The organism is Vibrio sp. 10N.247.310.24, from assembly GCF_041467175.1.
In the GTDB taxonomy this organism is placed as follows: Bacteria; Pseudomonadota; Gammaproteobacteria; order Enterobacterales; family Vibrionaceae; genus Vibrio; species Vibrio tasmaniensis_A.
The window spans coordinates 1-50678 of the sequence record NZ_JBFSUD010000035.1 but is presented as its reverse complement, the minus strand read 5'-3'; the positions used below and the strand labels follow the sequence as shown (position 1 = coordinate 50678).

The window sequence follows — 50678 nt, the reverse complement described above, 5'->3', positions numbered from 1 at the left end:
TGCTTTATTGATTTTATTGTTAATTTATAGACTCATCTAAGCGGAGAAGAGCCGAAAAACTAATCTGAATGCCCAAATTTAGTCATTTTTTAACGTGTAAAAAATCACCTATTATTCTTGTCATCAGAACGAACCACTTAAACAAATTTATAGAGAGGCAATCATGGCTCAAGCAATGCAAATGAATACTATCGCTGTTCCTAACTCTATGGATAAGAAGACCTACTCGGTTAACTTCAAAGGATTGATTGCACACATTTTCGATATTCTTTTTGTAGACAACTCTCCACGTAGTTACTACTCAAGCGACCTATCTGGTCACATGCAACGCGATATCGGTATCAACCGTTAATCTCCGCGTTAACATGTAAAAATATAGAATTTTAAGAAAACGCCAGCTTCTGAAGCTGGCGTTTTTGTATCTGCAATAAGCTGTGTATCTCAAAGAAACTAAGCATTTAAAATAAACTAAGCACCTGAAAACTCATCACCTGAAAGAAAGACTTAGGCATAACGGTCTGTATTTGAGCGCCAGTAAATTCGCTTCGTACAAGGATCACGGTATGTCACACGCCAGCTGCAACTCACCATTGATTAAACTCTGTTTACTTGCCTTACCGATCGGCTTTTACTCTTCTGTGTCGATTGCACAAACCTGGAGTAATGAAGGTCAACCTGCGCAGGTTATCGAACTGTTCACCTCTGAAGGTTGTTCAAGTTGTCCGCCTGCTGATGCCTACCTTAGTACTTTTGAAGACGACCCTAATCTTTGGACACAAGTCATTCCTCTCGCCTATCACGTCGATTACTGGGACTACCTAGGGTGGGGAGATAAGTTCGCGAGCAAGGCATTCAGTCAGAAGCAACGCTTGTACAAAGCTTATGGGGTAACAAGTGGTGTTTATACCCCGGGCTTTATCGTCGATGGAAAAGAGTGGCGTGGTTACTTTAATTGGCTAGACAGAACCTTGCCATCGCTCCAACAACAAATTAATCCTAAATTAACAGTGAACCATAAAGGCGATACGTTCAGCGTGCATTACGAAGGCAAAGGTGATTATGTCGCTCATATTACCTTGTTGGCGATGAACGAAGTCACCAGCGTTAAAGCGGGCGAGAACAGAGGTAAGAAACTTGAGCACGATTTTGTCGTGGTTTATGACGGCTATCGACGTGGTGAGTCTGAATGGCAATTCAATGTCGATTTTGATCCATTAGTCGCAACGCCAGATGCTGTAGCCGTGTGGTTAACCGAACCTAACTCGTATACACCGGAACAAACGGTAGCAGGGTGGCTGAATTAAACTTGCCATAACTTGATACTGGATGTGTTGTAGTGGGGCTCATTGCTAAAACACGAGAGAAAGGGGCGATTTAGTTACGTAATACTGCTGAAATACGTTAATATAGCGCGCTATTATTTTAGCTTTGAGTTCCTGCAATTAATGACTAACACCACAACACCAACCAACTTCTCTGATCTTGGCTTAATCTCTCCTTTGATGGCTCGTCTTACCGAGCTTGAATACCAACAGCCAACGCCTATCCAAGCGCAAGTTATTCCAAGTGTGTTAGCAGGACGCGACCTAATTGCAGGCGCAAATACAGGTTCAGGTAAAACCGCAGCCTTTGCACTTCCACTGTTACAACAAATCCATGAAGATGCACCTCTAGACCGTCGTTCAGGCAAAGGTAACTATGTTTCCGGCCTTATCTTGGTTCCTACACGTGAGCTTGCTAAGCAAGTTGCCGATAGCGTTAAGTCTTACGCAGTACATTTCAACGGTGCAATCAAAACTGTTTGTGTATTCGGTGGTGTATCGGTGAACACTCAGATGCAAGCGTTACGTGGCGGCACAGACATCTTGGTGGCAACACCGGGTCGTTTGCTTGATCTGATCTCAAGCAACGCTATCAAACTCGATAAAGTAAAAACGTTAGTGCTTGATGAAGCTGACCGAATGTTGAGCCTTGGCTTTACAGAAGAGCTCGACGCGATCTTGAAGCTGCTGCCAAGCAAGAAGCAAACTCTGTTGTTCTCTGCGACTTTCCCTGAGCAAGTTAAAACGTTGACTCACGAATTACTGAACGACCCAATTGAAGTCCAACTTCAAAGTGCCAATGCGAGCACGCTAGTTCAGCGAGTATTCGAAGTAGAGAAAGGTCGTAAGACAGCTTTGTTAGCGCACCTGATTCAGCAACACGAATGGCGCCAAGCTCTGATCTTCGTGAATGCGAAGAACAGCTGTGAACATTTAGCAGACAAGCTATACAAGCGCGGTATCATTGCGGAAGTATTCCACGGTGATAAAGGTCAGGGTTCACGTACTCGTATCCTAGAAGATTTTAAATCTGGCGAGATTGACGTTCTGATCGCGACAGACATCGCAGCTCGTGGTCTGGATATTGAAAAGCTTCCTGTAGTTATCAACTTTGATTTACCACGTAGTCCATCAGACTACATGCACCGTATTGGCCGAAGCGGTCGTGCAGGTGAGGTTGGTTTAGCATTATCTTTGATCGATCACGAAGACTACCATCACTTCACAATCATCGAGAAGAAGAACAAAATTCGTCTTGAGCGTGAGCAAATCGAAGGCTTTGAAGTGGATGAAGAAGCAACCGCTGCACTTGTTGCTGCATTAAAACCGGTTGCGCCACCGGCTGGTACAGGCAAGAAGAAAAAGAAGAAAGCACCTAAAAACCAAGATGTTTGGTTGAGAAATAACTGATATTGAGTCAGTAAAAATAGAATTTCTAAAGGCGCTTAATTGCGCCTTTTTTATTTTTAGCCCTAAGTTTAGCAAATCCGCGTAACGAGATTAAACGACACTCTTGACTCTAAAGAGGTCAGTAAATAATTTGCCGATCATCAAAATGACGAGCAGTGTGGTTAACATCAGTAATGGTGTTTGAATCTGATAAACCGGTGTTAGATTAAGCGCGCCAGACGTCAGTACGACCAGCAGGTTAATGCCAAGTATTCGGTGCACCATCAGTTTAGGCGTTGCGAACACTTTCCATATCACCATGCTATTAATGAAATAGAACAGTGCTAATTGCCACAACTCAGTCATCATCGGCATGATAAAGATGTATTGAAGTAAAATAACGGTACCAGTGCCTATCACCCCGAAAAACGCATCTTTGATAACACTTGGTGGCATCGTCGGTAACATGGAAGAAAATACGCCTGCAATCATCGGAAAAATAAAACCGCCCGGCACAGGTAGATATATCCAAACCAGTAGCGACGTGACGAACATCGAGACTCCTTGTAAGACTTTTCTCCCATCTTCATCCAGGTGTTGAACAAAGGTACGGTGCTCATGGTGCCAAGAAACGTTTTTCTTCTCACTCTTCACAAACGGCACATCATCAATCAATGACAAGTGTGGCGCCATTAACTCTAGTTTTTCCAGTTTTTCCAGTTTTTCTGTGAGAATTGGCCAATCAATAGGTTGAGTAAGTTCATCCGAGGCGAGTTCAAGCAGACGATCTTGAATATGAGCAATTTCACGGACACGTAAACGCCACGCTTGGATATTTTGCTTTAGGTGATAACTGCCAGTGAGCGGTAAATCCAACAGTTGATAAAGCTTTTTAATATTAGCGGTATTGGACTCTAAGGCTTCTATATCAAGGTTATTGGTATCGCTCATTGCTGTTATCAGCGTTTCTCTGCTTGTTTCAAATCGTTGTTCGAAGTTTTGTTCAGTGTTTACCGGCCAGATTAGACGATAAACAATCGAGAAGGTGATAACGCCTAGCAAAGTTTCTTGTATTCGTAGCACCGCAAAATAGAATGTAATTTGGTTATCGAATCCCCCCATACAAGAGATGATGGAACAGACAGCAAAGCCTATAGAAAAGACATAACCGTACTTTTCATCACTCGACATGAAGATGCATGTACCGAGAAATAAAGTGAAAAACATCAAAAACAGAAAGCGGTCTTGCGAAAACATCGCAATCAAGAAAAAGGCATAACCCGTCCCTAACAAGGTTCCCATTAATCGGTTATGGCCTTTGTTTATTGAATGGGCAAAACTCTCGTTCAATGCCATGACAGCAACCGCAATTGCCGCCCAATAGGGTTTTTCCCACTGAAACCACAACGCAAGGCAGATAGAGATAACAATCGCGAGAGAAGCCTTAATTGCTTCTTTGGTCGATGCACTGAACATAAATGCCATCCAACTATTTGATTATTTTGATTGAAGCTGTCATGCCGACACGAAGTTGCAAGTCTTCAGGCACGTTATCGAGTACTACTTTAATTGGTATACGCTGAGCGAGGCGAATCCATTGAAAATTTGGGTTCACGTTGGGAAGAAGGTCATTACCAGTACTGCCATCTTGTGTCGCAATGCCAAAGCCAATGCTTTTAATATGGCCTTTTAATTGAACATCATTGCGCGTCATGAGCGTGACGATAGCTTTGTCGTTTGGTGCAACGTTCACAAGATCAGTCTCTTTGAAATAGCCTTCGATCCAGAAACTGTCTTCATCGATCAGCGCAACTACCGGTGTATTAGCGACGACTTGAGAGCCTTCTCGTAGGTTTAAGTTCGTGATGAAGCCATTCGTTGGAGCGTAAACCTTGGTGTATTTGAGATTTAAATGTGCCTCTTCAACATTGGCCTTTGCTAGTGCAACGTTAGCTGCATTTGTCTCAACCGCGTTGTTCAGGTTATTCAAGGTCAGCACTGGCAGCGCGCCAGGCGTTCTTTTTTCTAAGTTCAACGCGCGTTGCTCTTCGTTTTTAGCTTTTGCTAAGAGCGCGCGAGCCTGTTTCTGTGTCGCGAGTGCTTTATTGTAGGCCGCTTGATAAATACTTGGGTCGATCTCAAACAGTAGATCCCCTTTAACTACCTGTGAGTTGTCTTCAATATGGACTTTAGTTACTTGCCCGGTGACTCGAGGGGTAATAGAAACTATGTAAGCGCTGACCTGACCATCTCGAGTCCAGGGATTACTCGAATAAGATTGGTAATAGCTATAAACCACAGAGCTTGCGGCAACGACCAGTAGTAGCGTGATGAGATAACGTTTAATCAAGGTGAATTCCTCAGAAGATGGTAATGAATTGACCGATAACGCCGACGAAAATCACGATTAGGCTTAATTCGGCAATTGCAGGAAAAGCGACATATTTATGTAGCCCAAGTTTTGTCGCGATTGAGCCAGTCAATATCGTCAATACATAAGCTAACGCGATAACCAATAGCAAAGGAGGGAAGTAGATCTCACCCCACACGAGTTCATGTGGCATTGTGTTCATGGGTCTGTCTCTATCGTTTGAAGAAGGTCACGATAAAGGAACTATGGCAATGTTAATAATCGTATATAGAGGATCGGATCCATCAAACTTAGGTAGGTTTAGGTATATACTAGAAAGAAGAGTTAGCAAAAGGCACAAATCATTAGCTATTTAGCTCCGTCTTTTTATCATTATTATTCTGATGCAGTAGATATTTTTCTATTTCATATGCATGACTAAGAAAGTAAGCACATCAAAATGAACTTTAGTATTGAACAACTTCTCGCGTTTGTGACCGTTTATGAACAACGGTCATTCAGCAAAGCAGCAGTAAAACTCAACAAGCACAGAACGACCGTCGGCCAGGTTATTACAAATTTGGAAGACCACCTTGCTGTGCATCTTTTTGAAAGGGTCGGCCGCTCTGTAGAACCAACGGAGGACGGGCACCTCCTTTATCACTACGCAAAACAGACGATTGAGCAAGCTCGTACTTTTGACAAAGTGGCGTTGAGCCTCTCTTATGGTGGGCTAGAGAAAATAACAATCGCGTATTCTAGTTTCGTTCCACAACGTGTTTTGGTAGATATACGAAAACGACTTAAGCACGATTTCCCAATGATGCGAGTGAACTTTCTGGTTAGGAATAAGAACGAAATTAAACAAGGAATACAAAGTGGGGAATATCACTTTGGACTTGTGAATGCTCACAATAGCCGAGCGATGCATAGTTTTGATTCTACTTTCCTTGGGCATTTTGAGTTCTATCCATTCGGACAAAAAGGGGGAGAACTCTCACATATCGATAAAGACGAAGTATTAGTCGCACTTAGGAACTCTAAACAGTTCGTATTGAAGTCTCTGATTGACGAAGGTATGTCTGAAAAGATTATCGTGAGCTCTGACTATGAAGAGATCGATCAGCTTTCGTTAATGATCAAAATGCTTGAAGAGGGTTTTGGATGGGCACTTCTTCCTAAGGCTTTTTTTACCGACTCTGAGTTTTCAAAACATTCAATTGAGCCCATTCATTCTGCGCAAATGGTGGAAGGATTCAAATTTGGATTCGCTTTGTGGTGCCCGCACTCGAAGCAAGTCAGTGGTATCAAAGGCTCTTTGGTGTCTGTTATTAAAGAGTACCGCGAGCAACTTATTGATAGTTTTAAGTCGTGAAAATTTGAGATATTAAAAAGGCGCTAATTATTCATTAGCGCCTTTGAGATTTTGTTCAGCTAAGAGAAGAATTACTTCTTACGGCAGAACTCAGCGATTACGTACATTGATTGACCGCCGTTTGTTTTACCAGAAACAAGCTTAGGGTCGTCACCAACGCTGATGCCACGGATAACAGTACCTTGCTTAATCACTTGGTTAGTACCTTTGATTGGAAGGTCTTTGATTACTGTTACGTCGTCACCTTTTTTAAGCTCAACGCCGTTCACATCAAGAGGCTTGTCATCAGCAGACATGCCGATTTGTGCCCAAACTGATGTTTCTTCTTCAAGGTACATCATGTCTAGTGCGTCTTGAGCCCAGCTTTCAGTGTTCAGACGAGTAAGTTGACGCCATGCCGTTACTTGAACTGGTGCCTCTTGACTCCACATGCTGTCGCTTAGGCAGCGCCAGTGGTTGATATCTTTAGGCTCGTCAATCTCACCAAGGCATTTGTCACATACCATAATGCCGTGATCCACTGTTACGTGGCTGTGTGGCGGCACTGCGTACGCAGTAAGAGAAGAATCAGAACCACATAGTTCACATTTAGATTGGCAGCGTTCTAGCATAGTAGCTTCAGAAGACATAATGGACTCACATTTATTAGGTATTAATTACGGGGGCTATTATCCACTTTATTTTCAATAAAGAAAGAGGTCGTACGGTATTCTGTCTTGATTAATTTTAGCCGAGATCAACCATTTGTGTTTTAACGTTGTATGCAAACGGTTAGCTAGAGAAGGTTGATTGGCCGCAGAAACAAAAATGCCAGCGGTTAGGCTGGCATTTGTTTAGTAGCAACGTTTTTTATTCTAAGAAGGAACCTGTTATTGATGCTGAAGTTAGCGCGTTGTCAATTAGGAAATCTACAGCTTGTGCCTGCATACTGACATGATGATCTTCATCCAAAGGTGTCGGTGTCGTCTTATCTTGCGGAACTACAAACGTACTGTGCGCAGCAACATCGCTGAACTTAACAAAGTCCTTCGCACCATCAGGGCTTGTGTTACTCGAATCAACCACCTTGAGGCCTAACTTAGTTGCTAACGGTGTCGTTCCCGCGAACGGAGCGTTTGCGACAGAGTTTGGTACTGTATCGTCACCTTGCACTTGAGCCATATAAATAGGCAAAAGAGGTGAACCAGAAGCAACTAGGTAAGAAGCATTGGTAAACGGATCCACAGTATCCAACACAGTTTGTGCAGCATAAGCGAACTGCTGAAAAGCGGCCGTCATGGTAGCTTTTTGCGCAGCGGTCGCGTTTGCTTCAAACGTTGTGTAGCACTGTTTGCTAGTAAGACTTCCACAGTTAGCGGTTGCGAAGCCTGCGTACTCAGTTGAAGCGCTCAATGCAACGCTGTGCTTAACTTGAGGGCCAAACTCTGTAGAACCAAGCAGAAGGTTAGATATTTGTCCCCCTGAGTTTTCAATTGCTGCTGAACTGAATGAGTAAAGCGAATTAGCTGCGACACTACCGAGAGTACGGTTAGAGGCTGCAACTGCTGTTGTTCCAACAATACCACCTAGCGAGTGGCCTAAGAACTTCACTTGTGAGCCAGTAGTTAGATTAAATGCCTTCAATGGAGACGTTGTGAGTGCCCCAGCTTTTAATGAAACGGCTAAAGATGCGCGTAAGCCCATAACATCAAGCGCACTTTGACGCACGTTATCGCGAGCGACGGGTAAGTTCGCCAAGTTCAGATAAGCTAACACGTCAGCGTTTGCCGAACGAGTATCATCTAAACTACGTGTACCATGGAGCGGTAAGTCAATCGCCAATACAGCTACACCTGCTTTTGCAAGGTTGTAAGCGAAAGCATAAGCGTTTTCTTTCGCTGAGGTGATACCGTGTTGGTAGATCACAACATTAGTAGGATCAGAACCATTTGGCGTAAACAGTAAGAGTTCGACGTCTTCTAATGATTTAACTTGAGGAACAGGTGAGTATTTGGTGATGACTCGCTCGCTATCAAGTGCTGAACCATCTTTAAGAGTCAAATTTAAACCAATGAGTTTAAGCTGCTCTGTTTGACTTGTCGCTAATATACTTGCATCAATACCAGCAGCAATAAGCTGAGCGGCCATGTTCGCCTTTTCTGCACTATTACTTAGAGCATTTGAAACCTTAGCTAGGCTAGGCATAGCGGATTCAAACGGCTGAGTATTCCATTTGCTGCTGCTTGTTTCTAAGTAGTGAGGTAACTTAACCGACCCTTGACTTACATTGACATCTGCACTTGATGCATCGTACATCGCCCCAATAGCAAATTTGGCTTTAGCAATCTTAGTCGAGTCGCCGCCACCAATGTATTTATCAAAATCAGTGTCATTTGCTAATGCTGTTTTGAATGTTACTGCAGGAAGAAACGACATAGTGTAAGCGGCTTTTAGGTCAACCGAATTAGGGTTTGCACTGCCTTTCCATACACCATTTAGGTTCGCAGAAGCCAACCCAGTCGCTGTTGCTGCTTTTGTTGCGAAAAGCGAGCCGCCAACCGATTCGGTGGTAAACCACGTCGAATAAATGATGTCTTTGGTATCAAGGCTAACCTTGCCGGCGGCATTCGCCCCTGCAAAGATTTGCTCTACACCCTGAGTTACTTTCTGAGCTTGAGCTAAGCTGCCGTCAGTATACGTCACTGAACTTGATTTCAGAGCCGCGTAGCTTGACGACATACCTACCGGGTCGCCATTAACATCGGCCAGTTCATTCGACAGTGCCAACACGTATTCGCTTGAAGCATCGAGTGAATCTTTAAATACAATAGTAAAGGCATCCGTTGCAGCGCTAGATAACACATTAAAGTGCGTACCTAGAGTCAACACGCCTGTAACCGTTGGTGGTGTTGTGGATGTGAGTGAACTGCTAAGTTTTAGAATGTAAACGCCGCCAGTCGCGACACCGTCGGCAAGACCGGTACCTTCGAAATTCATAATGATTGGCATCGAAGTAGACCAGCCATCCATTGTGTTCATTGCCGCAATTGGATTCGTTAACGAATCTTTACCACCCGTTGGTAACCCGAGAGTGCCATCCGTCGTGTCCATCAAAGCAAAGCTTGGCAGTGGAACCGCTTTGTTCGCACCACTTAGATGAAACTTAATACTCGTTGTGCGAGCCAGTGAATCTTGAATGTACTGCTCATATTTAACGGCAGTTGAGGCACCTGAACTCGAAGAGTCATCACCACAACCTGCAAGAAATATCGCCGAAGCAAGCAGCGAAACACTAAATAACTTTTTCATGTTTGAATTCCGTTTAGTTAAAGGTGTAGTTCAATTGAATTGCAGATAAGTAAGCTACTGCATCACCTGAAAATTCAAGCTTTTGACCCAATTTATTGGTCTCAGTGAAGTCACCACCTTTGCTTTGTACAAGGGCAAAACCAGCATCAATAGAAAGATCTGGGCTGTACTGGTAAGTCAAACCTGTGCTGTACCAGTAACGATCGCTGTCTGGGATACTTAAAGTCGTTTGGCCTGCTTGTTCGTCATAAGCAAGACCCGCTCTTAGAGTCCACTCTTTATTCAACTGATAAGTCGCACCCAACGAGTAGCGGTTGTTATCCTCGTAGTGTTCCGTCTTTTTGAAACACTCACCATTTGTACAATCTGGACTGGTTGCTTTAAGTTCTTTAAAACTGCTCCAACCCGTTTGTTGCCAACCGTAATGAATCGCCCATTGGTCCGTCAGTTGATGAAAAGCTGAGATTTCAATAATTGAAGGTAATGTGATTTTTAGACGGCCTGTTGTTGTCGTAGCACTACCTCGCACGATGCTGCCCGTGTAATCAGTAAAGTCACCATCATCAAAGTCGAGGTCTACCTCTGAACGATAAGCGATAGAGAATCGGTTGTTTTGATTCAATTCATATAACGCGCCAACGTTCCAACCAAATGCAAATGTTTCACCTGTCATGCTGATCAGTTTTGTAGAGGCAGAGTCACCAGTAATGTTCGAGATAGAGCCTTGGTGACGATTAAGTTCAGCCTCGGCGTAAACAAGGTTTGCACCGGCACCAACACTAAATTGGTCATTGATTCGATAAGCGACATTCGGATTCAGGTTAACTGACACAAGTGAGGTGTCACCTGCAAGATCACCCGCATAAATATCATCCGGATAATCAGTAGCAACTCCATAGTTAGAGAACATACCGATACCCCAAGCCCATTTATCGTTGATAGGGCTGATGTAGTATGCGGCAGGAACGATTTGAAGTGGCGCTACGTCTTTGGATACTTGGCTTTGACCGCCAGATCCTGGAACGTTGTTTTGAGTAATATCCACCTCTGGATCAACGATAGAAACCGCGCCTGAAAACTGGGCTGTATCAAATAGGGTCATTGCAGCGGGGTTTCTCGCAAGTACACTCGCGTTGTCGGCAACTGCACCTTCACCTGAAAATGCGCGTCCAAGGCCTGAGGCAGAATGCTCCGCAACTTGGAAACCAGCCGCAAGTGAATTACATGCAAATAGCACAGAAAGCGAAACGAGAGAGCGTTGTATTGTTTTCATCCTTGACCCTCCTAGGGCATCAAATCTCATTCTTATTGTTGAAAACACACTGAGCATTCTTATTTGTGATGCTCCAATGTAAATGACATGTTAAATTCATGTTTCATGTAAAGTCAAAGAATGAGTTATCATTTTGTGAAGTTATAATTTTACGGGGCGGGACTTTAACATTTATAATATGCATACAATCAATGCTTTATTTGTGGTTGGAGGTGTGACCAGAATGTTTATGCGCATTATCGGAATAAATAGTGTTCAATTGCTTAAATATGTAACAACTTCGTTTGTGTTTACCGTTAATCGCTAAATCGGCATAATACGGTTTCATTTACGATGGCATTAAATTGGAATTTAAGTTTGGAATTACTCGCGATAGAGTTTCTTGGAAAACCGCTTCGTTTAGAAGGTTCAATGGCTGGTTGGCAACAACTGTTCTGGGATAATACACTTGTGTCTCAACTGGATGCGACCTCAGAGCAAGATAATGCTCGAACTCACTCATTCATGTTGCAATCTGGCGAAGATACGTTGCAGTGTCACGTCGAGGCGTCAGTTCAATGGCAGCCATTTGAGATGTACTACAAAGCCTCCGTCAATGGTCAAACGATTGCCGAAGGTAACCGAGACACTAAAGACATCGAGCAACAAACTCCCGTTGTAGCACCTAAACCTGAGAAGCGTTTTAGCTTAATTGGATTAGTGTCGCTTGGTATGAAAGCATTAAAAAGTGCCAAGCTAATCAAAGTCGTACTTGCCTCAGCGAGCTTGGCTGCGTATTCATGGCTGTTTTCAATTCAATTTGCTTTGGCTCTAATCGCTTGCCTTATGTTCCATGAATACGGCCATATTAGAGCGATGAAATACTTTGGTATGAAGACCAAAGGCATCTATTTGATACCGTTCCTTGGTGGTTTAGCGTTATCCGATGAGAAGATCAATACGCGCTGGCAAGATGTAGTTATCTCAATCATGGGGCCATTGTTCGGATTGATATTGTCTTTGGTGTTTATGGTGTTGTACTGGATCACTGGCGAGATGTTCTTTGCTGGGCTTGCGGCATTCAACGCGCTATTGAACTTGTTTAATCTATTGCCAATTTTGCCTCTCGATGGCGGACATGTACTGAAAAGTATCAGTTTCTCAATGAACAGCGTGCTTGGTATTGTATTGTGTATCGCAGCAGCTGTTGCTGGTGTGGTACTGAGTTATCAGTTGAATCTTACCTTGTTTGGTTTCTTATTGATTATGGGTAGTGTGGAAATACTGTTCGAATGGAAAGGGCGTCACCACAGTCACTTGTTACCATTAGACAAATACGGTCAAGTCGTGTCGTTTGTTTGGTATGTGGGTTTAGTGAGTAGTTTGATTGGTGTTATCTGGTATTTTGCATCTACTGGTGATCAGCTATTAAGCCTACCATTGCAAATTCTTGGTACTTAACAAGAATCAAAACAAAAAAATGCCCTAGCCAATATGGATAGGGCATTTTTGTATTCGAAGTTTAGCGTCTAGACAAATGTAAATTACGCTTTGCAATTTGGTCTTGGAGAACCCGATTGGGGAAGCGTTTTGATCGTCGCTTGCAGATCTTTGATACGCGTACTGTGCGAAGGGTGTGTAGAAAGCAGTTCTGGGGGCTGATTACCACCCGATGCCTTCGCCATGTTTTGCCATAGGTCGACACTTTGGTTAGGATCGAATCCAGCTCTAGCCATATACTCTAGGCCAACAACATCGGCTTCAGACTCTTGAGTTCGCCCATACGGTAGAATAACGCCATACTGAACGCCTAAACCTAAAGCAGCCATCGTCATACCTTGATATTGGCTGTATTCTGATGCGCCTAATGCGATGCTAGTAACCGATAAACCAGTGTTAGCGATTTGAGACTGAGATAGGCGCTCGTTACTGTGGTCTGCTAAAACGTGCGCCACTTCGTGCCCGATAACTGTCGCGAGTTGGTCTTGATTAACCGCTACCTTAAGTAACCCGGTATATACGCCAATTTTTCCGCCTGGTAGGGCGAATGCGTTTACTTGGTCACTGTCAAAGACAACAACTTCCCATTCACTAAAACCTTGTTTAGGAATGTATTGCGTGATGCTGTTTGCAACGCACTGTACATAAGCGTTCGTTTTTGCATCTTTGCTGATGGGTTGTTCTTTCTTCATTTGTTCAAAAGACTGTGCTCCAAGCTGAGACATATCTTTATCTGAAAAAAGCAGTAATTGGTTTCTGCCTGTTGGGGAAGCGCTGCATGCACTTAGCCCAGCGAGTGTAAGAAGCGAGGCAAACTTCATCCATGACGTCATACAATATCCTCTGTGTATTCGGTTTTTATGCATGTTAACATCAACTTGTGTAATAGCTAGTAGCAGTAAGATAACTATTTCGGTAATAATCCCAGCAGTAATGCTAACGTTATTGGTTTTATCAACCTATTAACGATGATAAAACTGCACACGCGTAACAAAGCCAATAATTAAGGACCCTACATGAGTATTTGGAAAAAGCCCGTTGACCTAGAGATCTTCAACGCGACCTCAAAAAATACCTTAATTGAACACCTCAATATTGTATACACCGAGGTCAACGACAACTCTTTGGTGGCAACCATGCCGGTTTGTCATTTTACCCACCAACCTTTAGGTATGCTCCATGGCGGCGCATCGGTTGTATTAGCAGAAACGCTTGGCTCATTGGCTGCTAATTTTTGCGTTCCAGAAGGCTACTATTGCGTTGGGCTAGATATCAACGCAAACCACGTTAGATCAATGCGCGATGGCCATGTTGTCGGTACTGCTGAGCCTATTCACTTGGGTGTGTCTACCCAAGTATGGCAGATAAACATCACTGATGAGCGTCAACGCTTAGTCTGTACAAGTCGTTTAACTATTGCCGTGAAGAAACATAAGCGATAATAGGCTAAGCATTAGTTAGCTGTGTTTGTATTTATAAGAAGTAATCTGTATTTAAAAATAGTCCGAGAAATCCATGGTCATAACGTTTAAAAGTGGGAAAATCATCGCAACCGCACATGAGCTTGTCGTTCGTTTGGATGGTGAGCACAGAGTAACGCTACAAGCTCAAGTTGATGCAATCCAACTGATAGGAAAAGGGGCAAATGTCATTTCAGCCAATGGTTCTGAATGCAAGTGGTCGATTAAATTAGACAACGAACAGCAGCTTCGAGATATTGCCAATGAAATCGGCTGCGATGTGATGTAATCGTATACTGCAAAAGTACTTAGACCTTCTATTTGAATCAAATCTTAGGACACCATACCTAATAAATCGCAAGAAAATCACATCAGTAAGATTGATTTTAAGTCTTAAAATAGGGAAACTGAATTCAATGTCCTTTGAATAGGTTTTCCTCTTTATGAGCAGCCCGAGACTTCGCGTTCAATTTGAAACCCTGTTTGAATACTTCGATGGTAAAGATTCTGATGTTCAGCTCGACGACATCACGGATGTGCTTTGTTGTACCCGTCGTAATGCCCGGATGGTACTCAATAAGCTTGAAGAAGAAGGATGGATTGAGTGGTTACCTGCGGCTGGGCGAGGCAAGTTATCTCAACTTATTTTTAAGCAGAATCGTTGCGATGTCAGTGAAAACTTAGCAAGACGCTACTTACAAGAAGGTAAAATTGGACAAGCGCTGTCAGTGCTTGATCACAATGCAGCCAAGCTGACTCAAGTTATTCAAAATTACTTGGGTGTGCAATACCAGGAAGGTGAGCAGGTTATTCGTTTGCCTTATTACCGACCGCTTTCTATGCTTAACCCGACAAAGTCGATGCGACGATCTGAGCAGCATATTACCTGTCAGGTATTCAGTGGGTTAACACGTTTGGATGAGAACGATCAATTACAGCCCGATCTTGCTCATTCATGGCAAAAAATCAGCGATTATCAATGGCGATTCTTCTTGAGACCCGGAGTCCGTTTTCATAACGGAGAGCCTTTGTTAACTAATCATGTTGTGGATACGCTGCTAGCACTCGAACCTCTCAATATGTTCTCACATATAAAAGACGTCTCTTCTCCGGCAAACTGTGTGGTTGATGTCTTTTTAACGCGACCAGATAAACACTTCCCACTCGCTCTGACTGAATCTGTTGCCAAAGTCACCTTACCGATGATTTTACGTGGTGAAGACTACGATATTCGACCGATTGGTACTGGCCCTTATCGCATTGAAAAGAACGATGAGAAGCAACTCGTGCTAACGGCTTTTAACGGATATTTTGGTTTTAGGCCATTGATTGATCGTGTTGAGGTTTGGGTTGTTGATGAGGCTTACTCTTCAATGGTTTACCCAAGTCTTTCTAAGCCTGTAATGGCGGATCGCGGCGATAGCGACGAAGTCGAACTTGATCCCGGCTGTACCTATCTACTGTTGAATCGGAAAAAGGGCATCGCACAAGATCCTGCATGGGCGCAATTTTTATCTAATACTTTGAATGCGGCCGATCTGTTTGTACACATTCCGAAAGAAACTGTTATCGATTTGGGAGTGTTACACGCTTATGGGATAAAGCCCGGTTGGTATGACATCAAGTTGAACACGCCGGTTTGTCCACCAGCGAATGCGAAACCAACCATTAGATTGGCTTACCAATGCCAACACCCAATGTTTCCAACACTTGCGAAGGCTATTGTTACAGTGTTGAAGCAATATGACGTCGACGTTGAACTTTATGGTTACGAAACCGATCCTCCACACGCCGATAATGTCGATATTTGGATTAATCCAATGGGTATCGCTAACAATAGAGATGACGCGTTAGCGGGCTGGTTGATGGATTACAGCTTTCTCGATGAATCTAGCCCGGCAGAAGACTTCGATCAATGGTGTCACATGATCGATCGTTGGCGCTCGGGCGAATTCGAGCAATTCCCAGCAAGACAGTTAGGTAAACAATTGGTGCAAAGCAATCAATTGATTCCAATGTTCCACTGTTGGTTAGGCGTTAACAAAGATCAATGCGGTACGCTGCAGAACGCAAAGTGTAATGCACTCGGTTGGTTCGACTTTAGCCAAGTTTGGGTAAAACCGGACGTTGACTAAGACCAGAGATAACTTGATTAGGACAACACGATGCAAACGGTGATGATCACATTTATAACGCTGGTGGCGTTTGCTGCCAATTCAGTGTTGTGTCGTTGGGCTTTGATGGATCAAACCATTGATCCTTTGAGTTTCTCGATCGTTCGTATCATATCGGGTGCCCTTACACTTCTGATTTTATTAACTTTGTCTTCCCACTCTAAGTCTAGAGAGGAGCTAGTAAACAACGACAAGTCGGTAGAGACAAAGCTCAAATTACCGTTTCAATTCACATCAATATTGTCACTCCTCGTTTATATGTTTGGTTTCTCGTTTGCTTACTTAGAGCTTGGTGCAGGTCTCGGTGCTTTGGTTCTGTTTGTCGCGGTTCAATTTACGATGATTGCCGCACACCTGTTAGCTGGCAATAGAATGTCATTGTTAGAGTGGTGTGGTTGTTTGTTGTCAGTTTCTGGGCTCGTTTACTTACTCATGCCGACGGATTCGACAAGTTCGCCCGATATAACCTCCATCATATTGATGGCTCTGGCTGGAGTAGGTTGGGGAATTTATACACTTGCGGGTAAGAAATCCACGAACGCGTTGCAATCCACTACTTGCAACTTTGCATTTAGCTCGTTAGTGATCCTTGTGTTAGTAAGCCTGTTACTTGTCATCCCTAATGTGGCATCGCAAATATCCATCACAGAACAAGGCTTGATTTACGCAATATTGTCGGGCTCAGTGGCTTCTGGTGTGGGTTATAGTTTGTGGTATTACGTGGTGAAAAAACTGGATACAGTGGTCGCATCCATTGCACAGCTTTCTGTTCCCGTTATCGCGACACTTGGTGGCGTTTTGTTGTTATCTGAACCTGTTACTATGCAATTTATTATCTCATCGACTGTTATCTTACTTGGAATAAGCTTGGTTCTTGTCGCACCTAAACTTAATAAATAAAGGGCTCAATCATTAACTTCTATGGCTAAACCAAACAAAAAACAACCGACCAAAACGGTTCAGATATTCTGCGCTAAATGTAAGACACAACTTTTCAAGTATCGAAAAGGCGGCAAAGGAGCGCTCGTAAAGTGTTTCAAGGAACGGATCGTTGAAGATTTCACAAAAGACCCTTGTGTGTGCCCTGAATGCGGAATTGAATTTGCGCGAGATACTTTGGTTCGAGGTACGCCTGCCTACAAATTTGTGGGTGGCAAGGTAACTATGAAGTAGTTGAGAAGAATAAATGCCGCAGCACATCATGCGTGTGGCATTTGACATTGTTTTTTATATTCAGAAGAAAGGTTAGAGCTTAATGAGCTCTAACTCGTCCTTGAAGTTGCAACAGTAATAGCGAGACAATGGCACCCGTTGTATCACACAGCATGTCTTTCTGTGCATCCCAAATATCACCTTGTGAGCCAAGGAACGCGATACCTTCATCACCACCTGCAATTTCTGCATACCACCATTCTATAATCTCGTAGCCAGCTGCTACACTCATGATCGCAAATAGGGCAAAGAAACAGGCTAGTATCGGCTGAGCCAATTTCTTACGAATCAAATACTCTGCGAGTGGATAGGCATAAAGACCAATAGAGAAATGGGCTACTCGGTCAAAGTTATTGCGCTCAGAGCCGATAAGGTTATTGAACCAGTCAAATGGCACTTCTGAGAAGGTATATTTTGCGCCTATCGTGTGCAAAATAAGCCAGATAAACATCAGAGCATAAGCTGTCTTAGAAAAGGTGAGCTTGGTGGATAGCCACCATATCCCGATAAGAATACCGAGAGCAGGGACGATCTCAGCGATCCAAACGGCTCTTGAAGATGGCGCAAAGGCTGAAAAGAGAAAGATAACAAGATAGACAGCAGTTAGTGAGAGTAGAGGTCTATTTTGAGCAAGTGGCGTAATTGTCATCATCAGATCCTTTATAAGTTTTTTGTATAGTTACATAATAATGAACAGTGTTCAATTGTGTTCTAATCACTAGATTTGTTGAAAAGTAGTGTTATCGCCCAGTATCTAGACAAACGGTTGGCGGAGTTTCACAAAAGTTTGATTTACAACAAAGCGATCCTTAAAATCATTGCATTACTACATAACAAGAAAGAAAAGTCATGAAACTGGAAACTGTCGATTACCTTGCTGACGACGCAGCAGAACAATTTGTTCGATCTCTACGTGAAACGGGTTTTGGTGTTCTTAAGAATCACCCCATCCCAAAAGAGCTTGTTGAGTCAATTTACGAGAACTGGTACCAATTCTTCATTTCTGAAGAGAAAGAGAACTTCCACTTCAATGTTGAAACACAAGATGGATATTTTCCACCTTCAGTTTCTGAAGTTGCTAAGGGCCACACTGTAAAAGACATCAAAGAATACTTTCACGTATACCCTTGGGGTCAGATTCCTGAACAGTTAAAAGAACAGATTCTAGATTACTACCAACGTGCTAATGCTTTTGCTCAAGAACTATTAGGTTGGGTTGAAGCACATGCGCCTCAAGAAGTACAAGAGAAGTTCTCAATCGCGCTTTCTGAAATGATTAATGGCAGCGAACAAACACTGCTTCGCGTTCTTCATTACCCACCAATGCAAGGCGATGAAGAGCCAGGTGCTATCCGCGCAGCCGCTCACGAAGACATCAACTTACTGACTGTTCTTCCTGCAGCAAATGAACCGGGCCTTCAAGTTAAAGCTCAGAATGACGAGTGGTTAGATGTTCCATGTGACTTCGGTAATATGATCATAAATATTGGTGACATGCTTCAAGAAGCATCAGGTGGTTACTTCCCATCGACAACTCACCGTGTAATTAATCCATCAGGTGAACGCCAAGAGAAATCTCGTATCTCTTTGCCACTATTCCTTCACCCAAAACCGGAAGTTGTACTGTCTGAGAAGTACACCGCAAATGAATACCTAATGGAACGTCTAAGAGAGCTTGGTGTTATCTAATTAACTAGTTCCTTGTGCTAAAATTGGTATAGATATCAGAGGTCAGCAAAATTGCTGGCCTTTTTTTGTTTTTCCAAAGAGCTAAACCAATCATAGCCAATTACTGGTCACCTTAGCTGCGTAATTTTGATGGATAACGGGCTCTTGAGCCAAGCAATTGAATGTGGTGTTCCATTAAGCTCGACAAATCGTAGAAAATCGCTTTCAATTAAGAGAAGTCAGCCCACTGACCTAGGGCAATTCATCATGCCTAACAAGCTAACAAGCTAACAACTTAATAACGCAAATGAGCCAACTATGTCGAATAATCAAGGTGTGAGAGCAAGCTTTCATAGCCATATGGAGAACCCTTTGCTTTGGCCCATTATGGAAGTGCTTAAGCGAAAACCAAGCGGATGGAAAGTACACACACTGGCGGCTCATCTAAACGACCTTGGGTTTATGCCTGTATTAGATGCTGCCCCCGAGAAGGAGTTATTTAAAAAGAACTTTCTCATTATGAATGCGCTGTATCAGCTCCAAGAAACGTTGCACCCTGATGGTTGGCTTCAAGTTCAAGCTATGGATATTGAATTGATGAATGGAAGCTATCATGGAAATAACCACAGCATTGATCACCAAGACCCACTTCGAGACTACTACACTAATTGGACTTACTATGAAGCGGATGAAGGTGAAGTCAAAAGGCTGCTGAACGAGTTTTGGACTCGGTACAGAAAGTTTGTTGGCGCTGATACGCTCAATTTAGATAAAAACCGTGCATTGAAGTTATTTGATCTCCCTGTAGACGCAACGCATAAGGAAATTAGAAAGCGTTGGCGACAGCTGGCGTTGCGGTGGCATCCCGATAGAGACGAGGGCAATACGGCAAAATTCCAGACGCTTTGTGAAGCGTGGCATGTATTACGAAGTTCATAATCGACGTAACTTTTACTGCGCTGTTTTTTGACTATTTAGAGTGAAATTTAAGCCCTATATATAAAATTGAAAAGCCCCATGTTGTGAGTGACACAAGTGGGGCTTTGTCGTCATTACGCTTGTATTGTTACTAGGCTAGGCGTTGTAACTAGGTTAAGCGTCGTTCTTACTTCATTTATTATGCTATGAGTGATCTTTGCTTTCGCCACTCTTATGTTCGAATGCATAGTCGAGTACTTTACGGATATAAGGAGCACCGACCTTGGAACCACCATTACCGTGCTCGATGACCACAGTCGCGACATATTCAGGGTGTTCGTAAGGTGCGAATGCCGTGTAAAGCGCGTGATCGAGTAAATGCCGAGCCAGTTTCTTGGAGTTGTAGACCTGATCTTTTGCAAGATCAAATACTTGGGCTGTTCCCGATTTACCGCCGCTAGTGTAGTCAGTTCCTTTAAATGCACGTCTGCCGCTACCTCGACTGCCGTGGTTTACGAGTCGCATCGCATTAATAGGTACATCCCATATCTCGTCTGGTACTTCAGTGATCGACAGCATCGGCTCAGGTTCAACCAGTTTTTGCGTATCAAAATCTTCACCGTGATCTAAGGTAGCTCTCAAGATATGAGGTGGCATTACCTTCCCATGGTTAACCAGTACCGAGGTTGCTTTGGCAAGTTGCATTGGCGTGGATGTCCAATACCCTTGGCCAATACCAATAGGGACGGTGTCACCTTGATACCAAGGGGTACGATAACGCATCATCTTCCATTCTCGAGTTGGCATGTTGGCGCTGCTTTCTTCATAGATATCGATGCCCGTAGGTTCACCAAAACCAAAGCGATTCATCCAACTTGAGATGCGGTCGATACCTAAATCAAAGGCGGTTTGATAGAAGAATGAATCCACCGACTCTTCAATCGCTTGAGTTACGTCAACAGGACCGTGACCCCAGCGTTTCCAGTCTCGCCATGATTTAGAGTTGCGTTTGGAACCGGGAATTTGCCATGAACCGTGATCATCACGAATGGTGTTTTCTGATATAACATGCTCTTGTAATCCAGCAACGGCCATAAATGGTTTGATGGTGGATGCTGGGGGGTAAACGCCCAGTGTGGTGCGATTCACCAACGGGTGAGCAGGGTCATTCAATAGACGTCGGTAGTTCTTACTCGAAATGCCGTCGACAAATAGATTAGGGTCATAACTTGGGCTAGATGCCATCGCCAGTACACTGTTGTCTTTTGGATCGAGGATAACCGCACTTCCGGTTCGGTGATCAAGTTGCTCAAATACATATTTTTGCAGTTCAAGGTCAATATTTAATACTATGTCTTTGCCTGCAACTGGCGGCACGTACTCAATAGTCCGAACAACACGGCCACGACTGTTTACTTCAACTTCTTGATAGCCTTTGGTTCCGTGTAGGATATCTTCGTAATAGCGTTCGACACCGAGCTTACCGATAATGGTCGTCGCTTGATAATTCGCTTCGATGCCTTTTTCTTCTAGCTTCTTTAGGTCACTATCATTGATGTGTGCCACATACCCTAAGACATGTGTCAGCACCTCTCCATTTGGGTAAAAGCGCTTTAAGTTCGTATCAATCGATAAGCCGGGGAATTGGTACTGGTGCACTGAGAACTTAGCAATCTCTTCTTCACTTAGGTTCTCTAATATAGTGACAGATTTGAAACGGCGCGTGTTGTGATAACGTTTTTTGAATCGAGCGATCTGCTCAACATCACGCGGGATGTATTTGTCTAACTTGGCGAGCATGGTATCGACATCATCTGTTTGCTCGGGAATCATCGTTAGATTAAATACAAGCTTGTTCTCGGCAAGCAACACACCATTACGATCGTAAATTAGCCCGCGAGTAGGCGCGATAGGCAATACTTTGATTCTGTTGCCATCAGCACGAGTTTGATAGCTTTCAAAATTGTCGACTTGAAGTCGGTACAGGTTGGCGACTAAGACGAGAGTGAACAGTAAGATCCCACAAAACGCCACAATTACACGGTTTTTGAATAGGTTTACTTCGATTTTATGGTCACGCATCTTAACGCGTTTATGATTCATTGAAGCCTCAAGAGTCTGTTACATTTAGTTACACCTATCGAGTCGGAACTTTATCTGAATATCGCCATAGTTTTGTAAAAGCTATGTCATGATTTTTGGGATTTCTATGATTAAAGCGCTGACCAACAATGTAGTCACGTAAAGAGTGGCCGAATCAGATAGAAATATAGGAATTGAACGCAAAAAAACGGCTCTCATAAATGAGAGCCGTAATACGAGATAAGGTTAACTTAACGCGACATATTAGTTCGAGTTGGAGTTCGAGTTCGAAGGTTTGAACTGAGATTTACGCATTCTGTTTAGAGCAGCCATTACATCTAAAACTCTTGGTTTCGCTAAGTCACCGTAGTTTGGCATGTTCACATGCCATTCATCGCTTAAGATAGCGCTAAACTCTTTAGCTGGGTTGTTTGACCAACCTGGAGTTTGTGCAAACTGGAACCAGGCCCAACCAATCGCGTTCACTTCTGACGTTGATTCTAACTGCTCTAATGCAGAAAGGTCCGCGAATTCCTTACCAAAACGCAGTGACTCTTTGCCTTTCGCGTTAACTCGGAATTTGCCGTCAGTAAGAATGTTCATCAATGCAGCGCGGTTTAACGAGCGAGGAACAAACGTTTCTAATGCGGTCTCACATTCGTTAGTTCGTTGAGTAGGGTGTTGAGCTATCACTTCTTGTGCTTTATCAGTTACGTCTACTGCTTGGTAGTCGTGCATTTGAATCACAGTGTCAGCCACGTCTAGGTAATCGCCAGATCCACCCATTACAACGATGGTAGAGATATCCATTTCTTGACGTAGTTGGCCAATACGGTCAACAAGTGGAGTGATTGGCTCAGCACCTTTTGATACTAGCGCTTGCATACGTTCGTCACGAATCATGAAGTTAGTCGCTGACGTATCTTCATCAATAAGTAGTGTTTGAACGCCTGCTTCAATCGATTCTTGTAGCCAAGCCGCTTGCGATGTAGAACCTGATGCATCTTGTGTACTGAAATCAGATGTGTCTTTTTGCATCGGCAAATGGTTGATGTAATTTGATAGGTTCAAGTTGTGAACACAGCGGCCATCTTCAGCGCGGATCTTCATCGTATCAGTCGCCGTCACGATACCTTCACGACCGTCACCAGGAATATGGTTGTAGATAGAACGTTCAACAGCGTTCAACAGCGTAGATTTACCATGGAAACCACCACCAACGATTAGCGTGATACCTTTTGGAATGCCTAGGCCAGTCACATCACCTTGGTTTGGCGCGTTTAGCGTCACACTTAAAGACTCTGGTGCTAGGAAAGGAACCGCGCCTTTCATTGGCAGGTCGCAGTTACCTGCAATACGAGGTAATACGCTGCCATTTGCTACGAATGCCGCTAGGTTGTTTTCTTCCAATTGAGCACGCAATGCGTCTTGGTCTTCAACAGCTTCACAATGCTTAATCATCGCTTCAATATTGAGTTCGCGTTCAAGCGTTGCGCGACGAATAAACTTAGGCAAATAGAATGTAATGATGTTGATTGCTTTCTTTGCAAGAATACTACGACCATCAGCGGGTAGGTTGATACGAAAACGAATTTCGATACCGTGCTCGGTGAAAACCACAGATGTGTTATCCAAAACAGTTTGGCCGGTTAGTGCGATAGACACGGTCACTTCTTGCTTAGCAAATTCAGAGAAGCTACGTGCAATGAAGTCACGTGCTGCTACTTGGTATTCGTAAGATTTTTCTTTAAGCCAATCTAACCCTGTTAACGACCAAGCGCGTGTTGCGCGAAAACGTGAAGATGATGCATACGGGTCACCTTGAACGTGGTCGATGTGTAATTCGAAATCAGCAAAGTCGTATTGACCTTTAATTTGTTGATATGCGCGGAAGTTTTGTTTTTCGAGCTTTTTAAGCTTTGCAGTCAACTGATCCATAACGAGGAATGCCTATATAAAGGGAAGATAAAACAGAAAGGCGGCGATTATAAAAATCACCACCTATAGAGTAAAGAGAAAGTAGGCCTAAATCCAAAACAAAGTGCTCTTTTTCGCCTTAAGCGTAACGAGTTGTCCCCAAATAGTTTTGATTGATTAAGCTGTGTTCGAATTCTTGGCTCGGCATTGGCTTGCCATAAAGGTAACCTTGTCCCACATCACAGCCTTCATTGATGATAAATTGCTCTTGAACTTCCGATTCTATGCCTTCAATTGTGACTTTTAAGTCGAGCTTTTTCGCGATTTGGACTATGGACCGAACGATCTCCGAGTCTTCCTGTGAGTTGAGCATTTGGTCGATGAAGCTCTTATCAATTTTAATCGTATCGAATGGGAATTTCTTAAGGTAACTAAATGAGGCATAGCCCGTCCCAAAGTCATCCAGTGACAATGTAACGCCAATATTGTGTAACGATTCCAATGTATTTTTCGCGACGACTTCATCTGCAATGAGGCAACTTTCCGTGACTTCAAGTTCTAAGAAATGAGGTTCTAGGTGATAGGTTTCCAACAGGTGAATAATTTGGTCTGCGAAATCAACATTCTTCAATTGAATAGCAGATACGTTTACGGCTATTTTGAAATCTTCAACGTATTCGGACCACTCTTTCGCTTGCTCTATAGCGTTGCGCAGAGCAAAATTTCCCACTTCGAAAATCAATCCGTTTTGCTCGGCCATGTGTATTAAAGTTTCGTTAGATATGTCTCCCAGAACGGGGTGTCGCCAACGCAGTAGAGCCTCTGCACCAACCCAGCGATGAGTCAACGGGCATACTTTAGGCTGAAAATAGAGCATAAGGTCATCATTACGAACCGCTTGGAGTAAATAACCTTCAATCTTATTAATATGACTTTGTTCTTCAGCATGAGACTGAGAATAGTAAGCGAACTTCTGTCCGGAATCTTTACATGCCAACATCGCTTCTGAAGATTTTTGGATAATACTGTCAGCACCATCGTCGTGCTCAGTAATCGCAATCCCTATAAAGGCATGCAGATGAATTTTGTCACTACCAATGTCAAATTCTGAATGACCGACTTTTACCAGTGTCTGGCATAGTTCTTCGATACGTTGGTGCAAATCTTTAACGCTGAACGCCAACACAAGGTCAACCGAAGTAGGGCGCGCAGTTAATACCTCGACATCAGAGATACTGTCGATGCGTTGTCGGTATTCAACAAGCACTTGGTCTAACGCGTTGTAGCCATATCGAGCTTGAATGCGCCTGCCATTAGTAAATCCAATATGGATTACTGCGAGTGAGCCACCAGTAAACCTTTGTTGTGACAACAACTTCTGATCTAAGCGCGACTCAAAAGCACTTCGGTTCAAAAAACCCGTGCCGAGATCGTGATTTTTTTGGAAATTGATCTCTTGTTCTGCCGCTCTGCGCTTATCAATCTCTTGGTTTAATGAATAATTAAGACTCGCGAGATCTTTAGTGCGAGTCGCAACTCGGCTTTTTAAGTCACGATTCATTTGAGTGAGCTTAGCGTGTTGAAACAAGGTTTTTAATTGAGATTCTATAGAGGTGCGAAAGCTTTCTAATAGCTTAATATAGGTAGGCGTGTAGTGATTTTCTTTCGAGTCCAAGATACAAATGGTGCCGAACAATTCGCCGTTAGGCCAAAATAGCGGAATGCCACAATAAGAGATTAAGCCAAGCTTTGTGTCGGGGTTGTTTTTCCAATCAGCATCGGCAAGCGCATTGGGTACTAAAAGCTGCTGCTGAGACTCCATCACTGTTTCGCAGTAAAGGCCATTTCCTAATGTTTCAGAATCGCCTTTGTTATAAGGGTTATCCTGACTGTGGCTGGTAGAGAAAACTTCAATGTAGTTGGTATGAACACGCATGATAAGTGCAGCAGGCACTTGAGTGATTTGAGCTAAGAGGTCGACAATATTTTGCCAGCTGGAGGCCATATCGTCAGGGATATCTAAGTCTATCGTTTTTATCTTCTTCATATGACTCCGAGTCAATTATGCTAAATGCATCAACACATCCTGTGTTAATTAAGATGAACCAAATAAACTGTGAATATTACATTAACTAAGTATAAGAAATGTTGCACAAAAAAACCTCCGCAATTTTGCGGAGGTTTTCAAATGTGAATCTGGGTCTCAGTAATGAGATAAGTTTCGATTAAGGCTTTAACTTTATAAAATCATCAGTGTTAAGTTTCTCTTTATAGTCTACCGATGGTTGAGCAAAACCGTTCAACTGTAAAAACTCTTCTTTAAAACCTTGATAGTCACCGATTGATTGGAAGTTGTTTTCATCCATAGCTTCAAGTAGTTCAGTCACATGAGCTTGGGTTTCTGGGTCGAGTTCCCATTCATCCATCCGAATTAGGCGCTCGCCATCAAGTGGTACTTTGGTTTGTCCATACAGCTTACTGCTGAATAAGCGTTGCATTTGTTGGATACAACCTTCGTGGGTCTCTTTTTCTTTCATCACTCTATATAAAGCGAGTAGGTAAGGGCTTAGCCCCGGAATGAACACACTCGCTTTGGTCACTAATGCTTTACACACGGTCGCGTAAGCATTACCGCCAAAGTTAGCTAGTTCAAGGTTAAGTGCGTGACTTGTTTGATGAAGGTCTATTTTAGCGCGGCCCAAAGTACCGTCTAAGTAGATAGGGTGCGTGACTTCTGGACCAACGTAAGAAAAAGCAATGGTTTTGCAACCTGGGGCAATAGATTCAGCATTGATCAGCTCATCTATCCACTGTTCCCAATCTTCGCCGCCCATGACTTTGAGTGTGCTTTCGGCTTCTTCTTCCGTTGCAGCATCAAGTGTGTTGGTCACCCAGTTGTCGTGCTCTAGTGAGATAGTCGCACCAGTCACGCTTTCACCGATTGGCTTAATGGCAGAGCGCCAGAATTCTTCGGTATTTGGTTTGGGTCTTACGCCAGCGGCTAAGCTATAGATAATTAGATCCACTTCACCTTCGAAGTAGGTTTCAATGGCTTCGACAACTTGTGAACGTGTTTCTTGTGAAAATGCGTCGCCAACAATGTTGATAGCAGTGCGTTGCTCTCGTTCGGCTTCTTTCTTGAAATAAATGTTGTTGTACCAACCAGCGCTGCCTAGGGATTTTTCGTTAGGACCGCGCTCGAATGAGACGCCGATGGTGTCAGCTTTTGCACCGCCAAAGGTGAGGGCAATGCGAGCGGCAAGTCCAAAGCCAGAGGAAGCACCGATAATCAGTACTCGCTTAGGGCCATCTTTGATCTGCGGCGTACTCTTAACAAACTTGATTTGTTGCTTTACGGCTTCTTGACAGCCTAGAGGGTGAGCGCTTTTGGCTACCACACCCTTGATAATAGGTTCGATCAGCATAAATAACCTTACAGTTAACGGTGATATGCACTCAGGCTAACGTAAAGCTGTGTAAAATTTATTGAGCTAGACCATTAAAACCTAAAGATACTGATATAATTCTTTGGCGACAAATTCAGCAATCCAAGGCTGAGCTTCTGGTTTTGGATGCAGTCCATCGTTCATCATCCACTCCGGTTTGAGGATGATATGCTCTAGGAAAAACGGCAAAAGTGGCACGTTTTGTTGATCAGCAAGCGCTGCAAAAACGTACTCAAACTGTTGGTTGTAACGCTTACCGTAATTCGGTGGGATTTTAATCTTCATCATAATAGGTTTCGCGCCCGCAGCTTTTATCTGCTTAATGATTTGATCAAGATTCGCAGACATCAGCTTAGGTGGGAATCCACGAAGACCATCATTCGCACCGAGTTCGATAAGAACAGTGTCTGGGGCGTGTTCTTCAAGCAATTGTGGTAAACGAGCTAAGCCATTGCCAGTTGTGTCACCAGAAATACTTCCGTTGACCACGGTTACCGTTTTGTCATGCTTTGCTAACGCGTCTGGTAACAGGCTTGGCCAACTCTGTTTGATGTCCATGTTATAACCAGCACTCAAGCTATCACCAAGCACCAGTAACTTAGAATCTAACTCGGTATCTTGAGCCAAAGAAGCGGTTGAAAATATAATTAAGAATAAAAAGGAAATTAGTCGAGTCATGCATACATCCATCATTAAAGCAGAAGCTGTTTCGAAGACAGTGTCTACTAATCAAGAACATTTAACAATCTTAGAGCATGTTGATATCGATATTCGTGAGGGTGAAACGGTTGCGATCGTCGGTACTTCAGGTGCTGGTAAATCCACGTTAATGACACTGCTTGCAGGACTCGATGTGCCAACTTCTGGCGAAATCAGTTTGTTAGGCCAACCTCTATCACAGCTTGATGACGAAGCGAGAGCCAAAATCCGCAGTGAATCCGTTGGGTTTGTTTTCCAAAGCTTCTTATTGATCCCAAGCCTTTCTGCCCTGCAAAACGTCACGCTGCCTTGTTTGTTGAAAGGTGAAGACGAAGACATCGAACGCGCGACGGCTTTGCTTGAATCAGTGGGCTTGAAAGACAGGCTTGATCACCTGCCATCTCAGCTATCAGGCGGTGAACAACAAAGAGTCGCTTTAGCTCGCGCGTTTATGATCAAGCCAAAAATCCTTTTTGCTGATGAACCTACAGGCAACTTAGACCAACAAACGGCAGCGAAAATCGTCGAGCTGTTGTTCGAACTTAATTCATCGCACGGTACAACGCTTGTTCTCGTCACGCATGACCCTAAGCTCGCACAGCGTTGCCAACGAACCTTGAAAATGCATGTCGGTCACATAGAGGAAGTGTAAATTGAATTCATCACACGGACTGAACAAACGACTGTTTTCATGGAGTATCGAAGAGATTCGACATGGTCAGCTATGGCCGGTATCCATCGCTCTAACGCTCATTATAGCTTGTGTGTTCGCGCTTTCAGCTTTAGCTGAGCGTATGGAACAAGTGATCGTAAAGCAGGGCAAAGATGCGTTAACCGCCGACAGTGTATTTGTATCGGCAAACCCAATCCCACAACCTTTGTTAGATCTGACTCAGGTTGAACAGTTAGAAAGCTCTCAGTTAACTCGCTTCTCAACCATGGCATTCAGTGATAACTCGATGCAGTTGGTTACCGTTAAAGCCGTAGAGAGCAATTATCCTTTACGCGGCGAAATGATACTGCAAGGAGCAGATAGCGCGGTAAGCAATCATGTTGAACCGGGTGAATTGTGGCTTGATGAGCGTATATTTGCGCAGCTAGAGGTTGAAATTGGTGACAATGTCACTATTGGCGATGCCGATTTAAGAATTACAGGGCGTATCGCGCAAGAACCGGGCCTGAGTTTTAACCCTTTCCAACAAATGCCTGCTGTTCTGATTCACAATAATGATGTTGAAGCGACAGGCGCAATCCAACCAGGTAGCCGCGTTAGCTTTAGATTGTTTTTAAATGGTGATGAATCGAAACTCAAAGCAGCACAAGACAGTATCGAACTGACACCAAGTGATCGCTGGCGTACACAAGACTCAGCCAGTCGTACCAACGAGATGTTCGAAAGTACGACTCAATACTTATCGCTAACGGTTGCTATCGTTGTGATCATGGCTGCGACCACTTTGGTACTCACTTGCCAACATTATGTTGCGAGTCGTCGTAAAACCATTGCGATGCTTAAGAGTTTAGGGGCAAGCAAACAATGGATCATTAAATGGTTGTCTATACAGGTGTCTCTGTTGGTGGTTATTGGTGCAGTACTGGGAATTACCATCGGTATCGGCTTAGAATTTTTGCTTCGTATACCTCTGGGCGACTTATTACCAACACCACTTCCTAGCTATGGTATTGAACCTGTCATTTTGGCGATTTTATCAAGCATTCTCATTGGTGTGCCTGCTCTTGGTATTCCGTTAATTGGCTTGGTAAGCACTTCGGCAATCAGCGTGATTCAATCAAGTCACCAGTCTAATGAAAGCTACAAGAAATACCTGTTGTTGCTAGTACCTATTATTCCAATGATGCTGATGTACGGTGACAATCTGTTGGTATGGATAGTTCTAGCGGGTATCGCTTGCCTGTTCTTAGTACTCGCGATTGTCAGTACGTTTGTTCTGCGTTTGGTGGGTCAACTGCCGACGTCGACATCTATGCGCTTGGCATTGAGCCGAATTAATCGCACACCATTAGCAACAGGGATTCAATTTGGTTCTTTAGCGCTGTCTTTGATGCTGTTATCGATCATATGGCTAGTGAGAAGTGACTTGTTGTCAGATTGGCAGCAAACTTTGCCTGAAAACGCGCCAAATGCGTTTGCGCTGAATATTGCGAGCTATGAGAAAGACAGTTATCTCGAGACGATTGATGCAAACGAAGTAGAGCGTACTCAAGCGTTTCCAATTATACGAGGAAGGCTCACAACCATTAACGGCGTTGAGGCGGCGAAATACAGCGAGACCTCAGAAGAAACAGATGCACTAAGTCGTGAGATCAACTTCACTTGGGGAGATAGCCTGCCTGAGTACAATGAAGTATTAGAAGGCAGCTGGACACAAGAGCAGGGCGTATCTGTGGAATCCGATGTCGCAGAGCAACTTGGTTTGAAAATTGGCGATGATCTTTCATTCACAATCAACAGCCAGAACGTCTCTGCCAAGGTGAACAGCATCCGAAAAGTAGAATGGCGTGAAATGAAGCCAAACTTCTATTTCATTTTTACTCCCGATGTTTTGAGCGCTATTCCTTCTACTTGGTTGGTGAGCTTCAGATTAGAAGAGCAACACAACCAAATGCTCAACGAATTATCTCGAAATCACCCGACCGTGAGTTTGATGGACATTCGTAAAATGGGTAGCAAGATCCAAGAGTTGCTCAAACAGATTGTTTGGTCGATAACCGTACTTGCCGCGTTAGGTGTAGTGGCGGGGCTATTGCTTATCTTCACTCTGTTGCGACTGAGCTTATCTCAAAGACAACAAGAGATACGCTTGTACCGAACCTTAGGCGCGAGTAAGAAGCGTATTCTTAACACTATTTGGTGTGAATACGGGGTGATGGCGTTAGTAGCTGGCTCAATTGCTGCGCTAGGTTCTGAACTCAGTGTTGCAGGGGTAATGAACTTTGGCTTTGAGTTAGAACCTTCACTCCACCCAATACTGTGGATAGCGCTACCCGTGCTGACGTTTATCACATTGGCCGCGGTAGTGAATAGCTTAATCAAACGTTTGTTGGCACCAGTAAACAAGGATTTTGGCTAGTCGCTAGCGAGATCTCACAAATGCTTAAAACGGTCTAAAAGTGACATTACTTATACTTAGTCGTTCACTATTTATAAGACGTCTCTTTAGACCGCTTTTTATTTGACCAATGCGTAGCACAAGTTACGAACATCGCACCTTAATTTCCCGTTTTTTTAGTATTTTTTAAAATTAATTGCGCAATAATGCCGATTTAATGAACAGCGGTTAGTCCCTGTAAACAAAGGGTTTGCGCAACTTAGCAAGAACGTTATCAACAGTTATCCACAAAAACGGTGGATAACTTTAGGGATAAGTTAACATCTATGTTTTAAGAGTACTGAGGCAGCCTTTATGTGGCGTCACTTAGGACAAATGTGACGGTTATAATAACCTTTAAAACTCAATCTGGAGTTATTGAGTCAAGAGATTATTTAGGTTTTTTACATAGATATTAAATACTGCCTATCTAAGACCTTGATAAAAATGTGTTTTAATTCGTAGCAGAACAAAAGTAGAATAGCGGCAGTTAATCATATTCTACAGAACACGATGAACCACAACAAAACGGATACAAATCAGCCTTCTATTGCCATTGTTGGTGGTGGTATTGCCGGAACGACGAGCGCAATTCATTTTAGTGAGTTGGGTTATAAGGTCACTATTTTGGAAAAAGGACCGAGTTTGGTTAATGGTCCACCAATTTGCCATCTGCATGCTGGTGGCAATTTGTATCGAGATATTTCTGTAGAGCAGTGTCTTCAGTTGCTCACTCAGTCAATTGATACCGTCCGCTTGTTTCCCCATACGATCAATATTCGTCCGACAATTATCGCTGTTCCACACAGTGATGGTGGAGAGCCGTTGGATCTTCTTCCGCGCCTAAAGATAATCAAGAACGCTTATGCTGAGCTTGTTAATCAAGATAAAAGCAACCAAGTGCTTGGTAAACCGGAAGAGTATTACAAGCTGTATAGTAAAGAAGAGTTACTAGCACTTGCTGCTCAAACACAGCCTCTGAAACCAACATCGCTTGATGAATGGTGTATTCCTTTCGCTAAACATACGGATCTAGAAACCCTTAAGTATCCTGTTGCTATGGTTCAAGAGTATGGCTGGAGCGTATTCCGCTTATCAGCAACCGCTCAACTCTCTTTGGGGCAACAATCTAATTGTACCGTGTTAACCAACAGCCGATTACAATCTGTTGAATCGTTAGAGCAAGGTTGGTCTTTGACTTATACAGACGCTGAGAACCAAAGCTGTCACCTAACGACCGACTACTTGATTAATGCAAGTGGCTTTGAAACGGGCATCGTGGATGACTTTGTCGGTTCTAAGCAACAAAGGCTTGTTGAGTTCAAAGCCGCATACGTTACGCAGTGGCCGTATTCGCAAGAATGTAAGGAAGAGTGGCCAGAGGTTATCTTCCATGGCCCGAGAGGCACACCGCAAGGCATGGCTCAGTTAACACCGTACGCTGATGGTGTATTCCAACTTCACGGTATGACAGAAGGGATTACTCTATTTGAGGGTGGGCTTGTTTCATCATCAACAGATTCATCACAGCCTCAGTTGCCTTCTAAGCTTCTTAAGAAAATCGTATCAGGTTGGAGTGAAGAGCAGCTCGAATTAAGAACTCGCGCTGCGATAACGCATATGTCTCAGTTCATCCCAAGTTTTAGCTCTGCACTGGTAGGTGGTAAGCCTTTGTTCGGTGCACAGCAGATTCCGGGAACCGATCCGAGCTTAAGAGCTTCAGACGTGTCATTCTGTGGTGATCGCTATGCTCGACTTGAAGTAGTCAAAGCATCTTCAACCTTAGAGGCAGCGCAAAAGGTCGCTGAGCATTGGTTTGATGTCGCAGAGTCAGTATCGATTGAAAATACACACTCAGTGACAATGTCACTTAATCTAAAGAATATTGAGAATAAAGCGATAGATTTGACACAAGAACGCGGATACCCAGAAGCCCTTGCAAAGGTATCAGGCCAAGATCACGCTTAATACTCAGTCATAATCTACTACGCTAAACATCTTCAATTCGGCTTACTTTGACAGGTAAGCCGAACCTTCATTCAAACGCCAGCTAATATACCGAAAACCAACCGAACTACATCTTTAGGCAATTACTTTTAGCTACAGAGCAAGAACTAATAGCCGAAAAACTGAGCCCATTGGCACCAAACATCTTGTAATCCTAAGCGATCGCCTTTACTAAACGAGACTTTATGTCCAGGTTTGGCTTGTGCTAAGCGCGGTAAATCGATTCTGGCAACACATCCAATCTTCGGATAGCCACCAATGGTCTGTCTGTCATTAAGCAACACGATAGGTTGCCCATCTTGGGGGATTTGAATCGCACCTAAGGCAATGCCTTCTGACAATAGCGAAATATCAGGTGAATCAACCGATTCGCCACTCAGTCGATAACCCATGCGATTAGAATTTTGGTCAACGTGATACTGTACGTTATACAAAGTCGCTTTTGCTGACTCTGAGAACAGCTCGCTTTGATAGCCTTCAATCACTCGCAGGTTCACTGGTAGGTTGTAATTAGGCGTGTATCGGAAGGTGACACTCAACGCTTTAAACGGGCGAGAGAGTTGGTGTTGGGTAAAAGCAATGTGTTGCCCTTGCTGGCATGGCTGTCCATCTTGCGTTAATCCACCAATCTTTTCACGAGTCACCGTAGAACAGCTATGAAGAGTTGATGGAACATCGAAGCCACCCTTAACGGCTAAATACGCCCTTAGACCATTTTTAGGTAAACCAAATGAGAGGACTTGCCCTGAGAAAGCTTGAAAAGTACGCCAGTTCGACAGTGGTTTACCATCGAGCTGCGCTTGTAAATCGCCACCACATAATGCCATCTCACAATCAAAATCGATTCGTAACGCGCATTGCCCAAGCGTGATTTCCAACACTGCTTGGTTGACTGGGTTTCCGAGCAGGTGATTGGCCCAGCTATACGAGTAATCATCAACAGGGCCACCTTGTGTCAACCCGAGATGAGCGACACCAAATCGTCCGAAGTCTTGAATCAAACTCAACGGGCCGGGTTTAATCACTGTTAGTGTTGGTTTAGCTATTGTATTAACCATTAGCGACATCTCCACTAATCTCCATAAAACTAAGCTCAACAAATTCTTGTTTTGAAATCGCGATGAAACGGACTGTGTCACCGACATTAAGTCGAGACAGCGGCGTTTGCGTGGTATCAGCGTTCTTCAATTGGCTGTGATCAAACAGTGCTAGCGGGCAATTGCCAATAATATTCCAACCGCCCGGTGAGTCCGAAGGATACACCGCCGTTTTCGTATCCGCGATGGCGATGCTGCCTTTCGGTACTCTTAAGCGAGGGGTTGAATGACGAGGCAAAGCAAGCTCGTTGACCACATCAGACATAAACGCAAAGCCAGGGGTAAATCCAATCGCACTGACGCTGTATGTCTGTGAGGTGTGATATTGAATAATATCGTCGAGCGACATGCCTTTGGCTTGATATCGGTCTAAATCGAGTGCTGTTTCTGGTGAGTAATAAGCGGGAAGCTCGATAGTGTTACGCGTGTTACTAACACTAGAGAAGGACGAAATAGCATGACTCAACAAAGAGTTGAGTTGTTCAATGAGCTGATGTTCTGAAATTCGATAAGGTAGGTAATCCACCAATATTGTGTGATAAGCCGGTGTCACGTTCATTAATACTGACGCGAAATGTTGTCGAATGGCCTCAGAAAAGTGGGCCATGTATCGAGAATCATCTGCACTTGAACTGTGCTCTACACTTTGCGTCACGCTTGAAGTTAATGTAACGAGAACACTGCACTCTGCGACAGGGTCGATATTGAATTCAATCTTGTTCATCTTCATTTCGCTTCCATACTGATACGAAGAAATACGCTTTAAAGTACCATTCGTGCCAATCACAGCGTAATGAGCTTTGGTAATTGGCCATGGTTTCTTGTTTTGTGGTCTTATCTTATCGCTTTCTTTTAGCTAACCGCTTTCTAGCTTTCGCAATACTAATTAAAAGCGTTAAGGTCTTGTCTGATTTTTCTAATTAATGCGATGGATTGGGGGTTATCACCATGAACACAGATGGTATCGGCTTCAATAGGCAGTCTTTCACCTTCAATGGTCGTAACCGAACCGTAGTTAATGATTTGCATGACTTGGTTGTAGATGTCGTCTTGGTTGACGTAAACCGAGCCTTTTTGAGTTCGCGGCGATAACTGCCCATTATTCAAGTATGCACGGTCAGCAAACGCTTCAAACAAGAGGGGTAAGTCATGATCGTCAGCAATATCTAAATACTGCTGATTGTCTGACGAAGAGAGGATCATTAGGGGGATGTTAAATTCAGCAACGGCTTGGGCAACGGCATTAAACACATCAATGTTCGCCATCATATCGTTGTAAAGGGCACCATGAGGTTTCACATAACCAACAGAGGTGTGGTGATAGCGGCAAAGAGCCTGTAGTGCGCCAACTTGATAGCAAACCAGCTCACTGATCTCGTCCATGGTATGAGGAATAGAACGGCGACCAAACCCAACTAAATCTTGATAACCAGGGTGGGCACCAATTTGGGTGTGATAGTACTGCGCCAGTTTTATGGTCTTAGACATAACGTGCGGATCAGACGCGTGAAAGCCACAAGCGATGTTTGCCATATCGACCCATTCCATGACCGACTCGTCATCGCCCATCTTCCAATTGCCGAAACTTTCTCCCATGTCGCAATTAAGCAAAATCTTCGTTGTCACGTGGTGCTAACCCTTTACGTTGAGGTGAGTAATGACGGTCTTATAAATACCATAAATAAACAGTGACCTAACTCAAATTTTCGACACCAAGAACTGCATTTACTATGAGGTCACGGCATGTATCAAACCCGCTAAAGAATGGATTGTGAAAAATGCTTCCTTTCATCAATGACGTATAGAAACTATGGTTAAAGATAATTGAAAAACAAGTGTTCGACAAACAGCGCTTCATCTATTTTGTTTCCGGTTTAGGGAGCAAACGTAAGGTGATGAATCATATGGCGACATTGATGTAATTCTGAAGGTTGGCGCTGAGGTGTACGTCTAAGTGAAATTCAAGGTAAAGGTCAGTTTTCGTTCTCTCGTGCGGTGTATCTGCCATAGGCGTTTGTGACTCAACCCTAAGCTGTTGTATCATAAGAGGTAGGTTGAGTGTTTTTAATTAAAAGGTCCGCTAAACATGAATGTTTTAGTTACAGGTGGCATGGGCTACATTGGTAGCCACACAAGTATCCAGATGATTAACGCAGGTATGACACCTGTGCTTTTCGATAACTTATACAACAGTAAACCAAGCGTTTTAGAACGTATCGAAAAAGTATCTGGCGTTCGTCCTGATTTCATTGAAGGTGACATTCGTGATAAAGCGCTTTTAACTGAAACTATGAAGAAACACAATATTGAAGCTGTTATTCATTTTGCGGGCCTGAAAGCGGTTGGCGAGTCTGTTGCCAAACCTCTCGAATACTACGACAACAATGTAAATGGCACGTTAGTCCTTGTCGATGCAATGCGTGACGCTGACGTAAAGACATTAGTATTCAGCTCTTCAGCAACAGTTTATGGCGATCCTGCTAGTGTTCCTATCACAGAAGATTTTCCCACAAGCGCAACCAATCCTTACGGTCGTAGCAAGCTCATGGTTGAAGAGTGCTTAACTGACTTCCAAAAGGCTAACCCCGATTGGAGCATTACGTTATTACGTTACTTTAACCCCGTAGGTTCACACCCAAGTGGTGAACTCGGTGAAGACCCAAGTGGTATTCCAAACAACCTAATGCCATTTGTATCTCAAGTTGCAGTTGGCCGACGTGAATTCCTATCTGTATTTGGTAGTGATTACCCAACAAAGGATGGCACTGGTGTTCGTGATTACATCCACGTTATGGATCTGTCTGATGGACACATTGCAGCACTTGAGAAAGTAGGGCGTAAAAACGGTCTTCACATCTATAACCTAGGTACTGGCAACGGTTCAAGTGTATTAGATATGGTTAAAGCCTTCGAGAAAGCGAGCGGCCAAGCGATACCTTATAAACTCGTTGAGCGTCGTCCTGGTGATATCGCAGAGTGTTGGGCCGACCCAGCGAAAGCTCAGAAAGAACTGGGGTGGAATGCGACACGCACACTGGCTGAAATGAGTGAAGATACATGGCGCTGGCAATCAACAAATCCTGATGGTTTCCCTGGTTAATTAAGTGATTTCATGAATAGTTAACGTACAAAAAGATGCTCTAGGGCATCTTTTTTGATCTAAATCGAATAAAAAGTGATTTGGTGGTTAAAAAGTATCATTCTGTATCGGTTGTTGTTATCATGCTCGCGAATTATATGTTTAATGTTAATTTTCTTTGGAGTTAATCATGGAACTAGGCCTAATCATCACTTTCATCATTGCTGCTGCAGTAATGGTTAAGAAAGAAATGGCAGAGAAATAATTTCACTTTACCCCTTTTTGATACAACTTTTAGTGAAATAACAAAAGCCAGCTTATCGTAAGCTGGCTTTTTAATTTCTACAGTCTTTTTTGTATGGCTTTATTTTGGAACGACCTAGATCTTTAATCACCTAGGTCCTCAATAAACTTAGCTCTACAACGAACTAGATTTCTAACCAGTTAGAACTCGTAGTTTGCAGATATACCCCAGTTACGACCCGGCTGAGACTTAATATCGGTGTTGAACTTAGAATCGTGCCCACGGCCTGACATGTCATTGTACAGCCAATATTTTTTGTCTAATGCGTTGAATAGACCCGCTCGCAAGGTTAAATCCGTGACAGGGCGGTAATAAGCAGTCAAATCAACAACTGTGTATCCAGCCACGTTTACGTTGTCATCAGAGTTCCACTCATCTTTCGCAGCAACCATTTTAATATTTAAAGCTGAACCGAAAGTCTCGCGTTCGATACCAAGACCTAGCGTACCCGTTAGTGGTGCTACTGAATCAATGGATTTACCTGTAGATTTATCTTCACCATCAGCATAAGCGACCGCTAAACGAGTGTAGGTACCAAATGGTGCGTCTAACAAAGTGTCTAGATTAATCGTTGAAGAAAGCTCTGCACCATAGATAGTTACTTTATCTAAGTTCTCTTTGGTGTATACGTCTTTACCGCCTTGTTTGCCCGTTTTCGTCTGGTTAATGAAATCAGAGTAATCAGTGTAGAAAGTGCTTAGTTCAAAGCGAGCATGTTCATTATTGCCACGAAGACCAAGCTCGTAAGAGATACTTCTTTCGGCTTTCAAGTTAGGGTTAGCTTCAATGATGGCACCTCGAGTATAGAAGTAGTAGAGGTCGTAAACTGAAGGTGCTTTAAACCCTTGCCCAACTTGACCAAATACCGATAGGTTATCATTGATGTGGTAAACTGAACCTAGCTTAGCTGTGACGGCGTCATCTTTATTCTTCTCATATTGAGTCTTGTAGCCTTCATCCGTTGATGGGGCAGCAACAAATGAGTCATAACGAAGACCGCCAGTTACAATCAACTTGTCTTCCATGAAAAATGCTTGGTCTTGAACAAACACACCCCATTGCGTTATTTCTGCATCAGGGATACCAGTGCTACCCGGTGTAACAGTGCCTCGGTCAAACTTATGGTCGTAGTTTTCGAGCTCAAAGTCATTCTTCAGGTATGTGAAACCATATGTGAATTCGTGATCCGCACCATCAATATTCACTAGCTTAGAAAGCTGTGTATCAACTTGCATGTTTACATCAGAAGCATCACGCTCACGAAGTCGACGTCCGTTGAAGCGAGTTGTATCGTAGTTTTTATTCAGAGTACTTGAGTCTTGGTAACTTAGAGACCAGTCTAAAGAGTCAGCAATTGAAGAGCTTAGCTTAAGCTGTTGTTCCAATGTTGCACGAAAACGTTTGTTGGTGTCTTTGTTGTAATTATCAGTATATACAAAGCCCGGCATAAGCTGATAGCCATTGTAGTTTAGCTCATCTTCATCATATTGACGTTGGTAATGCTCAACCGTAATACCAACCTTATTTGAATCTGATACATTGTAGAATGCTTTGGCTAGGATATTACTTAATTCCGTATCTGCTGGGTTCTCTGCACCACGATCTGGACCTTGAACTTCGCTTCCTGATGAATGAGTTTCTGTCTCGTGGCCTTGAGCGTATGTCGCCATAACGATCGTTTCTAACTTATCTTTACGCATCGCCCAAGAAACTGTGTTCTTGAACTGTTCATCTGCAGATGTATAGGTAGATTTAATACCAAAACGGTTTTCATCCCCGTCAGTTCTAAGCATATCCTCTGGATTTTTTGTTCTTAGCAGTACTGCACCACCAATGGCATCTGAACCGTAAAGCGTAGAAGCAGGGCCTTTATTCACCTCTATGACACTTAATGTATCGACTTCGATCGCATTCGAATATTTACGTTGCTCAGAAGCGCCAGGGTTATATGGTGTAGGTTGTTGAACTCCATCTACCATAAGTTTAACGCGATCACCTTCAACACCGCGGATGTTAAAGCCTGAAATACCAAAACGGCCACCGCCTTGAGCTTCTACTCCTGGCGTGTATTGAAGAGCTTGCTTTATGTCGCTAGACATTTGATTATCTATGTCTTTTGCAGAGACAGACTCAATTGAGCTTGAAACGTCTTCTTTGTTTTGTTCGGTACGCGTTGCTGATACAACAACCTCGTCAAATAGGGCATAATCTTCAGCAAAGGCTGATGTTGATGAAAGCGCTAAAACGATTGAAGCAGAGAGTAGGGATTGCTTATACATCTGATAGTTACCTTAGTTCCATAATATCATCTTGATTTGCGAAAGATGATGTTGGATCTAAATGATAATTACTATTATTTGCATTTAAATAATTTTCAATATTATCAACTAATTCATAATTAGCGTCATTAAACACATGTATTAAAAAGAGTTTTTCAGTTCCATTCACTCCGTGAATGCTTCTCTTTTTGTGATTAAGATCTCACTTACAAAGTAGGAAAGTTATGCATAGTCCAATAACACTTGAAGCCTTACACATATTAGATGCCATTGATCGTCGTGGAAGCTTCGCGGCAGCGGCTAATGAAATGGACCGAGCACCTTCTTCATTGAGTTATCAAATCCAGAAGCTAGAACAAGACTTAGATATTATGATTTTTGATCGCTCAGGCCACCGTGCAAATTTCACGGAAGCGGGGCAGTTAATATTAGAGCAAGGAAGGATCATTCTTGGTGCCACTGAACAGCTCGTTAATGACGCGAGTATTCTTGCTAATGGCTGGGAGTTGGATTTAACGATTGCCTTTGATGGCATTATTCCGATTGCTAATTTCTTCCCATTAGTCGATGAACTCGGAAAAATAAGTAAAACTAGGGTTCGATTACAAGAAGAGATTCTAGCTGGATGTTGGGAATCTCTTTCAGACGGCCGAGCTGATTTATTGGTGTGCCCAAAGGTTGACACCATACCAAACGATATGAAAAGTGACATTATCGGTAAGATGGAAATGGTATGGGTTGCAGCATCGAATCACTATGTTCATAAGCGATCTGGTGATTTCGACCAAAAGGCGAGGGAAAGTTACAGGGTTATCGCAATTGCAGATACAGCGCGTGACCAACCTGCATTAAGCATCAATATTCTAGAAAAGCAGCCACGTTTAACCGTAACAAGCTTCCCAGCCAAGGTAGAGGCTCTAACTGCAGGGTTAGGGATCGGCACCTTACCGAATAGTGTAGCTAAACCTTTGATTGAATCTGGCGTTCTACAACAAATTTCGGGTACCGAACCACAGCCTATCGACATCGTAATGGCTTGGCGACGTAACAAGATGGGCGACGCCAAGTCATGGTGTATTCAACACCTAAAAAAAACATGGGCGTTAAAGTAACGGCAACACCATATCTGCAGTGCCGTCTTCAAAACTGATATCTAGCTCGAAGCCCAACTTCTGGGCTAGTGTCAGCATCCCTCGGTTGGTCGGCATCGTCATGCCCGACATCTGCTTGGTCTGCTTTGTACGACAGTAGTCAATAACCTTAGTCATCAAAATACGGCCTAATCCGACGCCTTTCAGATCGGAACGTATCAGAATAGCGAACTCTGCATCGGTGTTATCTGGGTTAATCAACGCTCTCGATACGCCAATAATCGCGGGTACGCCTTGTTCCTTTCGAACGACCACAAATGCAATTTCTCTATCAAAGTCAATCTGAGTAAAGTTAGCCAACGCCTCATGATTGAATTCACCCACATCACTAAAGAAACGCTTGTAAAGGTCTTCTTTGGATACACGATGAATAAAATCAGCATGAAGCGGCTCGTCTTCAGGAAGGATCGGGCGTAACAACACCTCAGTGCCGTCCTTAAGTACGATATTCTCTTCCAATTCGACTGGATAAGGGCGAATCGCAAGACGTTCTTGAGGATCGCCTTGGTATGCTTTCAAGATGATATCGGCATCTAATATCGTGAACTTGTCACCATTTGCCAGTACTGGATGGATATCCAAATCATGTATTTCAGGGCAATCCACTACCATCTGAGATATACGCACCAACAATTCAGAGAGACCTTCAATATCAATCGGGTTAGGTAGTTTTTGCAGACGAATCTTGCCACTTTTTATCGCCCGAATGATCAAGTAACGCGCCAGTGTCATATTGAGCGGTGGAAAGGCTGCAGCGGCGTCAATGGATTCATCCCATTCAGAACCGCCTTGACCAAGTAAAATGATAGGACCAAAGGTTTCGTCCGTTGTCACTTTTACACGTAGCTCCTGCCCGCCGGCAAGTTTGGCCATTCCTTGAATTAACAAGCCATGAATATGCGCAGTAGGGAACGACAGTTGAGATCGATCGAGAATCGCCTGAGCCGCATTGGCGACTTCATTGCTGTTTCTTAAATTAAGCATGACACCTTGCACGTCCGACTTGTGTGCAATGTCTGGCGAACGTAGTTTAACTGCGACTGGGTAACCAATCGTTTCCGCAATATGTACCGCTTCACTTGGGTCAGAAGCTATCCAAGTTGGTAATACATCTAGGTTGAAGTGCTTGAAAAATTGGCTATTTTGATGCGTATCAAGGCTAACTGTATTTTTATCCAGTAGTTGTCGTTCTATCCAATTTTTTGCATCTGCTAGATCTTCAATATGGACTTTTTCTGCCGTGGTTGGCGTTTCCATTAACTGACGCTGGTTACGCCTGTACTCGACCAAGTGCATGAATGCGACCACTGAACTTTCAGGTGTTCGATAGGTTGGAAAACCCGCTTCGGTAAACAACTTTCGTGCTGGCTTTGCTGTTAGCTCGCCAGACCAATTCGTTAGAATGTTAAATCGCTTGTGGCGAGGATGCTTTTTAATGGCTTCAATAATTCGTTCAGCTGTTTTAGCTGAATGTGCGATCGCAGAAGGGCTGTGCATGATAAGAATCGCGTCCGCTTCATCACCATCTAACAAGATGTTTATCGTATCGATATAACGTTGCTCACCGGCGTCACCAACTATATCGATTGGATTACTCTGAGACCAACTCAATGGTAAAACCTTATTGAGTTTCTCTAGCGTATCTTCAGAAAACTCGGCAAGCTTACCACCACGGTCAAAAAGGGTATCCACCGCCATGATCGCAGGGCCGCCGCCGTTGGTCACAATGGCCAAGCGCTCTCCACGCAATGGCACTGAATGAGTCAGAGTCTCTACCGCTGCAAACAGTTCATGTAAGTTCTTAACTCGTAACATGCCGCTGCGTCGGATCGCTGAGTCATAGATAATATCTAACGTATCGGCACCGCCAGTATGTAGCATTGCCGCCGCCCGGCCTTTAGCTGTTCGTCCGCCTTTTAACACTAGAATTCGTCTATTACGTGACGCAGCACGCGCAGCAGAGATAAAGCGCCTCGCATCTTTAATACTATCAACATAAAGCAATATTGCTTCGGTGTGAGAGTCGGTACTCAGATAATCCAACAGCTCTGAGAATTCTATGTCACTGCCATTACCTATCGAGATAAACGCCGAGAAGCCGATCTCTTTATCGTTCGCCCAATCTAGAATCGTTGTACACACTGCAGCGGATTGAGAAACAAAGGCTATTTTACCTGGCAGCGCCGTCACCGGAGAGAAAGAGGCATTCAAATTTAACCACGGAACAATAACTCCCAAGCTATTGGAACCAAGTACCCGAATATTGTTTGCTTTGGCGATTGCAATACATCTCTCATCAAACGTTTCACCGTTATCACTTTGCTGTTGCATGTCTGAGGAGAGCACAATAACGGAAGCGATGCCTTTCTCGGCCAACTCTTCAAAAATAGCCACATTGCGTATCGCATTAGTGCACAAAATAGCAAGGTCAGGAACGATAGGTAGCGACAAGATGTTTTTGTAAGAGAGGACGCCCGCGACAGAATCGTATTTTGGTGTTACCGGCATCACCGCACCTTTAAAATCCCCGTGCAACAGATTGTTCATGACGATATATCCTGCACGCGTTTCTCGTTGAGATGCACCAACAACAGCGATTGAACGGGGTTTAAGTAGGGGATCAAGATGATTCATAGACATATCCTAGCAATGCACGTAAGTTCATCGTAACTTACTTTTCATTCACGGGTTGATGGCAAATTCACCGAATTAAGATGAATAAGCAGACACTGCATAAAGTTTGTGAAATAGGTCACCCACTAATGGTGTATAATCTCAAAGTTAACTTGATTCTAAACCGACGTATCGGCATGATTTATAGTAATTATTATTAAGGATATAGAGCTTTCCATGAAAAAACTTGCAATTGTGACTTTGCCACTGCTCTTGGCTGCATGTGTATCTGACAACTACGTTACCAATGTAACGTCAGATAGCTATCAAGAAGAGTTCAAAACGGCTAAAGTTGAAGCTCCAGTTGTATCTCAATCTGAGCAGACTGCCGTTGTTGAAGAGAACGTGGTCAACGTTGTCAGAACCACACCTGTAGAACAAAAAATCACTCACACGACTAGAGCTAAGCCGGTTGCAACAATTACAGCTCCAACCAAGAAGCAACAAGACATGAACCAACGCTTTGGTTACACAGTTCAAGTTGTTGCTGTCGGCAGCCAAGCCAAAGTCGATTCTTTTGTAAAAATGCTACCAACCACTTCCCGGCCAATTTGGGAAAACTACAAAATGGTTAACGGCACGAAGTGGTTCACTGTACTTTACGGTGACTACGCGACACGCTTAGACGCTAAAAAGGCGATTTCATCTTTGCCGAGCAGTTTTCAAAACTTAAAGCCATTCGTTAAGAGCATTGATGATATCAAGAACTCTGAATACCCAACGCTTAACAAGTTAAACTAAGTTTTAAATCATAAAGAAGGAGCAAATGCTCCTTCTTTTGTTTTATGACGGTTAGTTTTGTTTAATAGTTAATCGCTCACTCCTTAGATGACAATTTTAGCATTCAAAACACTGTACCTATTTCGACTTTTGTTTATCATTGAAGTCAGTATTCCTAGTTTCAAGGACCGAATTTACCCATGAACACCACAAACATCCTTCTACTTTGCGGCGGTGGATCTTCAGAGCATGAAGTGTCAATCGTTTCAGCCAATTACCTTTTTGAACAACTTAATAGCGTTGCAGATTTTAACGTTGTGAGAGTTGAAATTAAAAACGAAGGCTGGTGTCTTGATTCGGGTGAGTTGGTTTATCTTGATATTAACGATCAAACCTTACGTGGCGACAACTTAGAATCTAAAGTCGATTTCATTGTTCCATGTATTCATGGTTTCCCTGGCGAAACAGGTGATATTCAATCACTGTTTGAAATGGCTAAGATTCCGTACCTAGGTTGTGGTTCTGAAGCAAGCAACAACAGCTTCAATAAAATCACATCAAAACTTTGGTACGACGCTCTGGGTATCCCAAATACGCCTTATCTGTTCTTATCCGACAACACTGAACAAGCTCATGCACAGGCGACACAAGCCTTTGAAAGTTGGGGGGAAGTGTTCGTCAAAGCGGCTCGTCAGGGATCTTCCGTTGGCTGTTACCAAGTCAATCAAGTAGAAGAATTAAGTGAAGCAATCAACAAAGCATTTACCTTCTCTGATCAAGTGCTTATTGAGAAATCCGTGGTGCCAAGAGAACTAGAAGTTGCCGCTTATGAAATCGATGGCGAGCTACAGATAAGCAAGCCAGGCGAGGTGATTGCACCTAATGGCGCATTTTACTCTTACGAAGAGAAGTACAGTGCAGACAGCCACTCAATTACTGAAGTTGAAGCAACTAACTTAACCGATGAACAGCGTGAATTGATTGCAGATAGCGCCCGCAAGGTATTCACGCAGATGAAGCTTCGTCACTTGTCTCGTATCGATTTCTTCTTAACACAAGACAATGAGATCTACCTGAACGAAGTGAATACCTTCCCAGGTATGACGCCAATTTCCATGTTCCCAAAAATGGTTGAACATGACGGCCACAAATTCAGCCAGTTCTTAGAGAACTGCGTGAGAACAAGCATTTCTTAGTTCACCCAAAATATCTTAGCCGTTTTATATAACTCATTAGATAACAAATAGCGCCTTGAGCTTACCAGCCAAGGCGCTATTTGTTTTTAAGTCGGAAGTTTTTGGTTTGCAAAGTCAGTTGATTGACTAAGCAGTTTATTAACAATCTGCCTATAAAAAACCGTAGATAAACAAGCCGCCTCTTAACAAAGCCATCAGCTCATTGCCAAGGGATTAGTGCTTTAAACTTCATCTTCTCACTCTCAGAGGTACCCGAATAACCCACATATTGTGCAGGCATTGCAGGGCTGAGCCAACGACCAAAATCTTGGATTTCTCTCACCTTAAGGCCTTGTTTCGACAGTTCTTGTGCGGCACCTACACGAATAGAGTTCCCGGAGAAATGGTGGTTGTCAGCCAATTGAAGTAAGTCACTTGCTCTTCTCAATATTCTGTAGATCGACGAATCATCTAAAGGTTGCAGACTGATATTTTCATGTTTGTCTATCGCACGAAATACAGGCAACTCGTCTTGTGTTCCAGTAAACGAAAACCAACGCTCAAGTGCGGCGCTTGCTACTCGCGATAGCCTATAAACTGAATTTTTTATTGTAATCTGGTACTCATTCTCAACGCTCTCCACATTATCCATCGACAACGCCCTTAGTTCAGATCGCTTTAAAGCACACTCGAACATCACATTATAAATCGCGATATCTCTGATCTCTTTTAAGCTCGATTTCTCATGGGAAAGTAACGTGTTTAACTCAGTAAGGTGTGCGGATGTCATGGCATTGGTTTGTTTAGAGTCGCCAGCCATTCGAGATTGCAAGTGGAGCAGGGTAAAACGAACTTGCCTATGCTTGATTGGGTTAGCAAAGCTCAACACAGTATGCAATAAGTTGAGTGTTGCAGTGTAACGTTTCAAAGACGAGAATTTTCTTTCACTGGATTCAGTCTCAAGAAAACGCCGAACAGCAGTGATGGATGCTGGGAGTGTGTTGATACGATTTTTAGTACAGAACGCATGGTAGCGATTCCAATCACTGTAGATACCCAACAAGGAGTTTCGAGAGTACTGATATCCTGTTAACTCATCTATAATTTCAATTGTCGCGTGGCTGTTTAATTTTTCAACAAATGAATTAATTATCACAGAGTCCGATAAAATAGGGACTTTTTTTCTCAAATTACCGTACCTCAACAGGTGTTTTTGCCATATTATGCTTGATATCATTAGAAGTATACTTATGATTAACGTAATGAAAACAAAACGATGATCAATGGATATGGCAAATTCAGTTTACCGAGGCGTTCCTCTACAATCAGCGGATGCAAACAACACCGTTTGGCGTGCCAAGCTAAAAAACAACATTATTCAAGGCAATTTACCTGCTGTGAAAAAGAGTATTGATTGGTGGATTGATACTGCGACCCTTATTGACCCGAAAGAATTCACAGCGTTAAACAAGTCGAGAGCGTCTGGTGGTGGCTTAGCTGAAAACTTCCATGGTTACCAAATTAAAAATGATAGCGGTGAGCCTAACGCTTGGTATTGCATGTTTAACGGGCGCCTAATTAAAGGTGGCAAGATTGCAATCCAGCGTCATATAGAGGCTTTCTTACTCGCAAAACAAAAAGCAGCACAGCAAAAGAAGTAAAATTATGAGCCTAGTATATTCAACTGAAACAGGTCGTATTAAACCTGAAGAAGAGAAAGTCCAGCGCCCTAAAGGTGATGGTATTGTTCGAATCCAAAAAGAAACCAAAGGCCGTAAAGGCAAAGGCGTTTCTATCGTAACAGGCTTAGACCTAGATGACGCACCATTAAAACTCATGGCTGCGGAACTCAAAAAAGTATGTGGCTGTGGCGGCTCAGTAAAAGATGGCAACATCGAGATTCAAGGCGACGCTCGTGACAAACTCAAAGCGCATCTTGAAAAGAAAGGCTACAAAGTTAAATTTGCTGGCGGTTAAGCTCTGACTAATGCCAGGGGTAAAATCGAAGATTATTATCTGGCTAAGTGCGTATTATGGTTATGAATTATGTTGAGGGTTTGCTCTGCTTAACGGAATAAGAACGTGGGCGAGTAACATGCTCAATGAGGAGGTCAGCTTGTCTGGCCTTTTTGATGCTCGTTAGGAAAATCGTTGTTAGAAGTTAACCCATAACATAATTTGCACAATGCGCACTCTAAGTAGCATTAAACACGTTGACAATGTAAAGAGAAACATACATCATTTGATAACAGTTGAAATGATTGAATGATTAGATGATTGTGGAGCTCAGCGCTAACTTTGCCCCACATAAGTTTTGAATGTTAACCTATCAAATGATTGATAAGCTCAAGAGCTTTACCTAATAAATCTATGATAATTAACACTATTTCTAAGTATTTCATCTTTACCTCTGAGTTTTAGAGTAACCCTACTAGCTGTGAGATTTTAGTATCTGGGTTAAAATGAATAAGTCTATCTTGTTCATGCTTTACCTCATGTTGTAATGATTTGTTTTCTGAGAAGATTGCCGTCAACTTCAGAGAATAATTTTAAAAGGCCACTTAGTTGTGGTTTTTTTCGTATCTGAACTGTAAGTAAACTTCAGAGTCATTCGAGTATATATGATTCCTTTGGTACGTCAAAACTCCCAAACTCTAGTTCTATTTGATTATATTTGTCTCACTGATAATTAGAGGGTGAATTCTTTATCAATCAAATTCAACCTGTTGATTTTTAAGTGTTAATGTTTTTTTTAAAATTTATTGGGAAATATTGATATTTTTTACGAATGACTTACTAGCCCCGCAGGGATAAGGGCACTCGATACAGTTTTTGGGCATGACTCCCCAAATTGCCCGATAAGCAGCGAAGCGTTACTCCCTCCAAAGAAGATCACAAAACCTTCCTTTCATTTTGCCAGAATAGCTTTTTGGTACAGAGCACTCCCAATTTTCGTTTCTATCGATTACTCGACGCTTGACGACGAACAAGGACGGCGAAGACTGAGCAAGGACGGTGAGAAGGAGAAAAGGAGAAGAAAGCCACCGAACACCGAGGCAAGCGTAGCGCGGGGTCGGGGCTTTCCTTTTCAAATGTCCACTATCTTTAATAGTGGACTCTTGTCTCAATATGAGATTTTTCACTCAAAAAAAATGACCTCAAAAGGTCATCTTCAAAATCTCAATCGGTCACCCGAAGGGTTGGGGTTCCTGTAACACCCCAACTAACTCCTGAATTCAGGAATATTACCTTTCATTCTTTATCGGACGTCCCCGCATTTCTTCGTACACATATCGTTCTCCGGCTTCATTTTCGAAGTATTCATGCTCACTCTTTGGATCTAAACTTTCAAAGAACTCTTCATGATCATCGATGTACTCCCATAATTTCAACACTTGCATTTCAGGTGAAGGTCTTTCGTAATTTAATCGATGGATAAAAGTAGTTAAGCTTAATTTTTGATTGAGTTTACCTTGACAAATTTCCTTCTCGCTTAACCCTAAAATTTCAGCCAGCTGTACAACTTGACTTGCTTTTGGCTCCGTAACGTCATTTTCCCATTTCATGTAGGTTTGTTTAGTTATACCAAGCTTATTTGCCATCTCTTGTTGGGATGTATTTATTGTCATTCTAGATGCTTTTAGTACGTGGCCAATCATAGTTAATCCTTTATGGGTTACTTTTCTTTTATGATACACCTGTTTTTCTGTACTCACTTCTTGTGAGTGATAAAAGTTTTACGTATGGTACATATAAATACACCAAACTAAAACTTGACAGGGTTTTCATTTGTTTTTTATTGATCAGCTATTCATGCAACAAGATCACCATGAGGGGAACCTTCCTCTTGTGGGGCGTCATGTTATCGAAAGGGTTGAGCTGGAAACTGGTGAAAATCTTCCGCCGACGGTTAATCAGAAAATATTAGAAGGCTCATACAGTACAAAGCTAACTATTCGATGCAATGGTACTCGTGTGCGAGTTGAAGGAAACCCGTCGCGCTGGCAACGCATGGATAATCTTTTTGGATTGCAGACGCTTGATGAATGTGTAGCGATTTATAACCATATTTTAGCTTCGTATAATTTACCTCCGTTCACTAAAAATACCCGCTTTGCTCATCGTCAATCTGCTGATGGCAAATCGTCTTCACTGATTGGCAATGGCGCTGAAATCACATCGATAGACTGGACTCGAAACTTAGCCATAGGGAAGGGGAAAGAGCGATCTTTTATTCGAGGTCTTTCTTCTATGCAAATTGGTAGAGGACGAAAACCAAAGCTTTATCCTGATGGGAATACCTGTAACTGGGGGGAAGGTTCGACTTGGATAATGGACAAGCTCTATGCGAAAGCAGTTGACTTACAGAGACACTTATTAAAAGACCAACGAAAAAAAAGAAGGAGTATCAGAAGAGGCTTTAGCCTACGTAAACAAACTTATTGATTATTGTGAATCATTCGGCGTAGTCCGAGAAGAGCACAGCCTAAGACAAGCACTATTAAAACGACACGACTTACAATTTTACGGCATCACTACAGAACAAGACTTTCACAAACACTTACAAGACATTGAGAATGCTATGAAAACAACACAAATATCACATGATGTACATGAATCTATTGCCCATCAGCTACTTACTTCCGGCGCTGTTGATACATTACGTAAAGCTAATGTCACTATGAGCTATTTCTCGATGTGGCAACACGGTACGGACCTTAGAGATATTCTTTCTCTATCCAATTTTTATGTTCACAAAGCACGTCTAAAAGCGATTGGTATCGATATCGGTCAACAATTCGATGTTAGCCGTATGTGTCCAACACTTAAACGCTCTGAAATTATCGAAGTCCAGCCACTCGAAATTCCGCCTTGGTACAAAATGCCAGTTGTAGCCGAAACCAATATTTTACCTTTCAAAGCTTACGCATAGGAAATCACAATGTTAAAAATCGAAGTATTCAAAGAAGACGTAAACGGCGTTTTTCAAGGTAGTTGTCATCATTCGCTTGTTTACTAAGCAGCTTCTCT

41 protein-coding genes and 1 pseudogene are annotated in these 50678 nt (G+C 43.0%); 22 read left to right on the top strand and 20 right to left on the bottom strand.

Features of this window, described 5'->3' with window-relative positions; genetic code table 11:
• The first annotated feature begins 163 nt into the window (after positions 1 to 163).
• From AB6E08_RS12770 to AB6E08_RS12760, 3 genes are all read left to right on the top strand, one after another.
• Positions 164 to 352 (top strand): hypothetical protein, encoded by a 189-nt coding sequence (locus AB6E08_RS12770; protein WP_009845310.1) that lies wholly within the window; start codon positions 164 to 166, stop codon positions 350 to 352.
• A gap of 211 nt (positions 353 to 563) precedes the next feature.
• Positions 564 to 1304: a DUF1223 domain-containing protein gene (locus AB6E08_RS12765; RefSeq protein ID WP_029222772.1), complete on the top strand. Its 741-nt coding sequence runs from the start codon at positions 564 to 566 to the stop codon at positions 1302 to 1304.
• A 141-nt stretch (positions 1305 to 1445) separates the two neighbouring features.
• Positions 1446 to 2732, top strand: a complete 1287-nt coding sequence (locus AB6E08_RS12760; RefSeq protein ID WP_029222771.1) for a DEAD/DEAH box helicase — start codon at positions 1446 to 1448, stop codon at positions 2730 to 2732.
• Between the two features lie 90 nt (positions 2733 to 2822).
• Here AB6E08_RS12760 and AB6E08_RS12755 read toward each other — a convergent pair whose 3' ends face one another.
• The 3 genes from AB6E08_RS12755 to AB6E08_RS12745 are packed head-to-tail and all read right to left on the bottom strand — an operon-like array spanning position 2823 to position 5284.
• Positions 2823 to 4187 carry an FUSC family protein gene (locus AB6E08_RS12755; RefSeq protein ID WP_017100534.1) on the bottom strand — a complete coding sequence of 455 codons (1365 nt, stop codon included), beginning with the start codon at positions 4185 to 4187 and terminating at the stop codon, positions 2823 to 2825.
• 13 nt (positions 4188 to 4200) lie between these two features.
• Entirely contained in the window at positions 4201 to 5061 is an 861-nt protein-coding gene (locus tag AB6E08_RS12750; protein ID WP_017100535.1) for an HlyD family secretion protein, read from the bottom strand.
• Between the two features lie 10 nt (positions 5062 to 5071).
• Complete coding sequence (locus tag AB6E08_RS12745) at positions 5072 to 5284, bottom strand: DUF1656 domain-containing protein (RefSeq protein ID WP_004730923.1); 213 nt, start codon at positions 5282 to 5284, stop codon at positions 5072 to 5074.
• Between the two features lie 237 nt (positions 5285 to 5521).
• Between AB6E08_RS12745 and AB6E08_RS12740 the strand changes: the two genes are divergently transcribed.
• On the top strand, positions 5522 to 6436 hold the full coding sequence (locus tag AB6E08_RS12740) for a LysR family transcriptional regulator (RefSeq protein WP_017100536.1): 915 nt from the start codon (positions 5522 to 5524) through the stop codon (positions 6434 to 6436).
• 71 nt (positions 6437 to 6507) lie between these two features.
• On the opposite strand, the gene AB6E08_RS12735 is transcribed toward AB6E08_RS12740, so the two are convergent.
• The 3 genes from AB6E08_RS12735 to AB6E08_RS12725 all read right to left on the bottom strand — a co-directional run bounded on the left by AB6E08_RS12735 (position 6508) and on the right by AB6E08_RS12725 (position 10997).
• Positions 6508 to 7065 carry a PhnA domain-containing protein gene (locus tag AB6E08_RS12735; protein ID WP_009845316.1) on the bottom strand — a complete coding sequence of 186 codons (558 nt, stop codon included), beginning with the start codon at positions 7063 to 7065 and terminating at the stop codon, positions 6508 to 6510.
• Between the two features lie 220 nt (positions 7066 to 7285).
• Positions 7286 to 9724: a VolA/Pla-1 family phospholipase gene (locus tag AB6E08_RS12730; RefSeq protein WP_017100537.1), complete on the bottom strand. Its 2439-nt coding sequence runs from the start codon at positions 9722 to 9724 to the stop codon at positions 7286 to 7288.
• 13 nt (positions 9725 to 9737) lie between these two features.
• Complete coding sequence (locus tag AB6E08_RS12725; protein WP_372065707.1) at positions 9738 to 10997, bottom strand: outer membrane protein transport protein; 1260 nt, start codon at positions 10995 to 10997, stop codon at positions 9738 to 9740.
• Between the two features lie 357 nt (positions 10998 to 11354).
• On the opposite strand from AB6E08_RS12725, the gene AB6E08_RS12720 reads away from it, so the two are divergent.
• Entirely contained in the window at positions 11355 to 12437 is a 1083-nt protein-coding gene (locus AB6E08_RS12720; RefSeq protein WP_029225428.1) for a site-2 protease family protein, read from the top strand.
• 83 nt (positions 12438 to 12520) lie between these two features.
• On the opposite strand, the gene AB6E08_RS12715 is transcribed toward AB6E08_RS12720, so the two are convergent.
• A complete protein-coding gene (locus AB6E08_RS12715; protein ID WP_012600658.1) occupies positions 12521 to 13309 on the bottom strand; it encodes a M48 family metallopeptidase in 789 nt (262 codons plus the stop codon).
• A gap of 183 nt (positions 13310 to 13492) precedes the next feature.
• On the opposite strand from AB6E08_RS12715, the gene AB6E08_RS12710 reads away from it, so the two are divergent.
• The 5 genes from AB6E08_RS12710 (at position 13493) to AB6E08_RS12690 (ending at position 17283) form a co-directional block, all read left to right on the top strand.
• Complete coding sequence (locus tag AB6E08_RS12710) at positions 13493 to 13918, top strand: hotdog fold thioesterase (protein WP_009845321.1); 426 nt, start codon at positions 13493 to 13495, stop codon at positions 13916 to 13918.
• 73 nt (positions 13919 to 13991) lie between these two features.
• On the top strand, positions 13992 to 14225 hold the full coding sequence (locus AB6E08_RS12705; protein ID WP_009845322.1) for a DUF3389 domain-containing protein: 234 nt from the start codon (positions 13992 to 13994) through the stop codon (positions 14223 to 14225).
• Positions 14226 to 14379: 154 nt separating this feature from the next.
• A complete protein-coding gene (locus AB6E08_RS12700) occupies positions 14380 to 16071 on the top strand; it encodes an SgrR family transcriptional regulator (RefSeq protein WP_371701808.1) in 1692 nt (563 codons plus the stop codon).
• Positions 16072 to 16101: 30 nt separating this feature from the next.
• Positions 16102 to 17010 carry a DMT family transporter gene (locus AB6E08_RS12695; RefSeq protein WP_372065702.1) on the top strand — a complete coding sequence of 303 codons (909 nt, stop codon included), beginning with the start codon at positions 16102 to 16104 and terminating at the stop codon, positions 17008 to 17010.
• Between the two features lie 21 nt (positions 17011 to 17031).
• Complete coding sequence (locus tag AB6E08_RS12690; protein ID WP_009845325.1) at positions 17032 to 17283, top strand: hypothetical protein; 252 nt, start codon at positions 17032 to 17034, stop codon at positions 17281 to 17283.
• A gap of 79 nt (positions 17284 to 17362) precedes the next feature.
• Here the strand turns inward: AB6E08_RS12690 and AB6E08_RS12685 are convergent, their stop codons facing one another.
• Complete coding sequence (locus tag AB6E08_RS12685; protein ID WP_009845326.1) at positions 17363 to 17971, bottom strand: DUF2238 domain-containing protein; 609 nt, start codon at positions 17969 to 17971, stop codon at positions 17363 to 17365.
• 200 nt (positions 17972 to 18171) lie between these two features.
• Between AB6E08_RS12685 and AB6E08_RS12680 the strand changes: the two genes are divergently transcribed.
• A complete protein-coding gene (locus AB6E08_RS12680; RefSeq protein ID WP_009845327.1) occupies positions 18172 to 19011 on the top strand; it encodes an isopenicillin N synthase family oxygenase in 840 nt (279 codons plus the stop codon).
• A gap of 297 nt (positions 19012 to 19308) precedes the next feature.
• Positions 19309 to 19929 (top strand): DNA-J related domain-containing protein, encoded by a 621-nt coding sequence (locus tag AB6E08_RS12675; RefSeq protein ID WP_017100543.1) that lies wholly within the window; start codon positions 19309 to 19311, stop codon positions 19927 to 19929.
• A gap of 183 nt (positions 19930 to 20112) precedes the next feature.
• Here the strand turns inward: AB6E08_RS12675 and mrdA are convergent, their stop codons facing one another.
• From mrdA to AB6E08_RS12650, 5 genes are all read right to left on the bottom strand, one after another.
• Positions 20113 to 22011, bottom strand: coding sequence for a penicillin-binding protein 2 (gene mrdA / locus AB6E08_RS12670; RefSeq protein ID WP_017100544.1), 1899 nt, complete (start codon positions 22009 to 22011; stop codon positions 20113 to 20115).
• A 243-nt stretch (positions 22012 to 22254) separates the two neighbouring features.
• On the bottom strand, positions 22255 to 23928 hold the full coding sequence (locus AB6E08_RS12665; RefSeq protein WP_017102140.1) for an ABC-ATPase domain-containing protein: 1674 nt from the start codon (positions 23926 to 23928) through the stop codon (positions 22255 to 22257).
• A 118-nt stretch (positions 23929 to 24046) separates the two neighbouring features.
• On the bottom strand, positions 24047 to 25954 hold the full coding sequence (locus AB6E08_RS12660; protein ID WP_017100546.1) for a GGDEF and EAL domain-containing protein: 1908 nt from the start codon (positions 25952 to 25954) through the stop codon (positions 24047 to 24049).
• A gap of 178 nt (positions 25955 to 26132) precedes the next feature.
• Complete coding sequence (gene fabV / locus AB6E08_RS12655; protein ID WP_017100547.1) at positions 26133 to 27332, bottom strand: enoyl-ACP reductase FabV; 1200 nt, start codon at positions 27330 to 27332, stop codon at positions 26133 to 26135.
• 81 nt (positions 27333 to 27413) lie between these two features.
• Positions 27414 to 28031 (bottom strand): arylesterase, encoded by a 618-nt coding sequence (locus tag AB6E08_RS12650; RefSeq protein WP_009845333.1) that lies wholly within the window; start codon positions 28029 to 28031, stop codon positions 27414 to 27416.
• Between AB6E08_RS12650 and AB6E08_RS12645 the strand changes: the two genes are divergently transcribed.
• The 3 genes from AB6E08_RS12645 (at position 28030) to AB6E08_RS12635 (ending at position 33130) form a co-directional block, all read left to right on the top strand.
• The gene (locus AB6E08_RS12645) at positions 28030 to 28704 is read left to right on the top strand and encodes an ABC transporter ATP-binding protein (RefSeq protein WP_009845334.1); all 675 of its coding nucleotides are present in this window, start codon (positions 28030 to 28032) and stop codon (positions 28702 to 28704) included. The two genes, AB6E08_RS12650 and AB6E08_RS12645, sit on opposite strands and share 2 nt — an antisense overlap.
• A 1-nt stretch (position 28705) precedes the next feature.
• Positions 28706 to 31144 (top strand): ABC transporter permease, encoded by a 2439-nt coding sequence (locus AB6E08_RS12640; protein ID WP_017100548.1) that lies wholly within the window; start codon positions 28706 to 28708, stop codon positions 31142 to 31144.
• Positions 31145 to 31675: 531 nt separating this feature from the next.
• Positions 31676 to 33130, top strand: coding sequence for an FAD-dependent oxidoreductase (locus AB6E08_RS12635; RefSeq protein ID WP_017100549.1), 1455 nt, complete (start codon positions 31676 to 31678; stop codon positions 33128 to 33130).
• Between the two features lie 146 nt (positions 33131 to 33276).
• Here AB6E08_RS12635 and AB6E08_RS12630 read toward each other — a convergent pair whose 3' ends face one another.
• From AB6E08_RS12630 to AB6E08_RS12620, 3 genes are all read right to left on the bottom strand, one after another.
• Positions 33277 to 34227, bottom strand: coding sequence for a biotin-dependent carboxyltransferase family protein (locus tag AB6E08_RS12630; RefSeq protein ID WP_029222767.1), 951 nt, complete (start codon positions 34225 to 34227; stop codon positions 33277 to 33279).
• Positions 34220 to 34996 carry an allophanate hydrolase subunit 1 gene (locus AB6E08_RS12625; RefSeq protein WP_017100551.1) on the bottom strand — a complete coding sequence of 259 codons (777 nt, stop codon included), beginning with the start codon at positions 34994 to 34996 and terminating at the stop codon, positions 34220 to 34222. The genes AB6E08_RS12630 and AB6E08_RS12625 overlap by 8 nt, the downstream gene beginning before the upstream one ends.
• A gap of 152 nt (positions 34997 to 35148) precedes the next feature.
• The gene (locus AB6E08_RS12620) at positions 35149 to 35892 is read right to left on the bottom strand and encodes a 5-oxoprolinase subunit PxpA (protein ID WP_029223943.1); all 744 of its coding nucleotides are present in this window, start codon (positions 35890 to 35892) and stop codon (positions 35149 to 35151) included.
• A 460-nt stretch (positions 35893 to 36352) separates the two neighbouring features.
• Between AB6E08_RS12620 and galE the strand changes: the two genes are divergently transcribed.
• Positions 36353 to 37366 (top strand): UDP-glucose 4-epimerase GalE, encoded by a 1014-nt coding sequence (galE, locus tag AB6E08_RS12615; protein ID WP_017100552.1) that lies wholly within the window; start codon positions 36353 to 36355, stop codon positions 37364 to 37366.
• 423 nt (positions 37367 to 37789) lie between these two features.
• Here galE and AB6E08_RS12610 read toward each other — a convergent pair whose 3' ends face one another.
• Positions 37790 to 39928 carry a TonB-dependent hemoglobin/transferrin/lactoferrin family receptor gene (locus AB6E08_RS12610; protein WP_017100553.1) on the bottom strand — a complete coding sequence of 713 codons (2139 nt, stop codon included), beginning with the start codon at positions 39926 to 39928 and terminating at the stop codon, positions 37790 to 37792.
• Between the two features lie 224 nt (positions 39929 to 40152).
• On the opposite strand from AB6E08_RS12610, the gene AB6E08_RS12605 reads away from it, so the two are divergent.
• Positions 40153 to 41040 (top strand): LysR family transcriptional regulator, encoded by an 888-nt coding sequence (locus tag AB6E08_RS12605; protein ID WP_065679020.1) that lies wholly within the window; start codon positions 40153 to 40155, stop codon positions 41038 to 41040.
• Here the strand turns inward: AB6E08_RS12605 and AB6E08_RS12600 are convergent.
• Positions 41032 to 43713: a GNAT family N-acetyltransferase gene (locus tag AB6E08_RS12600; RefSeq protein WP_371701827.1), complete on the bottom strand. Its 2682-nt coding sequence runs from the start codon at positions 43711 to 43713 to the stop codon at positions 41032 to 41034. The genes AB6E08_RS12605 and AB6E08_RS12600 overlap by 9 nt on opposite strands.
• 216 nt (positions 43714 to 43929) lie before the next feature.
• On the opposite strand from AB6E08_RS12600, the gene AB6E08_RS12595 reads away from it, so the two are divergent.
• Together AB6E08_RS12595 and AB6E08_RS12590 are read left to right on the top strand one after the other, a co-directional pair.
• Positions 43930 to 44493, top strand: coding sequence for an SPOR domain-containing protein (locus tag AB6E08_RS12595; RefSeq protein WP_372065690.1), 564 nt, complete (start codon positions 43930 to 43932; stop codon positions 44491 to 44493).
• Positions 44494 to 44672: 179 nt separating this feature from the next.
• Positions 44673 to 45668 carry a D-alanine--D-alanine ligase gene (locus tag AB6E08_RS12590; RefSeq protein WP_102250453.1) on the top strand — a complete coding sequence of 332 codons (996 nt, stop codon included), beginning with the start codon at positions 44673 to 44675 and terminating at the stop codon, positions 45666 to 45668.
• Between the two features lie 199 nt (positions 45669 to 45867).
• On the opposite strand, the gene AB6E08_RS12585 is transcribed toward AB6E08_RS12590, so the two are convergent.
• Positions 45868 to 46836 (bottom strand): tyrosine-type recombinase/integrase, encoded by a 969-nt coding sequence (locus AB6E08_RS12585; RefSeq protein WP_371701829.1) that lies wholly within the window; start codon positions 46834 to 46836, stop codon positions 45868 to 45870.
• Between the two features lie 100 nt (positions 46837 to 46936).
• Here AB6E08_RS12585 and AB6E08_RS12580 point away from each other — a divergent pair, with 100 nt between their 5' ends.
• Together AB6E08_RS12580 and yciH are read left to right on the top strand one after the other, a co-directional pair.
• Entirely contained in the window at positions 46937 to 47308 is a 372-nt protein-coding gene (locus tag AB6E08_RS12580) for a DUF3319 domain-containing protein (RefSeq protein ID WP_029222765.1), read from the top strand.
• 4 nt (positions 47309 to 47312) lie between these two features.
• Positions 47313 to 47624: a stress response translation initiation inhibitor YciH gene (gene yciH / locus AB6E08_RS12575; protein WP_009845368.1), complete on the top strand. Its 312-nt coding sequence runs from the start codon at positions 47313 to 47315 to the stop codon at positions 47622 to 47624.
• 1268 nt (positions 47625 to 48892) lie between these two features.
• On the opposite strand, the gene AB6E08_RS12570 is transcribed toward yciH, so the two are convergent.
• Positions 48893 to 49306: a helix-turn-helix domain-containing protein gene (locus AB6E08_RS12570; protein ID WP_372065686.1), complete on the bottom strand. Its 414-nt coding sequence runs from the start codon at positions 49304 to 49306 to the stop codon at positions 48893 to 48895.
• Between the two features lie 130 nt (positions 49307 to 49436).
• Between AB6E08_RS12570 and AB6E08_RS12565 the strand changes: the two are divergent.
• A pseudogene (locus AB6E08_RS12565) lies at positions 49437 to 50580 on the top strand (phage/plasmid replication protein, II/X family).
• Positions 50581 to 50678 lie beyond the last annotated feature (98 nt).

Excerpts from the sequence above, each read along its gene's own strand:
- AB6E08_RS12580 (WP_029222765.1), top strand. The coding sequence starts at position 46,937 with ATGGCAAATTCAGTTTACCGAGGCGTTCCTCTACAATCAGCGGATGCA.
- AB6E08_RS12690 (WP_009845325.1), top strand. The coding sequence starts at position 17,032 with ATGGCTAAACCAAACAAAAAACAACCGACCAAAACGGTTCAGATATTC.
- AB6E08_RS12625 (WP_017100551.1), bottom strand. The coding sequence starts at position 34,996 with ATGAAGATGAACAAGATTGAATTCAATATCGACCCTGTCGCAGAGTGC.
- AB6E08_RS12595 (WP_372065690.1), top strand. The coding sequence starts at position 43,930 with ATGAAAAAACTTGCAATTGTGACTTTGCCACTGCTCTTGGCTGCATGT.
- AB6E08_RS12710 (WP_009845321.1), top strand. The coding sequence starts at position 13,493 with ATGAGTATTTGGAAAAAGCCCGTTGACCTAGAGATCTTCAACGCGACC.
- AB6E08_RS12765 (WP_029222772.1), top strand. The coding sequence starts at position 564 with ATGTCACACGCCAGCTGCAACTCACCATTGATTAAACTCTGTTTACTT.
- AB6E08_RS12770 (WP_009845310.1), top strand. The coding sequence starts at position 164 with ATGGCTCAAGCAATGCAAATGAATACTATCGCTGTTCCTAACTCTATG.
- AB6E08_RS12645 (WP_009845334.1), top strand. The coding sequence starts at position 28,030 with ATGCATACATCCATCATTAAAGCAGAAGCTGTTTCGAAGACAGTGTCT.
- AB6E08_RS12605 (WP_065679020.1), top strand. The coding sequence starts at position 40,153 with ATGCATAGTCCAATAACACTTGAAGCCTTACACATATTAGATGCCATT.
- mrdA (WP_017100544.1), bottom strand. The coding sequence starts at position 22,011 with ATGAATCATAAACGCGTTAAGATGCGTGACCATAAAATCGAAGTAAAC.
- AB6E08_RS12675 (WP_017100543.1), top strand. The coding sequence starts at position 19,309 with ATGTCGAATAATCAAGGTGTGAGAGCAAGCTTTCATAGCCATATGGAG.
- AB6E08_RS12650 (WP_009845333.1), bottom strand. The coding sequence starts at position 28,031 with ATGACTCGACTAATTTCCTTTTTATTCTTAATTATATTTTCAACCGCT.
- AB6E08_RS12760 (WP_029222771.1), top strand. The coding sequence starts at position 1,446 with ATGACTAACACCACAACACCAACCAACTTCTCTGATCTTGGCTTAATC.
- AB6E08_RS12745 (WP_004730923.1), bottom strand. The coding sequence starts at position 5,284 with ATGAACACAATGCCACATGAACTCGTGTGGGGTGAGATCTACTTCCCT.
- AB6E08_RS12725 (WP_372065707.1), bottom strand. The coding sequence starts at position 10,997 with ATGAAAACAATACAACGCTCTCTCGTTTCGCTTTCTGTGCTATTTGCA.
- AB6E08_RS12665 (WP_017102140.1), bottom strand. The coding sequence starts at position 23,928 with ATGGATCAGTTGACTGCAAAGCTTAAAAAGCTCGAAAAACAAAACTTC.
- AB6E08_RS12735 (WP_009845316.1), bottom strand. The coding sequence starts at position 7,065 with ATGTCTTCTGAAGCTACTATGCTAGAACGCTGCCAATCTAAATGTGAA.
- AB6E08_RS12700 (WP_371701808.1), top strand. The coding sequence starts at position 14,380 with ATGAGCAGCCCGAGACTTCGCGTTCAATTTGAAACCCTGTTTGAATAC.
- AB6E08_RS12570 (WP_372065686.1), bottom strand. The coding sequence starts at position 49,306 with ATGATTGGCCACGTACTAAAAGCATCTAGAATGACAATAAATACATCC.
- AB6E08_RS12680 (WP_009845327.1), top strand. The coding sequence starts at position 18,172 with ATGAAACTGGAAACTGTCGATTACCTTGCTGACGACGCAGCAGAACAA.
- AB6E08_RS12705 (WP_009845322.1), top strand. The coding sequence starts at position 13,992 with ATGGTCATAACGTTTAAAAGTGGGAAAATCATCGCAACCGCACATGAG.
- fabV (WP_017100547.1), bottom strand. The coding sequence starts at position 27,332 with ATGCTGATCGAACCTATTATCAAGGGTGTGGTAGCCAAAAGCGCTCAC.
- AB6E08_RS12695 (WP_372065702.1), top strand. The coding sequence starts at position 16,102 with ATGCAAACGGTGATGATCACATTTATAACGCTGGTGGCGTTTGCTGCC.
- AB6E08_RS12630 (WP_029222767.1), bottom strand. The coding sequence starts at position 34,227 with ATGGTTAATACAATAGCTAAACCAACACTAACAGTGATTAAACCCGGC.
- AB6E08_RS12635 (WP_017100549.1), top strand. The coding sequence starts at position 31,676 with ATGAACCACAACAAAACGGATACAAATCAGCCTTCTATTGCCATTGTT.
- AB6E08_RS12600 (WP_371701827.1), bottom strand. The coding sequence starts at position 43,713 with ATGAATCATCTTGATCCCCTACTTAAACCCCGTTCAATCGCTGTTGTT.
- AB6E08_RS12685 (WP_009845326.1), bottom strand. The coding sequence starts at position 17,971 with ATGACAATTACGCCACTTGCTCAAAATAGACCTCTACTCTCACTAACT.
- AB6E08_RS12740 (WP_017100536.1), top strand. The coding sequence starts at position 5,522 with ATGAACTTTAGTATTGAACAACTTCTCGCGTTTGTGACCGTTTATGAA.
- AB6E08_RS12730 (WP_017100537.1), bottom strand. The coding sequence starts at position 9,724 with ATGAAAAAGTTATTTAGTGTTTCGCTGCTTGCTTCGGCGATATTTCTT.
- yciH (WP_009845368.1), top strand. The coding sequence starts at position 47,313 with ATGAGCCTAGTATATTCAACTGAAACAGGTCGTATTAAACCTGAAGAA.
- AB6E08_RS12755 (WP_017100534.1), bottom strand. The coding sequence starts at position 4,187 with ATGTTCAGTGCATCGACCAAAGAAGCAATTAAGGCTTCTCTCGCGATT.
- AB6E08_RS12590 (WP_102250453.1), top strand. The coding sequence starts at position 44,673 with ATGAACACCACAAACATCCTTCTACTTTGCGGCGGTGGATCTTCAGAG.
- AB6E08_RS12715 (WP_012600658.1), bottom strand. The coding sequence starts at position 13,309 with ATGACGTCATGGATGAAGTTTGCCTCGCTTCTTACACTCGCTGGGCTA.
- AB6E08_RS12660 (WP_017100546.1), bottom strand. The coding sequence starts at position 25,954 with ATGAAGAAGATAAAAACGATAGACTTAGATATCCCTGACGATATGGCC.
- AB6E08_RS12610 (WP_017100553.1), bottom strand. The coding sequence starts at position 39,928 with ATGTATAAGCAATCCCTACTCTCTGCTTCAATCGTTTTAGCGCTTTCA.
- galE (WP_017100552.1), top strand. The coding sequence starts at position 36,353 with ATGAATGTTTTAGTTACAGGTGGCATGGGCTACATTGGTAGCCACACA.